Genomic DNA, 57,671 nt, shown 5'->3' on the forward strand with positions numbered 1-57,671 from the left:
ATGTGGTACAACAGTAACCGATTGCATTCCTACTTAGGGTATCAAAGCCCAAATGATTTTGAATTTAAAATTAATGAGTTAGAAAAAGTAGCTTAACTAGGGTGACTGAATTTAGTTGACCAGGTCACTCAGTCTTGTAATGAGTTCAGTTCGTCAGACCTTCCTAAAACCCACCCATTAAACCACTCCGAATTGAAAGGGATTGTTAAGAGTGTGGCTAATTTCACTTGGTTCAAATATAGCTCGTCAAATAACCGTGGTAGAGCTGGACTTTTTTTACTGCAAATTAAGATCGTAACTAAAAAACTTGCTCAACAGCAGGGGGCTAAGTTTACACACAAAGCACGTAGAACAAACACAGAGGAAAAAATTACTAGAGCAATAACGAAGATACAAAGTGAAGGGAAAAAGCCTTCACAGGTACTTATAGCCAACGAAATAGGAATGACTCGACAAGCTGTTGCTAAATATAAACATCTACTAGAAATATGTTAATTATGCTGCACATCAGGGTATTAGGAAATAAGATAGGGCATGATGTTACATATTAAAGTTATTATCTAATAACTACATATGAATTAGCTGTAAGTAGTGAAGCTACATATATGCTACATGTATTAATAATATTTAGTGTGTGTAGCAATTTGTATTTTATTTAAATTGTAAGTACTTAATATTTAAATAAATTAATTGGTCGGTATGGAGAGATTCGAACTCTCGACCCCTGCCACCCCATGACAGTGCGCTACCAAGCTGCGCTACATACCGACGTTGCAAGCAATAGTACGTATATTTTTTCAAAAATCAATAAGCTTTTGTTTGTTTGAACATTTATTAAACGTACTAAGTGAAATAAATCATTTTATGAAGATTTTTAGTTATTTATCCACTCACTGATCGATTTATACATCACATCTCGTAGTATAGGTTGTGCAGTTTTGTTAGGGTGTATGTTGTCGTTTTGCATCAAGCTTTTATCTGATGCGATATCAAGCACAAAAAACGGCATTAAATGGCTGTCGGTTTCATCAGCAATGGCGGAGAAACTGGCGGTAAATAATCCGGTATAACGTGGCCCATAGTTAGGCGGAATGTGTACTTCCATAATTGCTACTTTGGCATCAGCGTGTTTGCTCTTGCTCACTAAACTGGCTAGGTTTTTTTTTAGGCGTTTAATTGGAAAGCCACGCAGGCCGTCGTTACCACCAAGCTCTATAAGTACATGGCTCGGTTGAAATTCATTAAGTAGGGCGTCTAAACGACGCAATGCGCCACCGGTGGTTTCGCCACTGATACTGGCATTGATAAGTTGGATTGGCGCTTGCTCGTTGTCGTACTTATCTTGTAACAGTTTAACCCAGCCTTGCTCTTGTTTTAAGCCGTAGGCGGCGCTTAAACTATCACCTAAAATTAAAATTGTGTTGTCAGCTGCCGCACTAAGTGGTTTGATTACTAATAGTAAAACGAAAATAAAACGTAGGATTGAATACATCATATGTCAGCGCTATCTCAATTAAATATCATTCAGGTTAAAGGTCTTTCTAAAACGGTTAATACCCTTGAAGGGGATTTGCCCATCCTCAGCGACATCACCTTTAATGTCAAGTATGGGGATTCGGTGGCTGTAGTTGGTGCATCTGGTTCAGGTAAATCTACTTTACTAAGCTTACTGGCAGGGCTGGATCAATCAACCCATGGCTCAATCTATTTGGATGGTGAGCCACTGCATGAACTTGGTGAAGAAGCGCGAGCAGCACTTAGAGCTGCCAAAGTGGGTTTTGTATTTCAATCTTTTATGTTGGTGCAAAGTTTAACCGCACTTGAAAATGTGATGCTACCTGCCGAGCTTGCTGGTAAGTCTAACGCCAAACAGCAGGCACTTGAGTTACTTGAAAAGGTGGGGTTGAGCCATCGTGTTGCGCATTATCCGTCTCAGCTTTCTGGCGGTGAACAACAACGTGTTGCTATTGCTCGCGCATTTATTGGCACGCCTAAAATTTTATTTGCTGATGAACCATCCGCTAACCTTGATAGCAAAAATGGTAAATTAATTGAGTCACTGTTATTCGAGCTAAATCAGCTCCATGGCACGACGTTAGTGTTAGTGACGCATGACGAAGCACTAGCTGCGAAATGTCAGTACGTTTTGCAAATTGAAGCGGGGCAATTAGTTAAAAATACCAATGAGGCTGTGGCGAATGTGGGCTAAATTAGCACTAAGATTATTTAGCCGTGAGTTTCGCCGTGGTGAACTTACGGTGATCTGTGCGGCGATATCGCTTGCGGTATTAACGGTTTTAACGCTTTCAATGGTAACCGACAGAATAGGGCAAAGTATCGCACAAAAAAGCAGTGCCTTTATTGCTGCGGATCGCGTGCTGGCAAGTAATCACGAGTTACCTGATGAGTATTTAACTAAAGCGGGCGAATATAACTTACAAACGGCACAACTTACTTACTTTGATACTATGTTGTTTGCTAATGACGAAATGCAATTAAGCTCAGTTAAAGCGGTGTCAGAACAGTATCCACTCAAAGGTGAGCTGAAAGTTAAATCGAGTTTAACCGGTGAGGTTGAAGTAGCCAAACAGGGGCCAACGGTTGGTAATGTGTGGTTTAGTGAATCGGTATTTTACGCATTAAATGTAAAAGTGGGTGATACGGTTGAGCTAGGTGCTGCGCAATTTAATATTGAAAAAGTATTGGTGGAAGAGCCTGATGCGCCATTTAATATTTTTTCAAGTAGTCGTCGTGTGTTGTTAAATAACCAAGATGTAGAAAAAACTGAAGTGATCCAGCCGGGCAGCCGGGTTTTTTACCGCCAGTTGTATGCAGGTGATGAGAGTAACCTTACTGACTTTTATGCGTGGCTAAAACCACAAATGAAAGAAAATCAGCAATGGTATGGCGTAAAAGACCGACAATCGCCTATTGCTAATAGCTTAAACCGCGCTGAAAGCTTTTTATTATTAGCAGGCTTATTGGGGATTATTTTAGCCGCAGTGGCAATTGCAGTGTCTGCTAAACGCTATTGTGAACGCCAATATGATCCTGTTGCGATGATGAAAACCTTAGGCGGCAGCCGCGCAATGATCCGTAAAATCTATTTACTGCATTTATCACTGGTATGTGGTTTATCTGTGATCCTTGGCTTAGCGATTGGTTATGGCTTACAAGAAATTGCCACTAACTATTTAGAAAAATCAATGAATAACACTTTACCTGCGGCGGGTTTTAAACCTTGGTTTGTAGCAATTAGCACCGGTGTGATTTGTGCGGTTATGTTTTCAATCAAACCATTACTGGATTTATTTGATATTCCACCACTGAGAGTATTGCGCCGCAGCTTGGGTGATAAGCTATTGGTGAGTAAAGTGCATTTGGGCATGTCGGCTGTGACGGTATTTTTACTGATGTGGTTATTTAGTAATAATTTAAAAATCACTGCTATTTTATTTGTTTCAACCTTGGTTTTAATCGTCCTCTTATTTTTGCTATCACGGTTAATCTTCGGTGGTGGGCGTAAGCTAGGGCTGCGCCCAGGTAATAGTTGGTCGCTTGCGATTGCTTCTATTCAAAAACGGGCGAATGCCAATGCAGTGCAGTTGATCAGCTTTTCACTTGCTATAAAGCTGTTGTTATTTTTAGTGGTACTTAAAAACGATATGATCGCTGATTGGCAGTCGCAATTACCTAGTGATGCACCGAATGCCTTTTTGGTGAATATTACAGAAAGCGAGCTGCCTGATGTGAATGCATTTTTAGAACAAAAAAACATCCAAGTATCTGACTTCTACCCTACAGTTCGTGGTCGTGTCAACGCGGTTAACGGCGAGCTAGTTGCCCGTGATGTGTCATTACAAGATAACGAAAAGAAAGATGAAGAAGCTCGCGCAGGTATTGGCCGTGAGCTAAACCTTACATGGCTTGAGCAAGCGCCTGTGCAAAATGAGATCATAGATGGGCAGTGGTTTGGCGATAATGCGGCCGCTGAGGCGTCAGTTGAAGAGTCAATGCTCGAGCGTTTAGATGTAAAACTTGGTGATACATTGACTTTTTTAATTGGTGCGCAATCGTTTGATGCAAAAATTACCAGTGTCCGTAAAGTTAATTGGGCAACCTTAAAACCTAATTTCTTTATTATTTTAAGCCCTGATGTTTTAGCTGACTTTCCGGCGACCTATATTTCATCGGTACGTATAGAAGCCGATCAAAAACGTGACTTTAGCCAGTTATTACGCAGTTACCCAACCATCAATGCCATCGATGTTGAGAGCTTTGTAAAACAAATACGTTCTACTATTGCACAAGTGTCTTTAGCAATTGGATTTGTACTGGCCATTGTAGTGCTATGCGGTGGTTTAGTATTGGTTTCTCAAGTACAAGCAAGCTTGGGTGAGCGAATGCAAGAAATTGTGATACTGCGTACCTTAGGTGCAAAAGCGAGATTAATAAAAAACGCGACCTTGTACGAGTTTTTATTACTTGGTGGCGCAGCCGGTTTTGTCGCTGCGCTGGTCAGTGATGTTGCGTTATTAATAGTACAACGAGAGATGTTTGACTTAGCAGGTAAGCTGCACCCGCATATTTGGCTGATTGGGCCATTAGTGGGGGGTGTGTTTGTGGCATCACTTGGCTACTTTATGATAGCCAGAACCATGCGTAAAAATACCCAAGGGTTACTGCGCTCTTTAGCCTAAAAGGTTAGCGATTAAACAAGCCCGTTTTTACGGGCATTTTTTATGCCAATAATACACTGGTAATTTATACAGTGCTCTGGCATTATTAGCGTACTTAACTATTTACACTGATTGGGCAAGTATTGGCTATTATTTTAGGGATTGATCCTGGCTCACGATTAACCGGTTATGGGGTGATTGCCCATCAAGGTGCTAAATTTACTTATTTAGGCAGCGGTTGTATAAAACTGGCCGATCACGAGTTTCCTATTCGATTAAAAATGATTTATCAAGGGATCAGCCAACTGATTGAACAATTTTCCCCCGATCATTTTGCCATTGAAAAAGTGTTTATGGCGCACAATCCTGATTCAGCTCTTAAATTAGGCCAAGCCCGAGGGGCTGCAATTGTTGGTGCTGCGATGGCTGATGTTCAGGTGTTTGAATACTCGGCGCGGCAAATAAAACAAGCCGTCGTTGGCAACGGTGGTGCCGATAAATCGCAAGTGCAGCATATGGTTAAAAATATTTTAAAATTACCAGGCACACCGCAAGCGGACGCCGCTGATGCATTAGCCATTGCGATATGCCATGCGCATTCAGATCAAAATTTAATAAAACTAGCGGGCAGTGCCAGTAAAACCGTTAGAGGACGATTAAGGAAATAACATGATAGGTCGCTTAAATGGCATCTTAGTAGAAAAACAACCGCCAGAAATTTTGCTTGAAGTAAGTGGGGTTGGCTATGAAGTAAATATGCCAATGACCTGCTTTTATGATTTACCAAACATTGGCGAAAATGCCATTGTGTATACTCATTTTGTAGTAAGAGAAGACGCCCAGTTATTATTTGGCTTTAATAATAAAATAGAGCGAGCATTATTTAGAGAGCTATTAAAAGCCAATGGCGTTGGGCCAAAGCTCGGATTAGCAATACTTTCAGGGATGTCGGCTCAGCAATTTGTTAGCTGCGTCAATAATGAAGATGCCACCAGTTTAGTAAAGTTGCCGGGAGTCGGTAAAAAAACCGCAGAGCGGCTGGTACTTGAAATGAAAGATCGTTTAAAAGATTGGGGTAATGACTTATTCACGCCATTTAGTGATAATGCAGTTATAGAGCCTGCCTCTGATGCACTTATAGCTAATAATGCCGCAGATGATGCAATTTCTGCGCTAGTGTCGTTGGGTTATAAATTGGCGCAAGCACAAAAAACAGTAAAATCGGTAGCCAAGCCTGATATGTCTACAGAGGTTCTTATTAAAGAATCTCTAAAATCAATGTTGTGAGTAAACCATGATTGAAGCGGATCGTTTGATAGATGCGACTGAACAAAGTAATGAAGATGTAGTCGATCGCGCGATTAGACCAAAACTATTAGCCGATTATACCGGGCAGCCCCATGTTAAACAGCAAATGGAAATATTTATAGAAGCTGCACGGAGTCGGGGTGAAGCGCTGGATCATTTATTAATATTTGGTCCGCCGGGTTTGGGTAAAACCACACTAGCAAACATTGTTGCCAATGAGCTGAATGTCAGTATTAAAACAACCTCGGGTCCAGTGCTTGAAAAAGCCGGTGACTTAGCCGCACTACTTACCAACCTTGAAGAAGGCGATGTACTTTTTATTGATGAAATACATAGATTAAGCCCGCAAGTTGAAGAAATACTTTATCCGGCAATGGAAGATTATCAACTCGATTTAATGATTGGTGAAGGACCCGCTGCTCGTTCCATTAAGCTCGATTTACCTGCTTTTACTTTAGTCGGGGCAACCACTCGCGCAGGCTCGTTAACCTCACCGCTTAGAGACCGTTTTGGTATTGTGCAGCGTTTAGAGTTTTATTCAGTGGCAGATTTATCGACTATAGTGGGGCGCTCGGCTCATTATTTAAATTTACAAATGTGTGATGAAGGTGCCATTGAAATAGCAAAACGCTCTCGTGGTACACCACGTATTGCCAATCGTTTATTACGTCGGGTACGTGATTACACGCAAGTTAAATCAGACGGGACTGTAAATGCTGAAGTGGCAGAGCTGGCACTTAACATGATTGATGTAGATAAAAGCGGTTTTGATTATATGGATCGTAAATACTTGCTCGCCATCATAGAAAAGTTTATGGGTGGCCCTGTTGGTTTAGACAACTTAGCTGCCGCTATCGGTGAAGAAAAAGAAACTATTGAAGATGTGATCGAACCTTACCTCATCCAACAAGGATTTATCCAACGTACGCCAAGAGGGCGTATTGTGTCTGATAACGCCTATCATCACTTTGGCTTATTACCCAAACAAGAATAAAGTACATTTATTGTAGCTGTACGGTGCGTATGGCTGCTATTCAAGTGTGTATTTCGCTGTGTTTAAGTTAATAGTGTGATTAGCATATTATTCGAAGTTTAGATTATCTAGTTATTTGGGCTAATACAATTCACATGCTGTTAAGTTTGTAAACGATATTGTATGCGCCATAGCGAGGCCGTGCTGTGCGTGATTTTCAGGCAAAAAAAAGCCCGCATAAAATGCGGGCAAACAACAAGTTGAAGGAAGTAATCTAAGTAACACTGCTTAAATTCATCAAGTTTTATCATGAAAAACTTTAAGCATAGCAATATGAAAAATCAGAATCATATTGCAAAGAACTGGGCTGAATGAAGTATTCATTGCTGCGCTAGCTCGGTATAGGAGAATAATACGCAATAGTTAGTTTTTGTTCAAACTAGAAAAATTTAATTTTCAGATAAAAAAAACTAATAGCAATATTTTTATGAGTGCTTTATTTTTGTTCATAAAGTTCACGGTTATATATTAATCTATTGAAATTGTAATATTTTATTTGTTTGAGTGATTTTTTTATAGATTAGTTAAACTGTTGCAATGACTATGCTTATAATCAATTATGCCTGTTTATTCATTAAGAGTGAATAAACAGGGTGTTTTACACGATTTTTTGCTTATAAATAAGCATCAAACCATGTATTTAACTCGAGTGTAGCCTTAAATAGTTGTGTTGATATTGTCGAACATGGTAATAAGAATGGTGTCAGCCTGCTCTTTAACGTTTTTTGTTGCTAATTCACAGCAATAGCGTTGTCAGTACTGAGCTGAATAGATACACTAGGTGCAACTTTTGGCCATCTTTTCGGTCATATACCTAGCGTATAATGAAATGTTATTTATACAAGAAATCTTATTAGGAGTTTAATGTGGGTTCAGGGCTTAATTTTTTAGATTTAATTCTAGAAGCAAGTTTTCTTGTGCAATTAGTTATGCTGGCGTTAGTCGCTATGTCAGTGATGTCGTGGGCAATTATTTTTCAGCGTAAAAAAGCAATTTCAGATGCATTAGCCGATACTAAGCGATTTGAGCAAAAGTTTTGGTCAGGCATTGATTTAAGTAAACTCTACAATGAGATCTCATCGCGCAGCGGTAGCTCAACTGGCGTTGAAGCATTATTTATAGCAGGCTTTAAAGAGTTTGCTCGCCATAAGAAAAACTCTTTTCAAAGTGCTAGCATTGTAATGGAGGGGACACATCGTTCAATGCGAGTTGCGTTATCGCGTGAAATCGAAAAATTAGAATCAAGTTTATCGTTTTTAGCAACGGTAGGGTCTATCAGTCCTTACATTGGTTTGTTTGGTACTGTATGGGGTATTATGAATGCTTTTATCGCGTTAGGTGAAGTTAAGCAAGCAACTCTACAAATGGTTGCCCCAGGTATAGCCGAAGCTCTTATTGCAACTGCGATGGGTTTATTCGCTGCTATTCCAGCGGTTATTGCATACAACCGCTTTGCAAATAGAGTTGAAAAGCTAGAATCTAACTACATTAACTTTATGGAAGAGTTTGCAAATATTTTACATCGTCAAGCAGCTACCCAAATAGAGGCAAAAGCGAATGTATCAGCGTAAGAAGCGTCGTCCTGTTGCAGAGATAAACGTAGTTCCTTACATTGATGTAATGCTGGTGCTACTGATTATTTTTATGGCTACTGCGCCATTGATCACGCATGGTGTAAAAGTTGATTTGCCAAAAATGGAAGAGTCCGATTTAGTTGATACTAAAGATACGCCACCTATCATTGCTTCAATTGACGCACAAGGTAAGTACTTTGTCAGTATCGGTACTGATCCTGAAGAGCCGATGGAGGCATTAGATGTTGCTGCTGTTATCAAGCTGCAACTGATGAAAAACCCAGAAACCCCAGTGATGATCAAAGGTTCAGGTAAAGTATCGTACCAAGAAGTATTGTTACTGATGGACTTCTTGAGAAGTGCTGGTGTGCCTTCAGTTGGATTAATGACTGAGTCGTTTGAAGGGAAAAAAAATTAAGATGGGTGCTTCAGTATTAAAATCAGTGTTATTGCACCTCGCTATAATAGGTGTTTTAGTCGGAACAGCGAGTTTTCATACTTCACCGCCTACCGTAATGGAAGTCACCTTGAACAAGGCTATGCCTGAGGCTGAAAATGCTGTTTCAGCGGTGACTGTTGACCAAAAAATGGTTGAACAAAAAATTGCTGAGTTGAAGCGCAAAGAAGATGATAAAAAACGTGCTGAAGACAAGCGTATTCGTGATTTAGAGCGCCGAGCATCTGATGCACGTAAACAGCGTGAAGCTGAAGATCGTCGGATCAAAAAGCTAGAGCGAGAGCGTCGCGCGAAAGAGAAAGAAACTGCACAAGCTCAAGCTCAAGCTAAAAAAGCACGTGCAATTGAACAAAAAGAACGTGAAAAAGCACAGCAGGCTGAAAAGCAAAAAGAACAAGCTGAACTTGCTGCTAAAGCAGCGGCTGAAAAACGTAAAGCAGAAGAAGAGGCATTAAAGAAAGCTGAAGACGATCGCAAGCGTGAAGAGTTAGCCGCTAAAAAACGTGCAGAAGCTGCGGAAGAAGCGCGTCAAAAAGCATTACAAGAACAAATGTTGCAAGAGCAATTAGCCACAGAGCAAGCTGCACGTAATAAGATACGTCAGCAACAGGTCGGCACTGAGGTTGATAAATATAAAGCATTAATAATGGCGCGAATTCAGCAAAATTTATTAATTGATGAAAAAATGAAGAATCAACAATGCCGTGTGAATATTCGCTTAGGTTTTAATGGCTTAGTAACGCAAGTTAAATCTTTAGGCGGAGATAAGTTAGTATGTGAAGCGGCACTTAGAGCGGTTCGTATGGCTGATACGTTGCCGGTTTCTAAAGATAAAGATGTTTTTGAGCAATTAAAAAATATTAACTTAACAATTAAGCCACAATTTTAAAGGAATGGTATGTTCAACAAGTTGAAAACAGTTTGTTTAATTTTCGTTTTAGGCTTTGCCAGTGTTGCCCACGCGGCACTAGAAATAGTCATAACCGAAGGCATTGATGGTGCGCGACCCATTGCGATCGTGCCATTTAAATATAAAGGTGTGGGGCCAATCCCACAAAAGCTTAGCGATGTGATTGCTGCGGATTTAATGCGTAGTGGTAAATTCAAACCAATCGATGTTAATGCCATGCCCCAGTTACCCAGCAAAGATGCTGACGTAGATTACGCTGCATGGGTTAATAAAGGCGTTGAAGCTATTTTAGTTGGTGAGGTTGAACAGCAAACTGATGGCCGTTACTTAGTACGCTATGAGCTGGTTGATGTTATTCGCGGGCAAATCACTGGCGGTGAAACGCAAATGATGAGCAACGGTAAACTAATTAAAAACCAAGATCATATTCAAGAAGCACGTGAAAGTGTGATTAGTGATACCGGTTTTAGACGTTATGCACACCGCATCAGTGATGTTATTTATGAGAGACTCACCGGTGAGCGCGGCGCATTTTTAACTAAAATTGCTTATGTGATTGTACGAGATGATGAACCAAAACCTTACCAGTTAGTCGTGGCAGATTATGATGGTTTTAACGAGCAGGTTTTATTACGCTCGCAAGAGCCGCTAATGTCTCCGGCATGGTCATCAGATGGTACTAAGCTTGCTTATGTAACTTTTGAAAATCGTCAAAGCCAAATTTATATCCAAGATTTATACACTGGCAAGCGTGAACTCATAACAAGTCACCAAGGTATTAATGGCGCGCCACAATTTTCGCCAGACGGTAAAAAATTATTGTTAGTCTTGTCAAAAGATAGAAACGGTGCTACAGAAGTGTATATGCTAGACTTAGCAACACGTAAAGAAACCCGTTTGACTAACCACCGTAGTATAGATACTGAACCGTCTTGGCATCCGAATGGTCAAGATATCGTGTTTACCTCTGAAAGGGGTGGTAATGCTCAGATTTATAAGTTAAATTTAAAAACAGGTAGGTCACAACGGATGACCTTTGATGGTGATATGAACCTAGCTGGTTCGATTACCCCTGACGGCAAAGAATTAGTGATGGTCAACCGTACCAACGGGCAGTACCATCTTGCTAAGAAAGAGCTGGCTACAGGCGCATTTCAAGTTTTAACAAGAACGCGCCTGGATGAATCACCGAGCGTGGCACCAAATGGTTCGATGATCATCTATAGCACGCTACATAATAATAAGCAGGTACTAGCGCTAGTATCAATGGACGGTCGCTTTAAAGCACGGTTACCTGTGCTAAATGGACAAGTAAAGGCACCCGCGTGGTCGCCTTATTTACAGTGATTTTTGCTGGTTTACTCAATATAGGAATCTACTCAATGCAACTTAATAAAATACTTAAAGGCCTGCTAATTGCTGTGCCAGTTATGACACTAGCAGCTTGTAGCTCATCTTCGGATATCGATGAAGGTGCAGCAAATCAATCAAATCAAGCGACTGTTGAGCAAACAACAGATAATGATACCGTTGAAGTTGCTACATTAACACCAGAGCAGCAAGCACAAGAAGAGCTTCGTCAGAAGTATGACGAATTGCGTCAAGAGCAAGTTATATACTTTGGTTTTGATACTGCGACTATTCAAGGACAGTACGGCGAATTGCTTCGTGCACATGCTGAGTTTTTAGTTAAAAACCCATCAGTTAAAGTATTAATTGAAGGTCATGCCGATGAGCGTGGTACACCTGAGTATAATATTGCATTAGGTGAGCACCGTGGTCAAGCAGTTGAAAAATACCTACAAAGCTTAGGTGTTTCTGCAAGCCAAATGTCAGTAGTGAGCTATGGTGAAGAAAAGCCAATGGTTAAATCACGCACTGAATCTGCTTTCGCTAAAAACCGCCGTGCGGTACTAGTTTACTAAGATTAGAGACATTATGAAGCCGAAAATTATTTTGGCAGCCATGATATTGAGCGGGAGCACCCAAATTTGGGCTGCTCCCGCTCCTGTTTCAGAAGCTGCGAGTTCACAATCGAGTATAGAAAAACGCCTTGCTGCCCTTGAAAGTATGATGCAGTCGAGAAATTTATTACAAGTTGAGTTACAGCAACAGTTAAATAGACTGCAAGATGAAGTGAGCCAAGTTCGCGGGATCACTGAAGAACAAAGCTATAAGCTTGAAAAAGTACTACAACGTCAACGTGAGCTGTATCAAGAAATTGAAAATCGCGTAAGCCAAGCTTATTCGCAACCGAGTGCATCAAGTGCTGAACAGTATGCTGAGCCTGTTGCATCGCAAGCTATTAGTTCTGATCTGTCTGAGAATGAGGCATATGAGCGTGCAGTGGCATTAATCATGAAAGACAAGCGCTACGATCAGGCAATTCCAGAGTTTCAAACGTTTTTAACGACGTATCCAAATTCTGTTTATGCATCTAACGCTCATTATTGGTTAGGGCAATTATTGACAATTAAAAATGACCCAGTAAAAGCATCGGAACATTTCAAAGTGGTGGTAAATGAATTTCCAAATTCAAATAAGCGTCCAGATGCAATGTTAAAGCTTGGTACTTTATTACACGAGCAAGGTTTAGCTGAACAAGCGTCAAAAACCTTTAACGATTTACTTAATCAATACCCAAGTACAACTGCTGCAAAATTGGCCACTGATCGCCTTTCAAAAATGTAGAATCAGCTTGATTAGACTGCTTTTTGTCATAAGCGGTCTAAAATTGGTCAACTAGACATAAAAACTTAAAAAAAGAGACATTTTCTGTTGCACTCATTTTTTAAATAAGTATTATAAGCGCCCGCAGCAAGCGAATGGTTCAACCACTCAAATTGCGATAAAAAGAGCGGGTCATTAGCTCAGTTGGTAGAGCAGTGGACTTTTAATCCATTGGTCGATGGTTCAAGTCCATCATGACCCACCATTCTTTGTTCGTTGAATAGTAGAGTGGTTATAATCGGCGGATCTACGCAGCGTGCTTAGGCACATTAGAGCGGGTCATTAGCTCAGTTGGTAGAGCAGTGGACTTTTAATCCATTGGTCGATGGTTCAAGTCCATCATGACCCACCATTCTTTATTCGTTGAATAGTGAGTGGTTATAATCGGCGGATCTACGCAGCGTGCTTAGGCACATCAGAGCGGGTCATTAGCTCAGTTGGTAGAGCAGTGGACTTTTAATCCATTGGTCGATGGTTCAAGTCCATCATGACCCACCATTCTTTATTCGTTGAATAGCAGAGTGGTTATAATCGGCGGAACTACGCAACGTGCTTAGGCACATCAGAGCGGGTCATTAGCTCAGTTGGTAGAGCAGTGGACTTTTAATCCATTGGTCGATGGTTCAAGTCCATCATGACCCACCATTCTTTATTCGTAGAATAGTAGAGTGGCTACAATCGGCGGATCTACGCAGCGTGCTTAGGCACATCAGAGCGGGTCATTAGCTCAGTTGGTAGAGCAGTGGACTTTTAATCCATTGGTCGATGGTTCAAGTCCATCATGACCCACCATTCTGGTTATTCAATTTCAGTTTAGCTGACTATTAGTTACTAAATTCATATCGCTTACATCAAAAAACAAAAAATTACTAACGCAGTTAACGCTTTATTTAGCCTACTAGAATGGTTAAATATTTAAGTAGATTGGTATTTATGAGCACCACTGTTATTTAGTTTTATATTCTCGTATAATTCGCCCCATAAATGCACTGTAGATTAAGTGGTCGAGAAATGAGTTTAGCTCAAACTATTATGCCTGAAGGTTATATCTTTCCTCCAAAACCAGCTCCATTGAATAATGATGAGCAGGCGCAATACAAAGCACGTATCAAACAATTATTGATTGATAAAAATGCCGTATTGGTTGCCCATTATTATACTGATCCTGAAATTCAAGCGCTTGCTGAAGAAACCGGTGGCTGTGTGGCCGATTCATTAGAAATGGCTCGTTTTGGTGCCAAGCACGATGCTGACATGATTATCGTTGCGGGTGTTCGTTTTATGGGGGAGACAGCAAAAATTTTAACGCCAAATAAAACCGTCGTTATGCCAACGCTTGAAGCAACATGCTCGCTTGATATTGGTTGTCCAATTGATGAGTTCTCAGCATTTTGTGATCAGCACCCTGATCGTAAAGTGGTTGTATATGCAAATACTTCAACAGCCGTTAAAGCACGTGCTGATTGGATTGTTACTTCATCGTGTGCGCTTGAAATTGTTGAACACCTTGATGAAATGGGCGAAAAGATCATCTGGGGCCCTGATAAGCACCTTGGGGCTTACATTAAGAAGAACACTGGCGCTGATATGATCATGTGGGATGGCGCGTGTATTGTACATGATGAGTTTAAAACCAAAGCGCTAAAAGATATGAAAGCGCTGTATCCTGATGCAGGCGTATTGGTACACCCAGAGTCACCCGCTGAAATAGTTGCTTTAGCTGATGCCGTTGGCTCAACCAGTCAATTGATCAAAGCGGCGCAAACAATGGATAACCAAAAGTTTATAGTGGCCACTGATCGCGGTATTTTTTATAAAATGCAGCAGTTATGCCCTGATAAAGAATTTGTTGCCGCCCCAACGGCTGGTGAAGGCGCAACCTGTAAAAGTTGTGCACATTGCCCGTGGATGGCCATGAACGGCCTCAAAGCGATTGAGGAAGCGTTATTAGATGCAACAGGCAAAGAAGTGTTTGTAGATATGCAGCTACGTGAGGGCGCACTCAAGTCGCTTAATCGTATGCTCGACTTCTCAGCCTCACTGCAACGATAAACTCAGTTTTATAAAAAAGGCCGCTGATAGCACTATTAGCGGCCTTTTTTGTTTGTTTACTAGGCAGTTAACAGGCAAAAGGGAAAAACACCTTGCACCACAGGGCGCTATTTCATACTATTACGCCGCGTTACCAAATGGTAATGCTTGCGGTGACGTGTCCGAGTGGCTGAAGGAGCACGCCTGGAAAGTGTGTAAAGGGCAACCTTTCGAGAGTTCGAATCTCTCCGTCACCGCCATTATTCAATATCAGGACGTCTCATGACGTCCTTTTTTATGCCTGGTTTAAATATCTCCGCCAAAGCATCAATATAGTCCATTGAACTCAAACAAACCCTTGCTACGCATTATTGGTTAAATGCAATTACACATGATATAAAAATAGATTTAACACAGTAATATTCACATTGATTTACTACGTGAGTCGGTACGTTGGGTTAAAAGACATAAACCTTTCCATATTGATGCGTGGGTTGTGTTACCCGATCATCTTCATGCGGTGCTAACCTTACCCTAAGAGGATTTTGACTACTCTGGCCGATGGCGTGAAATAAAAAAGCGCTTTTCTAAAGGGTTACCTAAAAGAGAATACCTATCTGAGGCACGCATGAATAGAAATGAACGAGGCATATGGCAACGTCGCTTTTGGGAGCATACCATTCGTGATGAGCAAAATTATTGGCATCATGTAAATTATGTACACTTTAACCCTCTTAAACATAGCTTAGTAAAAAGAGTGAGTGATTGGCCTTATTCAAGTTTTCACAAAGCGGTTTCATCAGGTATTTATAGCCGCCATTGGTGTGGGGAATAATAAAATGTTGTTTTGTCTAAGTGCCTCAAACGCACTCAATAAATACCTCAAAGCTGATTTACCTCGCTTGCCACATAAGCCAGGAAAACAAGCTGGGGTAAATACCCTCATTAGCGATAGTAATTGTTTTAACTGGCAATTGCAGATAATTGATAACAGCTATAAATCTCGTGAAAAAACAATCATTGTTTGTGAGGCGAATAGCCGTTTTACGTTTTTTATACCGGTTAGTTTAAAGCTATCGCAAGAAGAGTTAACTCAGCGCTTGCAGTACGAATGGCAGTTAATGATGGCTGAAACGCTTGAGGTATATCGACTTATCCCTCGCAGCGATATCGCTACGCTGCTAAGTGACCTTTCACATATTGACTTTAGCCCACAATGGATTAAGAACACTGATTTAAGCATCAGCGGCCATATTAGTGATGCTGCACTTTGGGTTACTCAAACACTAAAAGAAGAGGGGTTATATGAGTTACCAAGAGCTCTCGCGATTGAATTAGCATTATATTTAAACACTCAGCCGAAACGTATAACGAATAAAACAACGCGCCGCAAAGAGAAGTTTATACCCATAGAGCATTTATTAGGTTATTGCCAATCGCTTATCACTGATCAACAACGTGCTGATGGCCCATCAAACGAAATAATTGATACCAGTAATATCATTAATTTTAGTGATTACCATAAAAAATAAAAACGGGTTAATTCTTTAAAGCTATTAATAAAAGGAACTTTATTTTGAAAGATTACCAACCATTTTCAGCTGAGATAAAGAGCGAAATTATAGACGAAATCAAAAATAATTTTGGTGATGTTTACTCAGATGAGTTGATCACTACCTTTATAAAAATAATGGAAGAGTCTACATTTGATAAACTTTTAGTGGGTAACAGGTACTTATACGTTTCAGCGGCTGTTTGCGCCGATTTAAGCGAGCAGCAACAAAACTTTGAATTTTATATGGTTAATTGTAAAAGCTAAGTCAAATTTTCATCAAAAAAATAGTCTATATACCTAAAGTTTCATGAATAGAGTTAGGAGTAATTATGTTATTCAAAATAATTTCAAAAGATAATAAGCAAGTGTTAGAAGCTGTGAACTCGCAAAGTATGGGGGAGCTTCAACTTGAGCAACTTATAATTGAAAATCAAAGAGATGAAAATAATAACATCACAACTCAATTACTGAATGAAGGTATTTTTGGGGAAGAACTTATTCTACTGAAAAACCAAGTCAAGGTTGCTAATGGTAAAAGGCTTGATGTTTTAGCACTTGATAAAAATGGGAATGGTGTTGTTATTGAGCTGAAAAAAGACCTTGTTTGTTTAGGGGTGGATACGCAAGCTCTGCAGTATTTGGCTGATATTTCAAGATTTCATGGTGATGATTTAATAAAAAACAAAAAATTAGTAAATAAGGGGTATGTAGAGGCTGTCGAGTCGTTTATAGATTCAGCCGAAATTGATAGAGCTAAAATTAACACCAAGAATCGTATCATTTTAATAGCCAATAAATTTGACCGAACACTATTTTCTATGGGTGAATGGCTATCAGATAAAGGTGTAGGGTTTAAATGTATACAATATAGTGTATCTAATCATGAAGACGGTACGCAGTATATAGACTTTTCGGTTGTATTTGATAGAAGCCCAGAATCAACATTTCCTTTAAGCTTTAGCGCTATGCAACGTGAGCCTAAGTATTTTTGGTATAATATTGGCACTACAGAGACCAAAAATTGGGCTTGCTTGAAAGAGAAGTCTATCATTTCCGCTGGTTTTGATGGCTCTGAACACGACAAAGGAGATAGGTTACTTAATAGCTTTATACCTGGGGATATATTAATAGCTTATGCTAATGGCTATGGTGCTATAGGTGTTGCAGAAATTAGTCAATTATCAGGGAGTGGTTATACTTTACTTTCTGAGTCGCAACCAAACGATCCCGTTTCACAATACCACTTACATCGCCTAAAAGTTAAATGGCTTTATACATCTGCGGATGACTTTAGTGGGGGGATTCCTCCAAGTGAAGTTAAATCACAGTTTGAAATACACCACCCTTATACCACTAGCTGTTCTATTTCGGCTCATAAAGCGAAGAGGTTGGTTAAAGGCCTAAAAGATCGTCTAAGTTGTTTTGATTAAGAATAATATTTGTCATTATACTGACTGATAAAGTATTTAGTTAACCTGAGTTTCGTTTAAGAAATTGAACTAAATGCCTGTTCCAAGCTCCGAACTTTCGACCACGAACGATTGGAAACACAAGGAACAGGCATGATTAAATTAGTTGAGTTGTTTTGTTATTTCGTTGATTTTTATAAGTATTTATACCTCAATGGGGAAAGCAATTACTCGAATATGTTATGCAAATACGTCAACGACCAGAAAGTAAGACAACCAGTAAAATTATGACTATTGTCATTCGTTTCCATATGTCGGCATTATCGTGTTTTAAAAAACATAGATAATGCCTATAAAACAACCTTACTCATCAATAAGCGGGTAATGCGCATCGCCCCAAAGCTCTTTGGGGTTATTCATCATAATATCGATAATAAATGGTACAAGTTGCGATAAAAATTGCACGGCGTCTTTTAGTTGTTCTCTATTTGCGCTGCTGTTCCATGTTGCGCCGCCATGCATAAGTTGGTTGCGCAGTGTGTATAAGCGTTGTAATACGATGGAGGTGAGTTTGGCTGTTTCGTTGTTAGCTAATGCAAAGTTTGCAAATTTTTTGGCTTCACTCAATTTGTGTTTAAATTCTTGTTCAGTGATGTTGCCATTTTGAAATTGCCAAAAAGGCTGGAAAACAAATTTATTGTTTAGTAACACGCGAATGCTGCTTGGAAATTCATTCCATAGCAAGTTATAGATACGCTTTAGCTGATCGAGTGAATTGAGCTTTTCTAAAAACTGGGTAAATGATTGTGTTTCATTCAGGTTCAAACATTCTGTGTCTTGAGCATAAGCCGCATTAAATGACACCCAGAGAAATATAAATTGCGAATCAAGATCATCACATTGCTCCGACTTATTTAACCAGCTTAACGCTCTGTGTACACGTAGTGTTAGCCCCTCAGGGAAGGTCTCCCGTAGTTCTCGTTGCTTATGTTTTAATTGCGTGTATTGCATAATATTTTAAATCCATTTATCTATTAATCTTAATAACATACTGATAAAACATTATAAAATCTACTTCTTTGTAGTTGCAAATATAATTGTGGTGCGGGTATGCTTTGATTTTAATAAGGTTAATAAAGGTGATCTTATGAGGAAAGCGGCTAAGTTAGCCGCTTTTATAGGTGTTAATAGCGCTTTTTAGGTGCTTTAAGTTGGCTATCAAATTCATCAGGAAATAAAATTGTGCCGTCGTCGTCTTCAGTGGGGAATACGGCAATAAGTAAGTCGTCTTGCTCAAGGCCTGGGGTCCAACGGCTTTGCCAGTCCTTTAATGGGATCGCTTTTGCTGTGCAGTTTTCCCACTCACCGGTAGCCCATGCCTCGGCATAAATACGTTCAGGCCATACCGGTACACAATCATCATCTTCGTTGGCGAGCATAACACAGCCATCGTCGTCATTTAATATCCACACTTGTTTGAACACTTGGACGCTCTCAAACATAAAAGCCAATCTTTTTTTGGCTCCTAAATTTAATATTGTCTCGAATTTTTCAGATGCGGTTGCGGTTGCATTACTCATTAATAGACTCTCTCTAGAATGGCTTAGGTATAGTATATTGACTAATATGACAAAATGTCGATTAGTTAAAAATTAATTGTACATTACGTGGTATAAAAAATCGTCGGCGAGGGTGTTTTCGTAGCCATTTGCGATTAGCATTGTTGCTTTTTAATTGTTACTGATACTGTGAAAATACTCTTTCGTCTTGACTTAACTCCTTTCTATTTCTTACAAATATTACCATAAGCGACTATTATTTAAATTATAATATCTTTATATGTTAATTGGTTGGGCTACATTGTTGCCATAAATAATCAATGTTTTTGTCACTGTTACGTCAATTTTTTCGAGCTTTTTTGTCATATATTCCCTCCATACTGTGCCCGAATACAAAACAATAATTGCAAATGGGACAATAATGCGTACTTTTACTAAAAAATCGACTTTAAGCTTAGCAATCGCTTTAGTGTTTTCAACTAATAGCTTTGCAAATAGTAACGAAATAGAAGAAGTCACAGTAGTGGCAAAACCAACGAGCTATGCAAATAGTGTGATTGAGCAATCAATGATTGAGCAGCAGAGTTCGGTTTCAAGTGTATTATCGGTGATGGATAATCTACCGGGAATTAGTATTAACCAAGGTGATGCATTTGGTGGTGATGATTGGTCTACCACTATTACCATGCGTGGTTTTAGTATCGATAGTAACCAGCAGCAGTTAGGTATGACGGTTGATGGTATTCCTAACGGCGGCTCTAATTATGGCGGTGGTGCAAAAGCGAACCGTTACCTAGACAGCGAAAACTTAGCCACTGTAGAGGTTGGTCAAGGGACTTCAGACATTGCTTCAGCATCACTTGAAGCGCTCGGCGGTACGTTTAATTTTGTTAGTAAAGATCCTAGTCTTGAGCGAGGAACTACATTTGCTTACACCAATGGTGACCACGATGCGACCCGTTATTATTTTAAGCATGAAACTGGCACTCTCTTTGATAACACGCAAGCTTATGTGAGCTATTCACAAACCAATACTAGCCGCTGGATAGGTAATGGCAGTAATGGCGGTAAAGATAATCAACATGCAGAGGCTAAATTTGTATCTAACTTTAATGCGCTGACTGTCACAGGGCGTTTATCGTATGATGATGTCAGTGAGACCAACTATAACAGTGTGAGCTTGCAGCAATTTGCGCAAACACCCGATTGGGAGCAACTAACTTGGAACTGGACCGGCGTGCCACACTTTGACCAAATGTTTGCAGAAGGTTGGGGTACATTGCGTGAAAATGCGTTAGGTTACGTAAAGTTTGAATACGCAATCTCACCGTCGTCATTATTAACAATCAGTCCTTATTACCATAAAAACTCAGGACGTGGTGATTGGATCCCACCTTATTTAACATCACCTGTCGATAAAGACGGTGTTCCAACAACTGAAGGCGGCACAAACGCTGGTTCATATGGTTTTGTAGATAGCCAAGGAAAGCCATTAACGCCTAATGCAGATTGTACAGATACACTTAGTTGGCCGTGGGATTCAGGCACTGGGTTGAATCCGGCGTGTTACCCTGATTCGGCAATACCAGTAATGTCATATCGCCATACACACTACGACAAAGAGCGTTTAGGTTTGACTGCCGATTATAAATTAACCTTAGGGATACACGATATTGAAGCGGGTATTTGGCTTGAGCAAACTGATCGCGACGAATCTCGTGATTGGCATAAAGTTATTGACGCTCGCGTATATCATCACTTTGATAGCACCCCATACTGGACGCAATATAAAAATACTTTTGAAACAGATACCTTTAAATGGTACGTACAAGATTCAATCAGCCTAGGCGATTTTACTGTTAATCTTGGTGCTAAACAGTATTTAGTTGAATTACAAAAATACGATCATTTTGCAGATCTACGCTCTGATAAAATAAACAGTGATTCAGATGTGTTATTTAGTGCAGGTGCTGTGTACCAGCTTACTAGTAACACAGAGTTATTTGCCAGTTTCAGTGAAAATTTCTCAGCAATTAAAGATGGTGTGCTGGAGCGTGATAGCTCTACACTCACAGAAATTGAACCAGAAACAGCTGAAAATATCGACTTTGGTGTACGTTATAAAGCAGACCGCTTGAGCCTAACGGCAACCGCTTACTCTATTGCCTTTGATAACCGCATCACTTTTATCGCACCTGGCAGTGATACCGGCGGGATTGATTACACGATTGGTACAAATGGCTCTTACATCAATGTAGGTGGTATTGACTCGCAAGGTATTGAACTATCAGCAAGTTATATGCTTACAAATGAATGGAATATTTATACCTCATATACTAATAACAGCTCTGAATACGCATCTGACGACCCAAGTTCATACGCTAATGGCGAACTGACTGCTGGTGCAGGTCCAAGCTTCAGAGCAGGCGATGATGTAATTGACTCCCCAAGTGACATGTTTGTGCTTTCAACGGATTATTACAGCGGAGGTTTCCGCTTTGGTATTTCAGCAAAATATACGGGTGAGCGTTTAGGTGCATTTTTAGATGAGCAAACCCGTACACGTAATAAAGTTGCTGGCTATACTGTGTTTGATATCAATGCTGGTTATACCGCAGACGTCAATGCCGGCCCATTTAAATCAATTGATATTGCTTTTGCGGTCACTAACGTAACAGATAAGCAGTATTTAGCGGGTGGGACAGGTAATGGCAGCACTTATTTTATTGGTGCACCACGCACTGCAGCACTGACATTTACTGCTAATTTTTAAGCCCTAATTATAAAAATAATAACCAAAACCCATCCTTGTTGATGGGTTTTTATTGATAGGAATACTATGAAAGCAATAGCTAAACTGGCCGTAATAGGCTGTACATTAATGGTAAGTCATAGTGTCAAAGCCAGTGATAATGTTGTGCTTGTGACGCTTGATGGTATGCGCTGGCAAGAGGTATTTAACGGCGCCGATCAAAAATTGTTAGCAAATCCCGGTTTTGTTAAACAGCCAGAGCAATTGAAACAACAGTTTTGGCGCGATGACAAACACGCCCGACAAGCTCAGTTAATGCCATTTATTAGCAATACGATTGGCCAACACGGTGTGTTAATTGGCGATAGAGAGAATGGTTCAACAATGTCGGTGAGTAACCTGTGGTATTTTTCATACCCAGGCTATAGTGAGATCTTAACTGGCAGTGTTGATGAGGCAATTAACAGCAATGATAAAACGCCAAATCCAAATAAAACTATTTTAGAGCGATTAGAGCAACGCGCTGACTATAAAAATAAAACCGCCTTATTTGGCAGTTGGGATGTATTTCCGTTTATTGTTAATACCAAACGCAGCGACGTATATGTAAATGCGGGTTTTATGCCAATTGAGGCTGACTTATTTGCCGATGCGCCACTATTAAATGCTTTACAACAGGAGATCCCAAGTCCTTGGCATAATGTGCGTTTAGACAGTTTTACATATCGTTTTGCCAAAGCTTATATGCTGGCAAAAAAGCCTAAGTTATTAGTGATCAGCTTAGGTGAAACCGATGATTTTGCCCATGAAGGTCATTACGATCACTATTTGCAGTCGGCTAAACAAAGTGACGCTTTTATCAAAGACTTATGGCAAACCATTCAGACTACACCTGGCTATAAAAATAACACAACGCTTATTATCACCACGGATCATGGCCGTGGCAGTAACGCTAATGATTGGCAGCATCATAGTTCAAAACAAGCAATGGCAAGATCGGAGCAAGGTCGTAACGCTTTTCCTGAGGGAATTATTGGCTCTGAGCATATTTGGTTAGCTGCAATTGGCCCAGATATTAAACCGCAAGGTTTATTAAAAACAACAACAGAGCTCAAACAAGCACAAGTGGCGGCAACGATTTTAACCGTACTTGGCGAAAATCCTAAGCAGCTTAATCCCGCTATGGCGGATGCAATTGATGAGATTTTAAAATGAAGCATTTAATTAAAGCGGCCGCATTGGTAAGCATTGTTGCGAGTTTTTCAGTATTAAGTACACCGCAAAAACTAACGCCGCAAAAAATACTATTTGGCTCATGTGGGCATCAAGTATGCAAAGCCAATTTAGCTTATCAAGTATTAGCCCATATAAATAATGACTCCCTCAGAAAATAAAACGCACAGTAGCTATACTGTACGTATAAAAAGTGAGTTAATTATTGTGCTAACTCGCTGATTTATTAATGTCAATTAGCGACAATGGCTACCCCTATAATTGAAAATATCTTACACTGTTTTTATCTCAAGCAAGAACAGTGTCGCAATGCTCAATATTATTCAATCTAACCGCATGGAAGCCCTGCAAGCGCAGTTTCATCAGCTTTTAAAAGTAAACCCATTAAGCAGCCCGTTTGATAAAGAAGTGGTGTTGGTGCAATCTCCGGGTATGTCGCAGTGGCTAAAAATTGGTTTAAGTGAAAGTTTGGGGGTGGCAGCACAGGTAGATTTTCCACTGCCGTCGAGTTTCATTTGGCAGTTATACCAGCAGCTATTGCCGAATGTACCCAAAGAGTCGGCGTTTAATAAAGCTAATCTTGCTTGGAAGTTGTTTGCTATTTTACCAAACTGCATTGATGAACCGTTATATTTACCCCTTAAAACCTACTTAGCAGGAGACACTGACGGTCAAAAAACCTTTGCTTTATGTGAAAAAATAGCCGATGTATATGACCAATATTTAATGTACCGTCCGCACTGGATAGCCACATGGGACAGCGGCACTGATAAATTAGATGATGTAGATATTAGTATCGCGCCGTGGCAGCCTGATCTGTGGCGAAAAATAGTAGCGCATAGTCAAGTGCTTGGGCAAAGTCAGTTTCATCGCGCCAATATGCAAGGGCAGTTATTAGCCGCGCTTGATAAAATGGACAGTAGCTTATTACCAAAGCGGATCAGTTTATTTGGTATTTCAGCCATTGCCAGTTCGCAACTTGATGTGTTTGATGCATTGAGTAAAAAAACCGAGGTTTTTTTATTCTTTTTTAATCCCAGCGAACATTATTGGGGGGATTTAATTGATGAAAAAACGGCAGCTAAAATAACCGCTAAATACGCCAAAATGCCATTGCTGGAAGCGCAGCAAAAAAAGCAAAGTGAGCCAGAGCAAGACTACTATTTTATTGGTAATCCGTTGTTATCATCGTGGGGTAAATTAGGCCGTGATTACTTTGAACAACTGGTACAGCGTGACGCAAGCTGGATTGATGGCTTTATTGATGTGTTTGACGACAGTTTACTTGGTCAAATTCAAAGTGAAATTTACCAGTTAGCGTTTAAAGGTGAATCCCTTACTGACAATAAAGAATGGTTTATAAACGATGAAGGTAAGCTTGCAATAAGCACTACCGATACCAGCATTGCCCTAAGTGATTGCCATACTCCACTTAGAGAAGTTGAGCGTTTGCACGATTACTTACTTAATTTATTTAATCAAAACCCCGCACTCACCCCAAAAGATATTATAGTAATGATGCCGGATGTTGGCACTTATAGCCCTTATATCGAAGCGGTATTTGGTGGTGCGCAGGGTAACCGTTTTATTCCCTATGCGTTAGCCGATCTAGCCATTGAACAAGAAAAACCGGTACTGAGCTCGTTTGCAAGTTTAGCGAACCTGCCGTTTTCGCGCTTTGGGGTGTCAGATATCCTTGATTTACTGCAAGTGACGCAAATAGCCGAAAAGTTTAGTGTTGAAGCGCACGAATATGAGCAAATTCAATATTGGCTTGAGCGTGTTGGCGTCAAGTGGGGAATAAACGCAGAGCATAAACACAGCTTTGATTTACCCGCGATAGCATTAAATACTTGGCAACATGGCTTAAACCGCTTATTGTTAGGTATTGCCCAACGTGATGAACAATGCCCGTTTAATGGCATATATAGCGCTGATGAAGTGGAAGGGATAGCACTTGATACACTCAATAAATTAGTGCATTTTATTGATGTATTGCAACACTTTAAACACAGGCTCACCCCAGACGACACGCTAATTAATAAAACCCTTATCCTGAGTGAACTATTAACGGCTATTTACGAGAGCGAAAGCGACGATAGCTGGGATTTACTGGTACTGCAAAAGATACTCGAAGAGCTGCAAAAGCACCATGATAATGGCGATTACACGCAAGTAGTGTCGCAGCGTATTGTGAGTTATTTAATTAAACAAGGCATTCAAGAAAAAGGCGTAGGGCAACGCTTTTTAGTTGGCCAAGTAAACTTTTGTACGCTAATGCCAATGCGTGCTGTGCCATTTAAAGTGGTGTGTATGTTAGGGCTTAACGATGCCGATTATCCACGCACTGTGCAGCCGATTGGTTTTGATTTAGTACCTTATTCGAAAAAGCAAAAAGGTGACCGATCGCGCAAATTAGATGACCGTTACTTATTTTTAGAAGCGCTGCTCAGCGCCCGTGATAACTTATACATGAGTTATATTGGCCGTTCATGTTTTGACAATCAACCGCGTATGCCATCAACCTTAGTGAGTGAATTACTCGAATACATTGGCCGCAGTTTCAAATTTGCTGAGCCAAGTGAGCAAACCTTGCCTGAGTGTTTGATCAATAAACAGCATTTACAGCCTTTTAATAGCTTAAATTATCAGGCAGATACCACTAACACGCTGCAATCCAATCACAGTTATAATCCAATTTGGTTACCCGCTCAGGCGATAATCCCAGAGCCACTGACGGCGCTTGAGGTCAGCGCACCTGAACATCTTGAGCTGGATATGTTTATCCGCAGCGTATGCAATGCACAAGAGAGTTTTTATCAGCAAAGTTTAGGGTTGCGTTTAGCACAATTTGACGATGTAGCTAAAGATGAAGAGCCATTTAGTTTAGACGCACTGCAGCGTTATTTTTATCTCGACGAAATACTCGAAGCGGCTATTTTTGAGCAGCCCCTTAGTCGTGAGCAAATACTGCAACGCGGCGAGTTACCGCAGGCGCATGTTGGAGATTTGATCTTTGAGAAAATGCAGCACCGGGTTGATGCACTGGCAGGGCAAGTTAAAGAACACATCAAGGGCGGCAAAAATGAACCGATTGAAGTTGCGCTAACACTTCACAGTGATAACAACAGTACTGAGCTTGAAGGCTGGTTAAATCATCTTTATCAGCACAAACAAGTGTTTTATCGCAGTGCCAGTATCAAGGCAAAAGATCTCATCAAGGGCTTTATATATCACCTTGTTGCGCAGTGCGTGGATCAACATGTAGAAACGGTATTTCTTGGGCTTGATAAACAAATCACTTTTGCAGCTTTGGATAAAGCAGATGCCCAAGCACTGTTGCAAGATTGGTTTACTTTATATAACGCGCTACTTAAAGAACCCGTGGCGTTTTTTCCTGTGAGTGGCTATGAGTACGTAAAAAGTGGTGGCGATATTGGCAAAGCAATGAGCAAATTTAGCCCACAATATATTGGCCGAGGCGAGGGCGAGAACCCCTATATTCGCTTAACAACGCAATCGTTGAATGAGTGCCAAGAGGAATTCATACGCTGGAGCGATATGCTACTTACGCCGTTATTTGCACATGCAAAGGAGAGTGACCATGCAAGCGCTTGATCCACTTACGATGCCGCTTATTGGGCAAAGTCTCATTGAAGCCAGTGCAGGCACCGGTAAAACGTATACTATCACAGGTTTATATTTACGTTATTTACTCGGCATGCAAATCGCACAGCAACACTCATCGCCCGTAAATACTCCGCTGAGTGTTGAACAAATATTGGTAGTTACGTTTACCGATGCCGCCACCCAAGAAATTAAAGACCGTGTGCGCACTCGCATTATAGCCGCACGTGATGCACTGCTTGGCCAAGCAACAGAGGATGAGCTGATCAATGCTGTGATCGCCACAATCGATGATAAACACCGTGCATTTGATTTACTCGATGCCGCCGCTAAATCGATGGATGAAGCTGCAATATTCACCATTCATGGTTTTTGCCAACGAATGTTAAAACAGCATGCGTTTGAGTCTGGTGTGGCGTTTAATTTGGAGTTTATTTTAGATCAACGGGAGATCTTGCTTGAAACCATTAAAGATTTTTGGCGAGTGTTTGTATATCCACTCAATAAAGAAAAAACCGATGCAATTTTAGAGGTATTTGCTGCCCCTGAAGCGTTATTTAGTAAAGTGGCGAACATACTTAATAAAGGCAATGCACTGGTTACTCCGCAAATAAAACTAGATGATGTGTGGCAAGCACGCGAACTATATCTTGGTAAAGTCGCGAGCTTTAAAAAAGCCTGCCTTGATAGCGAATTTATTGCAGCTGTAAAAAGCTCTGGATTAAGTGGTGCCAAAACACCTGCACGTAAAGGCAGCCTTACAGCGCTTGAGGCATTTTGTATAGGTGATGAGCTGTTTTTTGAATTTGGTACAAACAAATATTCGTATGAAGTATGGAGTACTGAAAACCTCAGTGACGAAGCTAATTATAAAAAAAATCAGCCTTTGTTTAGTCATGTAATGCTTAGCCAGTTTGATGAAATGGCTAAGCTTATGAACACCGTTAATCAAGGCTTAGCAATCGCTATTGTGCAACATGCGGCAAGTTGGGTTAAACAAGCTATTGTAAAACGCAAGCAAGAGCAAAGCGTTATAACTCCTGATGACTTATTAACTAATTTGCACAGTGCACTCAATACAGAGCAAGGTGTAGCACTGGCAGAAAAAATAGCGCAGTTGTTCCCAGTAGCGATGATTGATGAGTTTCAAGATACTGATCCCATTCAGTACGGTATTTTTAGTAAAATTTATAGCCAAGAAAACACCACGCTTGCCATGATAGGCGACCCTAAACAAGCTATTTACGGTTTTAGGGGCGCGGATATTTTTACGTACATTGGTGCTAAACACGAAGTGGCAAAGGAGCAGCAATTTACCCTTGGTACTAACTTTCGTTCCAGTAGTGATGTGGTTGCAAGCGTCAATGCACTGTTTAGTAAACACGATAACAGCTTTATTTATAACGATGCGATCCCGTTTAATCGTGTTGCGGCACAAGGTAAAAAAGCCGATAAATCGTTTTTAATTGATGGCCAACCTGCCACCGCCTTTGAGTTTTGTGTGTTTGCAGATAGCGCCGCAGATGAAAAAAATAAACCAACTAATAAAGGCATTGGCCAGCAACATTTAGCTAGCTATTTTGCCAATAAAATAGTGACCTTACTTGAGCAAGCACAGCAAGGGCGTGCGTGTATTGCGAATAAGCCAGTCACGGCGGCAGATATTTGTATTTTGGTGCGTGATCGGGTTGAAGCGCAAATTATGAAAAAAGCCCTCAGTGATGCCAAAATTGCGAGCGTGTACTTATCCCGTGAGAGTGTATTTAGCCAAGAGCTGAGCCATCATTTACTTAATTTTTTATCGGCTTTACATGGCCAATACAACGAATCACTGTTGCGCGGCGTGCTAGCTGGGCCATTATTTTGCTTAACTTATAATGACATTTATGCCTTGGCTGATAATGAAGCACAGTGGCAAGAGCATCTTAACTTTTTTGCTTACTTGAGCTCTATTTGGTACAAGCAAGGTGCTATGGCAATGCTTGAGCACTTACTCAGTCACAATCAATTAAGCGCGAAATGGCAAGGGTTGGGTTACAACATTGAGCGTTGGCTGACCGATTTTCGTCATTTAGGCGAGATCCTACAGCAAAAACAAATCGAGCTAGAGGGTACTTTACGGTTATTACGTTGGTTTGCGCAGCAAGTAAGTCAACAAGATGGCGAAACCGTGCAAGTACGCCTTGAGAGTGATGCCAATTTGGTAAAAATAGTCACTATGCATGCTTCCAAAGGGCTTGAATACCCGCTGGTATTTATGCCATTTGCCAGCGGGTATCGTGAAACGAATGATGCGTTGTATCATCAAGATGGCCAGCTGATTTACGATCTCGGTAAAAACGATGATGCGTTACAAAAAGCGGAGCAAGAACGCCTAGCTGAAGATTTACGGTTATTGTATGTTGCACTCACTCGCGCCGTTCATTACTGCGCAATTGGTATGTATAACCTAGGCCAAGGGCAAAGTAGTCGGTTGGCAATTCAAAGTAGTTCCTTAGGGCATGTATTATTTGCAGGACTTGATATCACCAGTAGTTTAGTGTGGCGCACGCATTTACAAGAGTTTTGTGCAGACAAACCAGCCATGGGCTATCACCAGTTTACTAGCGAAGAGTTATTTCAGCAGGGTACATTAACACTGCAATCAAGCCAAACACACAGCCACAGTGTGAGTGTTAATAAGGTTAAAGTTAAAATTGAACGTGATTGGCGCACCACCAGTTTTAGTGCGCTGAGTTTTAAAAGTCATAGCGAGCATTTAGAACCTGGGCGCAGCGACGAAGATCATCAAAAAGATGAGTTTGCCATACAACAAGACGATATTCGCTCACCTTATAGTTTTCCCAAGGGGGCAAAACCGGGTAGTTGTTTACACGAGATTTTTGAGCAACTGGATTTCACCAGCCCAGAGCAGCACCCCACAAGCCATGAGCAAAACCTAAGCGTGGTAGTTGAACGCAGCTTGAACAAATACCATATTAGTGAACAATGGCAAGAGACAACTGAGCAATGGGTGCTTGCCGCGTTAAACTGCCCATTGAATGAAAACGGTTTAAGTTTAAGTAAATTAACGCCACGGGATTGTTTGGTCGAAATGGAGTTTAATTTACCAATTACCAGCTTAACGGCAAAAGGTTTGAATGAAACATTGATCAAGCACTTTGGTTTTAATCAAAGTAGGCTCGATTTTTATGATGTAAAAGGCTTATTAAAAGGGTTTGTCGATTTAATATTTTGTCATAACCAGCAGTATTTTATTTTGGATTATAAGTCTAACTTTTTAGGCAACCAGCCAACTGATTATGAGCAAGAGCATCTAGAGCAAGCTATGAGCAGCCACCAGTACCATTTACAGTATCTAATTTACACCGTGGCTTTGCATCGGTTATTAAAACAACGGATCAACAATTACCGCATTGAGCAGCATTTAGGTGGCGTATATTACACCTTTTTACGTGGTATGGCAGATGGAAAAGGTGTGTACTTTAAAAAGTTGACCGCAGAGCAAGTTATTATTTTAGATGGGCTTTTTAGTCAAGGTGGGGTTGCTCAAAGCATAGATAAGGCAACTGAAAACAGCCAAGGGGCAATGCTATGAGCGTGTTAGATACCAATACAGCCATTGCAACAGCAGCGACGAACGACGTACAAATAGTGCCACTATTTGATTACCTACTTAGCGAAAACCGGCTACGAATGGTTGATATAAAACTGGCCGAATTACTGTGTAGCAGTGAGCAAACTCAACAACCAAACGACGTTTATTCACTGCTTTTATTACTCTGTTTATCGCAGCAAAGTCAGCACAGCTGTTTAGATTTAGCGCAGGTAGATTGGCGTAATCCGTTTAATTTACGCCAAAGTGATTTTACCAAACTAGCGGGTATCATTCCTGACACACTCAGCCCGTTTAGCGACACATTTACCACCGCAGAGGCAATTAATTGCTTGCAAAACCATCCTAGTGTCGGGGAGGCTAAACCGTTACAGTTACTTGAACAACGGCTTTATTTTGCACGTCTAAGCGGTTATGAGCAAACACTGGCATCACGCTTGTTGTTAATGAGTGAGCGTAAGCTCGATATTGATAGCGATAAGTTAACTCAGTTACTTTGTGACTATTTCCCCGAACAAGATGCACCAGAGCAAGGGCTCGATTGGCAAAAGGTCGCCTGTGCGATGGCCGCAACCAAAGGCTTTAGCGTTATTACCGGTGGCCCAGGAACAGGTAAAACCACGACCGTGACTAAGCTACTGGCAATTTTACAATCGCTTTATCAAAATGCCCCGCTGAGTATTAAGTTGGTGGCACCGACAGGCAAAGCCGCTGCGCGATTAAGTGAATCAATCCTTGGGGCAAAACAACAGTTAAAAGATAAAATAAGCGCTGCTATTACGCCGCTGATCCCACAAGACGCGCAAACAATTCACCGGTTACTGGGGGTAAAACCGTTTACTAATAAGTTTAGGCATAATCGCAGTAATCCATTGCATTTAGATGTATTGATCATTGATGAAGCGTCGATGGTTGATTTATCGCTGATGGCTAAACTAATTGAGGCCTTACCAGAGCATGCGCGACTTATATTACTCGGTGACAAAGACCAACTTGCCTCGGTTGATACCGGCAGTGTAATGAGCGATTTATGTCAAGGTTTAGTACTTGGCCAAACACCAAGTTATTCAGAGTCGCGCTGTGCAGAGCTAAACAACTTGTGCTTTAATAACCAGCGCAAATTAGTCGCCGGTAATAGTCAATTCAAACTGGCCGACTGTATTGCGTTTTTACAGCACAGCTACCGTTTCACAGCCGACAGCGGCATAGGGCAATTAGCATTAGCGGTTAATACCAATAACAGCGGCAAGCTCAATTATGTAGAGCAAGAGCTGAGCAGCGGCCAATTTAAAGACGTTATTTTAGACTATGACATTGTAAGTAAACCGATTGATAAACTAGTACAAAGCGCTGCTAGTAAATACACTCAGTACCTTAATTTAATTAAACAACACGCGAGCGTACAAGCCATACATAAAGCTTTTGCCAGCTACCAGTTGTTAGCCGCAGTACGCGAAGGTGATTACGGCGTTCATAGTTTAAATAAACGCATTGAAACGCAATTAAGCCAGCAAGGATTGATTAATGTAAACCCAAATCAGCGGCATTATTTGGGCATGCCGATTATGATTGCGCAAAACGATTATCAGCTAAAACTATTTAATGGAGATATTGGTATTTTAATGCTTGATGAAAACGGTCAATTAAAAGCGGTATTTATAGATGAGCAGGGCAATCAACGGGCATTTTCACCAGCCAGACTACCAGCCCATGACAAAGTGTATGTAATGACTATTCATAAATCACAAGGCTCCGAGTTTGCCTATACGGCTATGGTACTGCCACCACAAAACCAAGCAACTGCCGGCATCAACCGCCAGTTAGTCTACACTGGCATTACCCGCGCTAAAAACACCTTCGAGCTGGTGGCTGATAAAAAAGTGTTGTTAATGGCAATGAATAAATCAGTCAGCAGGGCGTCTGGGTTGTATGGCAGGTTGTTGGCGCAGCTTTGAAAGGCAAAGCTTTAAGCGGTAAGTTGTAAGTTTAAGTTCGGCGTTAAATTCCGACCTACAGATATTGAATAAGTTGTTAGCTTTCTTTGTTGTCACAGATGCTTTGATAAAAATGCAACTCCATTTTAAAGTTTATATATCGCAGTCTCGTTGATAAAGCTAATGTTAAGGTCTTTCATAGATAAAGAGTAACTCTTAGTACTCGTTATAAAGGGAGTAGGAAGCTGGTGGATATTAAGGTTGTTTTGGTCAGCGCGTTTACAGTAAATGGCACAGGTGGCAATCCTGCTGGCGTTGTTTTTAATGCTGACAGGCTCACAGATGCTCAAAAATTAAAAATTGCTCAAGTTGTCGGGTATTCAGAAACGGCTTTTGTTGCTAGTGATGATGAAGCTGATTTTGAGGTGTCTTTTTTTACTACAACAGCAGAAGTTGATTTTTGTGGCCATGCTACGTTAGCTACTTTTTCTACGATGTTCCAAGAAGGCATGCTTACTGCGGGAACGTATGTTCAGCGCACCAAAGCTGGCATGTTATCAGTGAGTATTGAACCAAATGGTAAGGTGATTATGGAGCAACAATTACCTGAAAAAATAGCTAGTTTTTCATCTCAAGAAATTGCCCATGTGATAGGTATTGAAAATAATATACTTGAAAGCACACACTTACCGATTGAAGCTATTTCCACAGCACTGGCCGATGTCATTGTTGCTGTTCCTCATGGCTATTTAGATGCAATAGAGCCAAACGATGAACGTATCGCTGATTTTTGTAAAAAGCACAACCTTGTTGGCTTTCATGTTTTTGAGCTTTGTGAAGTGCCAAGTAAACATACAGCCAGCTGCCGAAATTTTGCTCCCTTGTTTGGTATTCCTGAAGAGTCAGCAACAGGGAGCTCTTGTGGTGCTTTAGCATGTTACCTTACCGAGCATCTTGCTGAGTTAGGTAGTGAATATGTTTTTGAACAAGGTCGGGCTATGAATTGCCATTCAATAATCACAGCATCTGTTGAGTCTAACAATTCAATAATAAGCAGAGTAAAGGTGGGTGGTTTCGCAAATAGTATTGGTTCAGTGTTAATTACCTTATAATAGATACTACTTAATGAATTAGACTCTACGATAAACGAACTCATCGCCCTCGTTTCGAGTTTGAGCAACGAGCAATTGTATGAAACAACGTGGTATGAAAAATGGACACAGGGACGTATGATCCAGTTCAATACATCTTCACCAATGATATTTAACAAGTGAAAATAGTCTGCGGTCACGTTGGTAGTCATTCCATTAAAAAACAATTGTTAATTAGGGTAACTGGTTTGAGTTTATTGCGCTTGAATATAATGATTGTGATTAAATGTTATGGTGATTTTTTAACGCGTTTAATGGTCATTAGTCCATAAGTTATTGCTATTAATCTTACTTGGCGTTATAAAACTATGGTTATTTCAGAATTGTCTGAAACAAAAGGATGTTGATGTGTGTAATGTGCTCAATAAACAGGACGATACTAATCTAAAACGCATTTTTGCGCCTGAGTAATTGGAGAAGCCATTGAAAAACTATGTTATCGCTGTTGCCCTCAGTTCTTTTATGGGCCTTGCACTTCCAGCTTTGGCTGGCGTTCAAAATCCGGTTGATAAAGCATTTCCCGGTACAATTAAAATCAACGTTGATGCTACAGATCTTGCTCATCGTATTTTTCAAATAAACGAAACGATACCAGTTAACGCGGGTGAGATGACTTTACTTTATCCGCAGTGGATACCTGGACATCACTCACCAGTTGGACCAATAAGTCAGTTGGCTGGATTGAAAATTTCAGCAAAAGGTAAAGTGATTGAATGGCAACGAGATGCTGCTAACGTATATGCATTTAACCTAAAGGTTCCTAAAGGTGTGCGTGAGCTGCATGTTGAATATCAATTCTTGTCACCACAAAGCTCAGAGCAAGGGCGCGTTATGATGACGCCAGAAATGCTCAATTTACAATGGGACACAGTAGCGCTCTATCCTGCAGGACACTATAGTCGTAAAATTAAATTTCAACCGAGTGTAACGTTACCGAAAGGGTGGCAGTTTGCTACTGCACTTGAAAAGATTTCGCAAAAAGGCAACACAGTTACCTTTGAGGGAATTGATTTTGAAAACCTTGTAGACTCGCCAATGTTTGCAGGTAGCCACTATAAGCGTATTGATTTAAACCCAAATGCAGATACTCCGGTGTTCTTAAATGTCTTTGCGGATAAAGAAAAAGATCTTGCGATCAGTGAAGAAGGTTTAACAGCACACCGCGAACTTATTCAACAAATGTATGCGCTTTATGGGGCACATCACTTTGATCATTATGACTTTTTACTTGCTCTGACAGATAAGTTAGGCGGTATCGGTATGGAGCATCAACGCTCAAGTGAAAATAGCGCGAAAGAAAATTATTTTACTGACTGGGATAAGTCATGGATCGGTCGCGATTTATTAGCACACGAATTTAATCATTCATGGAATGGTAAATATCGTCGCCCTGAAGCATTATGGACACCGACCTATAATCAGGTGAAAGAAGCTAGTGGCTTATGGGTATATGAAGGACAAACACAGTTTTGGGGCCAAGTTATTGCAGCTCGTTCAGGACTTTGGAGCCAAGAAAATGCGATGGATATGCTAGCCCGTTTAGGTGCAACCTATGATCAGGGGCGCCCTGGCATGACATGGCGTAATATTTTAGATACCACCAACGATCCAACCATTGCTCAGCGTTCATCTTTGCCTTATCGCAGTTATCAAATGAGCGAAGACTATTACTCTGGAGGAGAGTTAATTTGGTTTGCAGTTGATGCAAAATTACGTGAGTTGAGTAACAACCGTCATTCATTAGATGATTTTGCCCATAACTTTTTTGGCATAAATCCGGGTGATTGGAATGTATTGACCTATAAATTTGATGATGTGATAAACACGCTTAATGGTATTGAACAGTATCAATGGGATGACTTTATTAATTCGCGTTTAAAAGGCCATGTTAACTTATCTAAATCGTTGGAAGACCAAGGTTGGAAGTTGATTTATAACGATAAAGCCTCTGATGGTATTAAAGCAATTGAAAGCCGCTATAAATCAACTGATTTACTTTATTCTCTTGGCTTTTCAGTAAATAAAGATGGCAAAATGCGTGATGTATTATGGGATAGCCCTGCATTTAATGCGGGTCTTGCGCCAAGTATGCAAATTGTTGCCGTTAATAATACCCAGTTTAGTGCTGAAGTACTCAAAGATGCAGTAACGGATGCTAAAGGCTCAACAGCGCCAATCAAGCTACTGGTGAAAAACTTTGATCAGTACAGTGAAATCCAGATTGATTATCATGATGGCCTTAAATATCCTCATCTTGAGCGTATTGAAGGAAAGCCTGATTATTTATCGCAGTTACTAACCGCACGATAAAATAAATTCGCTTAGTTTTATCAATACTTTTAAATATACCCACCGATTGTGGGTATATTTACTTCATGCCAACCGATTATGATTTTGCATTTACGTTGCTATGCTGGTTATTTTTTCATTGCAAAGTAATCCACAACTAATTGAGCCATAGCATTAACGCCTAATTGCAGTACTTGCTGATCTCGCTGGAATTAGTCTTTTATACTTGCACCGATCATTATATGCCCTTAAAGTAGCTAAAATGATGTAAACGAGAGATCAATACTGTGGAACAAAAACAACTTAAAGAATTAACACCAGAAGAACAAGAACAAGCAAAGCAGCAAAGTATTGCCTGGCAACGTGAATGTTTTCAAAATGCACAAAAACATTTAGCAGAAAAGGGCGTCATGCCAAAAACTTTACTAGAAAAAGAAAGCCGTTTTATCGCTCCATTATGTGCCCTATGGAAGTTTAAAGCTCAGGATGGTAAAAGTTATTGGGTGATCACCGGTCGCTTACCAACTGATCATGCGTTAGCATCGGTTGCGGAAAATGCCCGTGATGCACTGCGATATTTTTCTTTGCAATGGCAATTAAAAGCAGATCAAATTATGCAAAGCGGTGGAAATGACAAAACTCACGTTGATTTTGCAAACCTACTAATTAATCGTGCGCATGGTATTTATGAAATGTATGAAAAAGAAGAGCTTTGGGTAAACGATCTTAATTAATCCGATCGCATCTTTATCAATGCATCAACGTAAATGGTTTTGTGTTGAATTTATTAATGGGGCATTGCATACGAAGCCGTGGAATACCAGCTTCCATAAACACCTGGCCTTGTTGTTCGAAGCCATTGCGTTTAAATCGCTCTACCTCATTTAAAATACAATTAATGCTGACACAATCACAACCTTGTTGCTGTGCAAGCTCAACAATATATGTAAGGAGAGAGCGATAAACAGACCGATTACGATGCTCTGGCAACACTGCAATGCGCCCAATTAGGCCGTCGCTACATAGCCTGCCAGTGGCAATAGCCACTTGGCTATCGTCAGTTACGAGAATATGATGAGCATACCGATCAAGATTATCAAACTCGATATGTTTGGGAATATGTAGCTCACAAACAAATACCCGCTCTCTGATCTGTTGTAGTAACTCCTTACCTATATCCCACTCTACCTTGTTGATATGATAGCCCATACAAACACACTCCTAACAAAACCAAATACCCTCATTAATTAGTGTAGTAAAGGTTTGTATAAAAACTAAACTATTCTTTGAACTATTTAGTTGCTCTGCTGTCACCATCGTGTGATCAGTGAGTAATTTAACCGCCGTTAAGTCACTAATAGGGAGTGGGTAGTTTTCACCATTTACGCTGAGAAGTATTTCATTTTCAAAAACTTGATACAATGCACGGGTGCCACCGAGGCGCTCAAAAATCACCTCATTATCATTCAATAGCCCAGCTATTTGCTCACTATCAAATAAATCTTCTGGTGGCATTAAATCCATTTCATGCTTAGGTTGACTCAGTGTATTACCTAACCATGATTTAAATAATGCGTCGTCATTTAGGGCTGCTTGCATCAATAGTTTAATGTTTTCGACTTCACAAGCTTGGATCTCTCCTATAGAATCGCGCAGTGTTATTGCAGGATCTTGATAACGGCTATTTCCCGCTTCTTTATCAATAATGTGATCAGCAAAGTTTGATAATAGATCGCGTTGATTTGGTGCACGAAATCCGATCGAGTAGTTTAATGCGTTTTCTACAGCATAACCTTCATGTGGGCAGCCCGGTGGGATATATAAAATATCGCCAGGTTCAAGGATGCAGTCAATCATGGCAGGAAATTGCTCAACTTGTAATAAACTTTTATTTTGTGCAAATTGTTTTAGTTTATTATCTGGCATACCGACACGCCAATGACGCTTGCCTTCACCTTGAATAATAAATACATCGTATTGATCTAAATGCGGACCGACTCCACCCTCAGGCGTTGAAAAGCTGATCATTAGATCATCAATACGCCAATTAGGAATAAACCGAAATGGTTCTAGCAGCTGAGCTGCATTAGGATGCCAATGATCGACTGCTTGCACGAGTAGGGTCGAATGTTGCTCGGTTAGTAATTCAAAATCTTCAAATGGGCCATGATGCGCCTGCCAGTCATTATTATGATTAGTGATAATACGCGATTCAATGCTCTCTTCCATGGCAAGACCTGCAAGCTCATTAGCATCAAGTGGGTCTACAAAGTCTGTAAAACCTTGTTTGATCAAGAGCGGTTTTTTTTGCCAATACAGGGTTAGAAAATCTTGCTCGGATAAGTCGTTAATCGTTAATTGATACATACTGCGTCCATTAAAATGAAAAAAGCGAAAGGCAAGAGCATTTCGCTTTATAGTCTATACCCAAGCCCCTCAAGATGCGAATTCTGCATCTTGAGGGGCTTGGGTATATTTAAAATAAGCTGTCGCAGAAAGCTTAAACTAGGTTGTCGATAAACTCGACAGCACGACCAATATAGTTAGCCGGTGTTAGTTTTTTCATTTCTACTTTTGCTTCTTCCGGTAAATCTAAACCATCAATGAAGTCAGCCATGATCTCTTGATTTACACGTTTACCACGGGTTAAATCTTTTAGCTTTTCGTATGGTTTTTCGATGCCATATTTACGCATTACCGTTTGAATTGGCTCTGCTAGCAGTTCCCAGTTTTGATCTAGTTCGTCAAGTAAACGTTGCTCGTTTACTTCTAACTTGCTGACACCTTTAAGCGTTGATTGGTATGCAATTAACGCATAGCCCATACCCACACCTAAGTTACGCAGTACAGTTGAGTCTGTCAGGTCACGTTGCCAGCGAGATACAGGTAGTTTTTGTGCTAGGTGGCTAAAGATGGCATTTGCTAGGCCTAAGTTACCTTCTGAGTTTTCAAAATCAATCGGGTTAACTTTATGTGGCATAGTTGATGAACCAATTTCACCTGCAATGGTTTTTTGTTTAAAGTGGTTTAGCGCTATATAGCCCCATGCATCACGGTCAAAATCTAATAAGATAGTGTTAAAGCGAGCAATCGCATCAAATAACTCGGCAATGTAGTCATGCGGTTCAATTTGCGTTGTAAATGGGTTGAATGTTAACCCTAGGCTCGTTACAAATTGCTCAGCATGATTGTGCCAATCGTAATCAGGGTAAGCGCTTAGGTGAGCGTTGTAGTTACCAACGGCACCATTGATTTTACCCAGCATTTCAACGTGTGCAATTTGGTCACGTTGACGCTTTAAACGCATATATACGTTGGCAAATTCTTTGCCCATAGTTGAAGGTGTTGCAGGTTGACCGTGTGTACGTGTCATCATGGGTACTGCTTTGTACTCAATGGCTTTTTCTTTAATTGCATTAAGTAGTTGATCACAGTAAGGAAGTAATACGTCATTACGTGCTTCTGTAAGCATTAAACCATGTGACAGGTTATTGATGTCTTCTGATGTACATGCAAAGTGAATAAATTCATTGATCGCATGTAGCTCGGCGTTGTCTGCTACTTTTTCTTTTAGTAAGTATTCAACCGCTTTTACATCGTGGTTTGTAGTACGTTCGATATCTTTTACACGTTGCGCATCGGCTTCGCTGAAGTTATCAACAATCGCGTTAAGTAAAGCATTGGCTTCATCGCTAAATGCCGGTACTTCTTGGATCGCATCAGCTGATGCAAGGGCTTGTAACCAACGAACTTCGACTGTTACACGGTATTTGATCAAGCCAAATTCGCTAAAAATACTGCGTAGTTCAGTGGTTTTGCTGCCGTAGCGACCATCCACCGGAGAGATAGCTGTTAACGCTGAAAGCTCCATAATAACTCCTAAATTTTAGTTTTGAACGATAATTAAATATGGTTTTTAGCAATGGCAATGATTTTTCTTTTTGCAAAGAAAAAATGACGGCGTTTACCGCCCATTTGTCGCCATAATACTGCACTGCGAATACCTGCTAATAATAATGCACGTATTTTGTGTTGTACTAATTGCTGTTTTAATAAATCAGGTTTGCCATAAACCTGAATTCGGTGCCCAAGGGGGCTAAGCACCTTTGAGTAAATATCGGCAAGTGCCGTAATAACAGTATCATCAGTAATGGCAAAGTGATCAAGACGTCGCTTGATATCATCAATGCTTTTACCAAGCTCTGCTAAGCTACTTGCTTTTGCGCTCAGTGCACGCTCAAGTTGCATTAAACCGCCAACGTATTTGACGATTTCAACATCTTTCTTTTCACCTGCACTGAGTTGATTTAGTAAGATTTTATAGCCACCTTTTAGATTCTCAGTGCCTTGATATACATCACTGGGTGAATCAGGGGAGGTTTGTACAATACTGGCTAATAGTTTTTCTAATTCATAATCGTTGCTACTGCCGTACTGCGCTATTTTTTGAACTTGTTTAGCAACTTGGCACATGGCTGCTAATGCCATAACTTGGTGTTCATTCATTATTTGATCACCGAATCAATAATACCACCACCTAAACAAATTTCGTTGGCATAAAATACCGCAGATTGTCCTGGGGTCACTGCTTTTTGTGGTTCATCAAATAATACTCGGGCAAAACCGTCATCGCCAACGAGCAACGTACAGTTTAGGTCTTCTTGACGATAGCGAGTTTTTACCGTGCAGCGGGTGGTGCCTTTTGGCCCAACACGATCAACCCAGTGTAATTGATTGGCATTTAAACCATTGCTGTAAAGACGCGGATGGTCTTTACCTTGACCAACAATCAATACGTTGCGTTCTAGGTTTTTATCTACCACATACCATGGTTCGCCAGAGCCTTCTTTCATGCCGCCAATTAACAAACCTTTACGTTGACCAAGAGTGTGATACATCAAGCCTTCGTGCTCACCAACGTTGTTACCGTCTGTGTCTTCAATAACCCCCGGTTGTGCCGGTAAGAATTTTTGTAGGAAGTCTTTAAATTTTCGCTCACCGATAAAGCAAATACCGGTACTGTCTTTTTTATCGTGGGTAATTAAGTCTTGTTCTTCAGCAATGCGGCGCACTTCAGGTTTGGCAATATCACCCACAGGGAATAACGTTTGTGCAATATGGTCATGACTTAATGTGTATAAGAAGTAGCTTTGATCTTTGTTGTCATCAAGACCACGACACATAACGTATTTATCATCGCGTAATTCACGGCGTACATAATGGCCAGTGGCAATAAAGTCAGCGCCAAGCGCGGTTGTTGCAAATTCTAAAAAAGCTTTGAATTTGATTTCTTTATTACACATGATGTCAGGGTTGGGTGTACGACCTGCTTTGTACTCTGCAAGGAAATACTCAAATACGTTATCCCAATATTCAGCAGCAAAATTAACGGTATGAAGCTCAATATCTAGCTTATCACACACGGCTTGTGCGTCTTTTAAATCGTCAGCAGCTGCGCAATATTCATCATTATCGTCTTCTTCCCAGTTCTTCATAAACAGGCCTTCAACTTGATAGCCTTGTTGTTTTAATAGATAAGCTGATACAGAAGAATCAACACCGCCGGACATGCCAACGATGACTTTAATGTGACTATTTTCGCTCATGGATAATTTCGCTTATACAGGTTGCTGTCATTTAAACTACTAGCATTTACACGTATTACAGGGTTAAAGAAAAGACACTCTGACAAAGTACGCAGGCTATGAAAGGCCGCGATTATAGCATGTAAATATGCGCCCAAGCCACCGAAAATATGACTTTTGTAATGAACAACGAGATTGCTAAATTACACAATAAAGGGGCTATTTAATTAAAAACAGGGTCATTTTAGTGGAGTTAAATAAGAGGTCGCTAAATGATAGAGGTATAAGCTTCAGACACCAAAACTGTGTCTTGAAGCTTAAATATATAGTTGGCTGCAATTAATCGCTACTCTACACCAATAAACCCACCGGTTTGGTGTGACCACAACGCGGCATAAATCCCATTTTTTGCCAACAGCTCTTCATGGCTACCTTGCTCTACAATACCGCCGTCATCGAGCACGATGAGCCGGTCCATTTGTGCAATAGTGGATAGTCGATGAGCAATTGCGATCACAGTTTTACCTGTCATTAAATCATCAAGACTCGCTTGAATAGCCGCTTCAACTTCAGAGTCGAGTGCACTGGTAGCTTCATCTAAAATTAATATCGGGGCGTTTTTCAGCAGCACCCGAGCAATGGCGATACGTTGGCGTTGACCTCCAGAGAGTTTTACGCCGCGCTCACCCACTTGGGCTGCAAAACCTTTGTTGCCTTTACTATCTTCAAGATCATCAATAAATTCAAGTGCTTTGGCTTGTTTAGCTGCTTTCATCATTTCTTCATCGCTGGCATCTGGGCGACCATAAAGGATATTTTCTTTGACTGTCCGATGCAGTAAAGAGGTATCTTGGGTAACCATCGCAATGTATTTACGCAGGCTTTCTTGGCTCACTGTTGAGATATCTTGGCCGTCGATATTGATACCGCCGCTATCCACATCATAAAAACGTAGCAACAAATTAACGAGTGTTGACTTACCGGCACCAGAGCGACCAACAAGACCTATTTTCTCTCCGGCTTTGATGTTGAGATTTAAGCCATTGATAACAGCGCCGCGATGCGTTTCGTTTGCGGCTTTACCGTAGTTAAAATGCACATTATTAAAGTCAATTGCACCTGTGGTTACACTTAATGTGCTGGCATCAGGCAGATCATCGACTTCAATTGGGTTTGATAAGGTTTTCATACCATCAGCGACAGTGCCGATGTTTTCAAACAAGCCACTAATTTCCCACATGATCCACTGTGCCATGCCATTTAAACGCAGTGCTAAGCTTACCGCAATTGCAATTGCGCCGGCACTAATGGCACTCAGCGTCCATAAATACAAAGATAATGCCGCAACACTGAATACTAAGAAGTAGTTAAGCGTTTGAATGGCAAAGTTCAAACTGGTAACTAAGCGCATTTGTTTATACACAGGTTGTAAAAATACATCCATACTGTCTTTTGCGTACTGCTCTTCACGTTGGGTGTATGAAAACAATTTAATAGTCGAAATATTAGTGTAACTGTCAACTATTCGGCCAGTCATTTCAGAGCGTGCGTCTGCTTGTGAGCTAGCCACTTTTTTGAGCTTAGGTACATAGTACATTTGGATCAAAATATACAGAGCTAACCATATAAGTAAAGGAAGCATTAAGCGCCAATCGGCTTCGGCTACTAAAAACACCATAGCACCAAAATACACCACAATATACATAAGTACATCGAGTAGTTTCATCACGGTTTCACGCACCGCGAGGGATGTTTGCATTACTTTGGTGGCGATGCGCCCTGCAAATTCGTTTTGGTAAAAGCTGACACTTTGACGTAGCAAATAACGATGGGCTAACCAGCGAATTGACATCGGGTAATTACCTAACAAGGCTTGATGCAATATCGCAGAATGAAAGAACACCACGATAGGTAGGACAATAAGTAGCACTACCGCCATTTTTATGAGCTCAGATTTTTGCTCAACAAATAATGTTTCAGGGGTGTAGATACTTAGCCAATCAACAAGCTGACCCATATAGCTAAACAGTGATACTTCTAAAATCGCGAGCAATGCCGCGCTTAGCGACATAAAAAATAACGAGACTTCCATACCTTTGGTGTAGTGACGACAAAATGCAAATAGCGTCGCCGGAGGCTGGGTTGGCTTTTGTTCGGGAAACGGTTTGATCATCCGCTCAAATAATCGATACATTTTAATATCTTGAATAGCAAAAATGGCGTTAACTATATCACTGAAAAGCGACAAAAACAGGTTTGCATAATGATCTTTTGCTTGTTGGTCGGTTATTACTAAATAATAGTGACTCCCATTTTATTTTGCCAATCAGCATATCTTTAAACATCACCCACGCAAAAGCATAACCAATAAAGGATAGCAACCACAACAGTACATGCAAAACGATTATAAGCACCAATTGACTACCAAAAAATGTAACCGCCTACAGCTGATATTTTTATGCTATTGACAGGTTTTAAATATTTAGTTTTACATTTCTTTACAGATATTAGGCGCTTTGCTCTCATACTAGTGGACATACTTACGGCAAATTTATACCGTAATGAGTCTAACTAATAACTAAAAGACCATAATCATGTTAAAAAAAACGATTACTTGCGCGGTGTTAGTTGCGCTTTGGGGATGTTCTGAATCGACATCAATATCAACAACCAATCCAAATAATGCAGCAGCCCCAATGACTGCTAGCCAATCTATCACTTACCCGGAAACAAAAAAAGGGACTGTGGTTGATCAGTACTTTGACGAGAAAGTGGCGGATCCATACCGTTGGTTAGAAGATGATATGAGCAGTGATACTGCTAAGTGGGTTAAAACACAAAATGAACTGACTTTTTCATACCTTGAAAACATTCCTTATCGCGACAAATTAAAAGCCAGCCTTGAAAAGCTAATGAATTACGAAAAAGTAACGGCTCCATTTACTGAGGGTGAATACACCTACTTTTATAAAAATGATGGCCTACAGAACCAATATGTACTTTATCGTAGTAAAGGCGAGGGCGAAGCAGAGGTTTTCCTCGATCCCAATAAGTTTAGCGAAGATGGTACAACTTCAATGTCTGGGCTTACATTTTCTGAAGATGGTTCACTAGCAGCTTATCAGATCTCAGAAGGTGGCAGTGATTGGCGTAAAGTCATTATTATTGATACGCAAAGTAAAGACCAAATTGAAAGTGCATTAATCGATATAAAGTTCAGTGGTATTGCTTGGGTTGGCAACGATGGTTTTTATTACTCAAGCTACGACAAACCTAAAGGCAGTGAACTCTCGGCAAAAACTGATCAACACAAAGTGTATTACCATAAATTAGGCACTGCACAAACAACCGATGAACTTATTTATGGTGGCACAGAGGAACAAAAACATCGCTATATTGGTGCATCAGTAACGCGTGATAATCGCTACTTATTGATTTATGCTAGTGTTTCAACATCTGGTAATAAACTGTTTATTAAAGATTTAACTAAGCCAGATAGCAAACTTGTTACAGTGCTTGATAATACAGACTCAGACACTTACGTTTTAGATAACGACGCCAGCAAACTATTTTTAGTAACAAACTTAAATGCGCCGAATAAGAAAGTAGTGACGGTAGACGCCGCAAACCCAACTGTTGAACATTGGCAAGACTTGATCCCAGAAACAGATAATGTATTGAGTATGTCTAAAGGGGGGGATTTCTTTTTTGCAAAATACATGGTTGATGCCATTTCTAACGTGCAACAATATGACAAAGCTGGCAAGTTAGTTCGTGAAATTAGCCTACCAGGAGTGGGCACTGCGCGTGGCTTCAGTGGTAAAAAAGAAAGCACCACACTGTATTATTCATTTGCCAATTACACCACACCGGGTAACACCTATTCGTTTGATGTAAATACTGGTAAATCAGACGTTTACCGTAAATCTGGGGCGCAGTTTGATTCTGCAGAATATACTTCCGAACAAGTATTTTATAGCTCAAAAGATGGCACTAAAGTACCGATGATCGTCTCGTATAGAAAAGATTTAAAGCGTGATGGTACTAACCCAACTATTTTATATGGTTATGGCGGTTTTAATGCCAGTATGACGCCAAGCTTTAGTTCAACTATTGCAGCGTGGCTTGAGCAAGGCGGGGTCTATGCGGTGGCTAATATTCGTGGTGGCGGTGAATATGGTAAACAGTGGCACGATGCGGGCACACAACTTAAAAAGCAAAATGTATTTGATGACTTTATAGCTGCCGCTGAGTATTTAAACGCTGAGAAATACACATCAAGTGATTACCTAGCCGTTCGTGGGGGGTCAAACGGCGGTTTATTAGTTGGCGCGGTCATGACTCAGCGCCCTGAGTTATTTAAAGTCGCACTACCTGCAGTAGGCGTACTTGATATGTTACGTTATCACACCTTTACCGCCGGAGCTGGCTGGGCATATGACTATGGTACGAGTGAGCAAAGTAAAGAAATGTTTGATTACTTAAAAGGCTACTCGCCAGTTCATAATGTAAAAGCTGGAGTTAAATACCCAGCAACCTTGATCACTACGGGCGATCATGATGACCGTGTGGTGCCAGCTCACTCTTATAAGTTTGCAGCGGAGCTACAAACCAAAGGTGCAGGGAACAACCCATACCTTATCCGTATTGAAACTAATGCGGGTCATGGTGCAGGTACACCAACCAGTAAAATTATTGATCAATATGCAGATATTTACGGTTTCACCCTTTATAACATGGGTATCAAGTCACTGTAATTGTATAATATAAATAAAACACCGAAGCGATTGTTTCGGTGTTTTTAACGTTGCACAGTGGGACTTTGCAACGCAAGAGTAATATTAGCTATTACTTGAAAAAAGGCGTTGGTGTGTTTTAAACGCATACTCGTCAGTCATCCCACTTAAATAATCACAAATTACTCTGTGTGTATTACCATTTCGTTGTTGTGCTTGGCGAAACACATTTGCTGTGGTTTCAGGTAAAAGTCGTAATGGTTCACAGGCAAACGCTTCAAATAATTCAATAATTAACTTTTGTCCTTTAAACTCAATTTGCTGCATATGTGAAGCACGAATGAGTCGTTGATAAATAAATGACTTTAAAGTCTCAAGTAAATGCTGATAACTGTGCGGTAGTTCAACGGTATAATTTAAAATTGGATTTTCAAACTCAAGTTCTGTGTGTGCAATGGATGATTGAGTAATAAATAAGTTTACTAATTCACCAATGACATCTTTCCGTTGTGCTTCGCTACCTAAAAATAGCCGCTCGGTTAAGTTACTGTCGTCAAGCCACTCACATTGCACAAATTCAAGTGCGGGTAAAGCATGATTTTGCCACTCTTTTAGGGTGATTTGCTCTGTTGCAATTGCGTCTTCAAGGTCATGTACGGCATAAGCGATATCATCGGCAAGTTCCATAATGGCCGCGTCAAGGGACTTAAAACGGGTTTTAGATCTAAACTCATCGACGGCCTTAAAATCGCCTAAACGCTGTTTGTCAGCGTCAGATAAAGGCGCTAAAATCCAGTCAAAGGTTGCTTTATCATCCTTGTATAAGCCTTTTGCTGGGCGCCAGTCGTCAGCTTTTATAAATGCACGTTGTGGATCATGACGTGGGATGGTGTGCCATAAGTCATTAATAAAGGCCGGGTATTTTATAAAACCAAGCAAAGTACGGCGCGTTAAATTCATACCATGACCATCACTGTATGGTTCGAGTCTTGAAACAATGCGCAGTGTTTGTGCATTGCCTTCAAAACCACCATGCTCACGCATCATGTAGTTAAGCGCGATTTCACCGCCATGCCCATAAGGCGGGTGGCCTATATCATGGGCCAAACAAAGCGTCTCAAGTAGACTTGGATCAGGAAAGTGTGTGAAGTCTGGGTGTTGTTTCTCTAAATGGCGAAGTAAACCACTGCCAATTTGCGATACCTCTAAAGAATGCGTTAATCGTGTACGATGAAAATCATTTAGGCCAATTCCCATTATCTGAGTTTTAGCTTGCAAACGTCTAAATGCTGCTGCATGGATTATCCGGGAGCGGTCTACTTGCCACGCTGAGCGATTGTCATTAGGGCGAAACTTGTTTTGATTTATTATGCGGCTTTGCCAGTCTAATTCCATTAATGAGTATCCGGTAACTTTCTTAGCGTTTCTATGCGCTTAATTGTAGCTGATTTTTTAAGATTATAAATCCTTCAAATGGGTATATTCGCCTTTATTGAAGGGCTTAGGTATAATGAATGGTCAGATGCGTGTGGATATACCATGCATAAATGTTAGTTTCTTTGAGAGAATACATGCTTAAGTATCTTTTTCGTTTAATTGTTAGCCTATTTTTTATTTGGGCATTGAGTTACCCATTTATAGAACAGCCGGATCCAACTATTGAGGACGAAACAACCTCAATCAAGTCACCAGTCAAAAAGAAAGAAAAGCCTTTACATAATATTCAACTTCCTGATTTTGATGGTTTTAGTGATGTAAAAGAAAAAAAACATGCGTTTTTCAGCTTTATCCGCCCACATGTTGAGGCTGAAAATAAAAAAATTCTGCAGCAGCGGGCAACGCTGGAGATTGCATTGATGATGGTGCAATACGATGAGCCATTAAGTCGCACGCAAACCAAGCAAGTTAAAACGATTTTAAATAGCTATAAATTACCAGCAACGATAGATAGTTTGTCTTTGCGTCAGGCATTACGCCGAGTTGATATTATCCCAAAAGAATTAGCGCTGATGCAAGCGGCCAACGAATCAGCATGGGGGACGTCTCGGTTTGCTCGAATAGGCTTAAACTTTTTTGGTCAGTGGTGTTATAGCAAAGGCTGCGGTATGGTGCCTAATCGTCGTAATAGCGGTGCAGATCATGAGGTAGCGGCATTTAAATCTGTGCGCGCAGCCGTGACTTCTTATTTTAAAAATATTAACACTCACGCTGCCTATAAACACTTACGTAGTATCCGCGCCGATTTACGTTTACAAGAAAAGCCAATTTCAGCGACTAAACTAAGCTATGGATTAACCTCATATTCTGAACGTGGCGAAGCGTATATCGAAGAATTAAACCAAATGATCAACCAAAATAGAGCTTACTTTGATGAATAACCCAAGATTTCGTTTCAGTTATATTATGGCCGCTGCCGTTGCACTAATAGCAACGTTTACTGTGCAAGCAAAAGAGTTTGTTGTCTCCTATGATGGCTTTTATGACCGTTTAAAAGTCGTCAATAAAGGTGATTTTCAATTTGCTCAGGTTAATTTTTACATCACTGACATTGCTAGTAATGATGAATGTTTAATTAAAACTGGGCGCATTATTACTGAGCGAGAGGAGTTTCCACTTAATTATACTGAGTATGCTCAGCTTTTACTTCCTTTTGATAAACAACTTGATACAAATAAAGCTGTGGTGGTTATCGAGCCTCAAAACGAAAACCATGATTGCCAGTTAAAACTGCAAATTGAAGCGCGTGAGTTTAATAATAGTAATTTGAATAAACACCAGTTGTATCAGCTTAATAATGAGTTTGATGAATTATTATCGGATCTGTCGGGATTTTTTGTTAGCAAATTGATGAGCTTTTTATTGCCTGAACAACAAGGTGTAGTGCTGACTTTTGCAGAGCCAGTCACTATTGCCGATCCTGCTTTTGACTGCCAAGAATTGGTTTGTCATGTAACTATTAATGAGCAATGGCAAGATGATAAAACCGCATTTGCAATCGCTACGCCATTGGTAAAAGTCACGCCTTGGATTGCAAAATAATCACGATGTGATGAATAACGACTAATAGCGCCATTTATGGCGCTATTTATGGCGCTATTTATGGCGCTATTTTAAAAGGGAATACCTAAAAACAGATAAAAACTTTCATCTCCAGTGGTTGATTGACCATACGCCAAATAAGCAGGCCCCACTGGGCTATCCCAGCCTAAAAATACACTACTGCTGTAAATCAAATCAGAATAATCAATATCACTTTTAGTTTGCCAAGCATTACCTGCTTCAAGCGATGTTCCTAAATAAAGGGGCAGGTTAATAGCGCCAAAATTATTCGACACTAATTCATAGGTATAAATAACACTCATAAAGCGTACATGTTGCCCTGAAATTGTATCTAAAGGATTACCTGATAAGTTTAAAAAGCCGCCCAAAGAGGATAAACCAATCAACGCAGTTGGGTCGGTATCTAAAATACTTTGATACCGAAAAAGACCTCTGAGACTATGGTAACCTATTGAATAAACGGTATTGTATTCTATGCCTAAATTGGTGCTAAAGTTTGATTTATCAAGAATATCGAAATTTAAATATTCTATTTTCGCATCCAGTCTATTGCCTGAACGTGGGAAGCTGGCATGATCAAAACTATCGTAGTTAAGTTCAAAAACTGCACCATATTGACGGTAATCCAACCTATTTTTATCTGTTTGGTTATCAAAAACGCCAGGTAGTTTGAGAGTGCCTTCAGAATACATAGGTCCAAACAAAATATTCAGTTTGTCGTACTTGTCCCAGCCAATACCTGCACTAAAATCTGTATGGCTATCAGTAAGCTCACCTAAGATAATGTTGTTTATATAGTACGAAAAAATTTCTCTTTGAAAGCTACCGCCAACCTGCCAATAAAAACCACTGGTGTTGATTGGCCAATATAGCTCTGTGCTCAGCTCTTTTTCAGTGCCGATTATTGCCTTGGTGTACCACTGGGCACCGTAAGGCGATAAATTAGTATAGCGATAAGCAGCGCCGATTTGATATTCGCTGAAGGTTTCAAAGGTATCTTCAAACGATAATTTAAAATCTAAGTAACCTGGGCCCCATTCTTTTTCTTCAACTTCAAGGTCTATATCAAGTTTGTCTTCTTGCTGTTCTATAACGGTATTTACTCGGACTAATGTCCCTTGCCCATATAGGCGATCAATACCTTGTTGAATAGCGTTAAGATTGGTTTTTTTACCGGGCTTAACACCAAAACGATCAGCAATATAGTCATCATTTAAGCGACTATTATTGGTGATTTTAATACTGTTAACTGGTTGTTGAAATAAGGTAACACTTTTGCGCTTAACAGGCTCTGCGGTATTAGCCAGCTGTTTACTAACAGTGCTGTCAGTAAGTGCCGTAACGGCAGATTGGTAGCCTTGTGAAATGGTTGAGGTTACTTTTTCAAAATCGAGTATTTCAACATCATTGAGTGTAGGCTTGATATAAATATCATTACTGGTCAGTAGTTTTTTTTGTTGATTTACATTTTTAGTGACCAAAAAGCCAGTCAACTGCATGATAATGCTTAAACTTGAATTGAGCTCATCTTTATTCAAAGTCGCAGAGCCAATATCTACAGCAATAACAATATCGGCGCCTAATTCTTTTGCCACACTGATAGGCAGGTTGTTAGCAATTCCGCCATCTACCAAGAGTTGGTTGTTAAGCTCAATAGGGCGCAATAGCCCTGGAATAGACATTGAACTTTGAATTGCTTTGCTTAAATCCCCTTGGCTCAGTATTACTTGTTCACCACTTTGTGCGTCTGCAGCAATGGCGCGAAAGGGAATTGTTAAATCATCAAATGAACCAAAAATAGGGTAAATACCGAGCATTTCATCAAGCAGCTTTTTCATCCCTTGGCCTTGGATAATACCGCGAGGTAATTTTAATTGTTTGCCATCAAAACCTAAATCAAGCTGGATAGGAAAGTTATCAATATGTTGTTTACGCCGATTGGGTAGCTCACTGCGGTTGAGATCGTCTTTGTAACCTGTGTTCCAATCTGCTTGAGAGAACAGTTGTTCAATTTCCGTCGCAGATAATCCACTGGCGTAGAGGCCTCCAACAAACGAGCCTATACTGGTTCCAACAATGACATCTATTTTTATGCCCTGTTGTTCAATTGCTTTTAATACACCAATATGCGCGCCACCACGGGCACCGCCACCGCCAAGTACTAAGGCAACACATGGACGCTCGCTAACATGGCTACAAGGGAACTGCTGCGTTTGTTCATTAGCTTCTAAATTAAAACAGGCAGCCAATAACAACAAGCATGTAAGACGCAATTTCACCAGTAAAAAGCCCATTCATTAAAAGTCAGTTTGAGTATAAATCCCCAGCGTGTTATGTCAATTAAGCTATTGATATTCAAACTTAGATTAAGGCAAATGGGTTACATAAATCGAAAAGCAAGGTAAAATCACCTTATCTCTGATGACGAATAGAGAACATGATCAATAAAACCCACTTTATAGAGCATTAGCAATTTCATGTTCAAGTGTTAACGCCACATGCGCCATTGGGTATACCAACAAAAAAGCTTTCTTAGCTGATCTTTAGGGGTTAAATTTAGCATCACGTCATTGATTAAATTTACTTATCTTAACGCTAAAAATTACTCGTTGGTAAGACGAATAAAAACCCTTTATAAATCACCTGTAGATTAAGCAGTAGCTGAATCTAAAGCACCCATCCTGTTAAGTACACCAGTTGCACAACAATGACTTAGCAGTATGGGTGTTTCTATTTACATTCACTCTTATATTTGTATTTTGACTTATTTTACCCAGCGCCTATTTTATTTGTTGATGAAGCTGGACTGTTACAGCAAGGTTCATTGGCGTCGCTTAATGCTCAGCAGCATCATGACTTTGTGCATGATGCGTTTAATTATCAAAAAGTACCGAGCTTAAAAACCGTAGTGGTAGCCGATCAAAGTGATGAAACCATCACCCAGCTTGAAGAGTACGTATCGCTTTGATGGTAAAAAGTCACCGCATTGGGTGTGTGTAACGCATTTAGATGAGCATTGTCTATATGTCCATGACCCTTTTTGTGAAAGCGATAAACAGCTGGCGATTGATTGTCAACATGTCCCCATCGCTAAGAGTGACTTTTTAAAAATGGCCAGTTTCGGTAGTTCTCGTTTGAGTACGGCACTGGCTATACACATGCAGTAATTTTAGGATCTTGAGTGACTTTTTTTGAATTAGTAGATATCGCCCCCTATTCGTGGTCGGCAATAGGCAGTGCTGCATTTTGTGGCGCTTTGATTGGTATGGAACGCCAGTTACGGGGCAAACCAGTAGGAATAAGAACCTCAGTACTGATTATATTAGGTACTTATTTGTTTTTAGCTACGGCGTTTATGCTCCATGGTGATGTGATTGACCACTCGCGCGTGGTTGGTCAAATTATTACTGGCATCGGTTTTTTAGGTGCTGGAGTGATGCTCGCTAAAGATGGTGCTGTGGTTGGAGTAACATCGGCGGCAACTATCTGGGTTTTGGCATCTATTGGTGTAGTGATTGCAACCGATAATTTATTAGCAGCTATTAAACTATCTATTTTAGTGGTGGGTATTTTATATGGTGTAGATGTCCTTGAAGCTAAGTTTAAAAGCCTAGGGCGCGGTGTTCATGCTCAGGTTAAACGCTATTCTAAATTGTACTACAAAAAGCGTTAATCTACGCTGCAAATCCTGCGCAGATACAAAGTAGAGAACACATGACTTGTATCTGCGCAAACAGTTATTGAATAAAATGATGACCAAGCTCATTCGTGAGCTATTCGCGTCGATTAACTCCCAAATAACTTTCTTCTAACCACTTTTCGATACTCACTAGGGGTTTGCGAGAGCACTTTTTTAAACACGCGGGTTAAATGGCCTTGATCATTGTAACCTACCTCTAAAGCAACCTCCTGAATTGATAAGTTAGATGATGCAAGTAGCTCCTTGGCTGTTTGTACGCGCAATTGCTGCCAATATTCAATGGGGCTTTGGTTGGTCGCAATGCGAAAGCGGCGGGTAAAAGAGCGGTAACTCAAACTAAATAGTTGCGCGACCTCTGTTAAACTTTGCTCTGTGGTTAAGTTGTTTTTTAACCAGAATTGAATTTGCGCAATTAGTTCGTCTGGATGCCGATCAACGGCGCCTTCAAGGTAGCGCTGATCTTCGTAAGGTTTACGAATTTCGTGAGAAAAGTTGCGCTCAACATGTTGAGCGGCGGCCTGTCCGTAGTATTGGCTAATAATATGCACGATCACATCTGCTAACGCATTTAGACTTGCCACACTGTATAAACGCTCAGATTGAGTGATAAAAAAATCAGGCTTGAGCAGTACTTGTGGGTAGTCGCGTTTAAATTGCTCTGCATAATGCCAATGGGTGGTAGCGGGGTGACCATTCAGTAACTTAGCTTCAGCGATTAAGCAGTTGCCAGTACCCACGCCAATGATGGAGCTACCCGTTTGCCAGCTACTGGCAAGCCACTGAACTAACCCTGAGTTTGCTCTGACAACAGGGCGAGGGTTGCGCCAAATACCAGGAACGATGATCAAATCACTATTTGGAGCGTTGTCATAGCTGTACTCGGGTAAAATTGCTAAACCGTTGCGGTTTTGAATGGGCTTTTTATCTTTTGCAATCAAATTTATTAGTAATGGTCGAAATTGTGTCGTTTTTGCATGACCCTGTGCATAGGCTTCACCGGCTCTGAGCATTTCGATGGGCAGCGTTAAACTAGTGATCAGTAAATGCTGGTAGACCAAAATACTGATCTGTAACGGGCTATCTTTGAGATTGTTGTCCATTTAATTGCTCCGACCAGTTACGATTGGCCTATTAGTCTTGTTATTTGGCTATTTAAGCACAATGTTGGTGATTAAATCCATCTAAACTGCAAGTATCTCCTATAACACGTTTTCTCAAGGTAAATTATGACAGCATTACCCGTTATTATCGGCATGGGTGGAATTAACGCCGCAGGCCGTACTTCTTTTCATCAAGGTTATCGTCGTATCGTGTTAAACAGCTTAGATACTCAAGCTCGCCAAGAAACATTTTTAGGCCTCGCCACGTTAATGAACTTAGTGAGTCTTGTGAATGGGCAATTGCAAGATTTACAAGGCAATACTGTTGAGCAAAGCGACATAGAAGCACGCTTTGGTGAGCAAATTATTGCTGGTACGTTAATTCGTAAAATTGAACAAGAGCATTTTGATGTCGATGCAACACCGTGGCAGCAAAAAATGACATTAACCGCGTCAGATGACAGCGCCATTGTGTTTGAGACACGTCGTCGAGATTTACCCTCGCCGATCCCTGCAAGTTGGCACGTAGAAGAGCTTGAAAATAAAAAAGTAAAAGTAACCATTGCGGCTCAGTTTGATATTAAACATGATTCTACTCGCGATAATCCGATTAAATCGGCTGGGCAACTACCAACAGGGTTTGATCCATCAATTATGTACAACAGCCGCTACCAGCCACGCGGTTTACAAGCCACTATTTTTGCTGCGACTGACGCGATTAAATCAACCGGACTTGATTGGCAACACATTATGAATAGTGTTGAGCCTGATAAAATTGGCACTTATTCAGCGTCGGTTATTGGTCAAATGGATGATAAGGGCTTAGGTGGTTTAGTAAAAGCCCGCCAGCAAGGTGATCGCGTCAGCACTAAGCAGTTAGCGCTTGGCTTAAATACAATGTCGACCGATTTTATTAATGCCTATGTGACGGGCAATGTAGGCACTACCTTTTCAACTTCAGGCGCGTGTGCAACATTCTTATATAACTTACGCGCTGCAGTAAATGACATACAAGCAGGGCGTACTCGTGTTGCTATTGTGGCAAGTGTTGAATGCGCAATAACTCCTGAAGTTGTTGAAGGCTTTGGTAATATGAGTGCGCTGGCGAATATTGAAGGTTTACGCCGCTTGGATAACTTAAACAATAATGACGAGCCTGATTATCGTAAAAGTAGCCGTCCATTTGGTGAAAATTGTGGCTTTACAATAGGTGAAGGTGCACAAGTGGCTATTTTAATGGATGATGCGTTAGCACTGGAGTTGGGCGCAGACATTCTAGGCTGCGTGCCTGATGTATTTGTAAATGCTGATGGTGTTAAAAAATCAATTACATCACCGGGACCGGGTAATTATATAACCATGGCGAAGTCGGCGGCATTAGCCACGAGCTTATTAGGTAAAGAAGCATTACAACAACGTAGCTTTATTTTAGCGCATGGTTCAAGCACACCACAAAACCGCGTAACAGAGTCATTAATTTATCATAAGGTGGCACACACATTTGCTATTGATAGTTGGAAAGTAGCAGCACCGAAAGCGTATGTAGGGCATACTATTGCGCCTGCTAGTGGCGATCAATTAGCGATGGCGCTGGGTGTATTTGCACATAATATTATGCCGGGTATTACCACCATAGATAAAGTGGCTGACGATGTGCATAACCAATATTTAGACATTCGTACTGAGCATTATCAGTGTGAAGACATGGATATTGCCTTTATTAATTCAAAAGGCTTTGGCGGTAATAATGCCACCGCCACTGTTTTATCACCGATGGTGACCATGAAAATGTTAGCAAAACGCCATGGTAGTGCGGTGATGGATGCATATACATTGAGCAATCAAACCGTTACAGCCGCTCAGGCTAATTATCAGCAACAAGCTGATTTAGGACAATATGAGCTAATTTATCGCTTTGGTGATGGTATGATTGATGAAGATGAAATCGTCATTTCTGATACCGACATGCATATTCCCGGATTTGATAAAGCCATTGCATTGAGTAAAACGAATCCTTATCAAGATATGTTTTAAGCACATTATTCTTGAGTGGCAAGGCGCTTTTATAGCGCCTTTTTTAATGCGTGAATATTAGCCCTATAAAGTTTTCAAATTGTCATTGGCTGCATTTTTTTGTTGAATCACCGCAGTTTACGCGATCTGTCATTTATCCTTGTTATAATTTCAAGTTATTAAAGAGGCCAACGTTTGAGAGTCCTATGATCGCCAGTTTATTATTGTTAAGTGCCAGTGTTACATTAAATAGCCATTTACCGCCTTTGTTGCCATGGCAAGGTCAAAGTTTGGCACTGATACAACAAAAAGGCCCATTAACCACTGATTTCGAACTAAGCAAAGGGCTAAAATCACCAAATTATCAGCAAACTATGGCCTTTGTTGATCGTCTTGTTGCAGCAAACCCAACCCAATTTCAAGTGCAAACGATTGCACATAGTGCCAGTGGCCGTGCGATCAATATGATGGTAGCCAGTGAAGACGGTGCATTTACGCCTTCGCAGTTAATGCAAAACGCTAAGCCAACCATTTTTATTCAAGCGGGAATTCATGCCGGCGAAATTGACGGTAAAGATGCGATGTTTATGTTGCTACGCGATATTGCAACCGGTAAACGTCGCGATATTTTAAGCCAAGTGAACATCTTATTTATTCCTATTTTAAATGTTGATGGTCATGAGCGTAGTAGCCAGTTTAATCGCATAAACCAGCGTGGCCCAGTTGAAATGGGTTTTAGAACCAATGCTAATAATTTAAATTTAAATCGTGATTTCACCAAACTAGATACGCCGGAAGTGCGAGGTGTATTAAAGGTGATCAAGCAGTTTAACCCCGATTTATATATCGATGTACACGTGACTGACGGCGCAGATTATCAATACGATGTAACTTACGGGTATAACCCCGTATTTGCCAGTGAATCGCCAAGTGTGTCAGATGCGCTCAATAATTATTTTAAACCTATCATCGACACAAAATTACAAGCGCAAGGCCATATACCTGGGTCGCTGGTATTTGTAATGGATAAGCGCGAGTTTAAAAAAGGCTTAGCGGGCTGGGTTGCCACGCCTCGTTATTCGAATGGTTGGGGGGATTTAAGATCGTTACCCACAATTCTTGTCGAAAATCATTCATTAAAACCGTATAAACAACGTGTACTTGGCACCTATGTATTTTTAGATGGGGCTATTTCAGCATTGGCGCAACATCATCAACAATTAACTGAAGCGGTTGAAAAAGAACATGCTTTTGTGCCAAGCCAGCTTATTGTTGAACGCGGTTATACAAAACAGCCAAACACTATCGCATTTGCAGGGATCAAATATTCGCGCAGTAAAAGCGCCTTGAGTGGCCAGATGGAAGTAAAGTATTTAGGTGAAAAACAGCACTATGATGCGTTGCCCATTTACTGGCAGAAGGACGCAAAAACCGTGATCACCGTACCAAGTACATTTTATATTCCACCTGCGTATCCACACATTGTCGAAAAACTCAAATTACATGGTATTACAGTAGAAAGCGTGAGCAGTGATGAGCTGGTAACTAATTTAAAAGTCGCGGTAGTAACAAAGCATGAATTTGATAAAGCGCCGTTTGAAGGACGCTTTCGAGTAAACGCAGATTTTGA

At 40.5% G+C, this 57,671-nt stretch carries 44 protein-coding genes, 7 tRNA genes and 4 pseudogenes (1 of these 55 running past the window's edge); 41 read left to right on the forward strand and 14 right to left on the reverse strand.

All coding sequences use genetic code 11. The features are described 5' to 3' along the window. Positions 1-213: 213 nt before the first annotated feature. Positions 214-495 (forward strand): hypothetical protein, encoded by a 282-nt coding sequence (locus tag HHO47_RS11655; RefSeq protein WP_248290995.1) that lies wholly within the window; start codon positions 214-216, stop codon positions 493-495. Between the two features lie 196 nt (positions 496-691). Here the strand turns inward: HHO47_RS11655 and HHO47_RS11660 are convergent. Together HHO47_RS11660 and HHO47_RS11665 are read right to left on the reverse strand one after the other, a co-directional pair. After that, positions 692-768: transfer RNA gene (locus HHO47_RS11660), tRNA-Pro, on the reverse strand. Between the two features lie 106 nt (positions 769-874). After that, positions 875-1,495, reverse strand: coding sequence for an arylesterase (locus HHO47_RS11665; RefSeq protein ID WP_169020447.1), 621 nt, complete (start codon positions 1,493-1,495; stop codon positions 875-877). On the opposite strand from HHO47_RS11665, the gene HHO47_RS11670 reads away from it, so the two are divergent. The 22 genes and pseudogenes from HHO47_RS11670 (at position 1,496) to HHO47_RS11775 (ending at position 17,707) form a co-directional block, all read left to right on the forward strand. Then, on the forward strand, positions 1,496-2,209 hold the full coding sequence (locus HHO47_RS11670; protein WP_169020448.1) for an ABC transporter ATP-binding protein: 714 nt from the start codon (positions 1,496-1,498) through the stop codon (positions 2,207-2,209). It abuts the gene before it with no gap. Next, a complete protein-coding gene (locus HHO47_RS11675) occupies positions 2,199-4,700 on the forward strand; it encodes an ABC transporter permease (RefSeq protein ID WP_169020449.1) in 2,502 nt (833 codons plus the stop codon). The genes HHO47_RS11670 and HHO47_RS11675 overlap by 11 nt, the downstream gene beginning before the upstream one ends. A 122-nt stretch (positions 4,701-4,822) precedes the next feature. After that, positions 4,823-5,347, forward strand: a complete 525-nt coding sequence (gene ruvC / locus HHO47_RS11680; protein ID WP_169020450.1) for a crossover junction endodeoxyribonuclease RuvC — start codon at positions 4,823-4,825, stop codon at positions 5,345-5,347. A gap of 1 nt (position 5,348) precedes the next feature. Continuing rightward, a complete protein-coding gene (gene ruvA / locus HHO47_RS11685; RefSeq protein WP_169020451.1) occupies positions 5,349-5,966 on the forward strand; it encodes a Holliday junction branch migration protein RuvA in 618 nt (205 codons plus the stop codon). Positions 5,967-5,973: 7 nt separating this feature from the next. Further along, complete coding sequence (gene ruvB, locus HHO47_RS11690; protein ID WP_169020452.1) at positions 5,974-6,981, forward strand: Holliday junction branch migration DNA helicase RuvB; 1,008 nt, start codon at positions 5,974-5,976, stop codon at positions 6,979-6,981. Between the two features lie 905 nt (positions 6,982-7,886). Next, positions 7,887-8,591 carry a protein TolQ gene (gene tolQ, locus HHO47_RS11695; RefSeq protein WP_169020453.1) on the forward strand — a complete coding sequence of 235 codons (705 nt, stop codon included), beginning with the start codon at positions 7,887-7,889 and terminating at the stop codon, positions 8,589-8,591. Further along, on the forward strand, positions 8,578-9,012 hold the full coding sequence (tolR, locus tag HHO47_RS11700) for a protein TolR (protein WP_169020454.1): 435 nt from the start codon (positions 8,578-8,580) through the stop codon (positions 9,010-9,012). Before tolQ ends, tolR begins: the two co-directional genes overlap by 14 nt. Position 9,013: 1 nt before the next feature. Further along, complete coding sequence (tolA, locus tag HHO47_RS11705) at positions 9,014-9,940, forward strand: cell envelope integrity protein TolA (RefSeq protein ID WP_169020455.1); 927 nt, start codon at positions 9,014-9,016, stop codon at positions 9,938-9,940. A 9-nt stretch (positions 9,941-9,949) separates the two neighbouring features. After that, positions 9,950-11,308 (forward strand): Tol-Pal system beta propeller repeat protein TolB, encoded by a 1,359-nt coding sequence (gene tolB / locus HHO47_RS11710; RefSeq protein WP_169020456.1) that lies wholly within the window; start codon positions 9,950-9,952, stop codon positions 11,306-11,308. 35 nt (positions 11,309-11,343) lie between these two features. Further along, positions 11,344-11,886, forward strand: coding sequence for a peptidoglycan-associated lipoprotein Pal (gene pal / locus HHO47_RS11715; RefSeq protein ID WP_149982324.1), 543 nt, complete (start codon positions 11,344-11,346; stop codon positions 11,884-11,886). 13 nt (positions 11,887-11,899) lie between these two features. Next, positions 11,900-12,652, forward strand: coding sequence for a tol-pal system protein YbgF (gene ybgF / locus HHO47_RS11720; protein ID WP_169020457.1), 753 nt, complete (start codon positions 11,900-11,902; stop codon positions 12,650-12,652). Between the two features lie 168 nt (positions 12,653-12,820). Continuing rightward, a tRNA-Lys gene (locus tag HHO47_RS11725) sits at positions 12,821-12,896 on the forward strand. Positions 12,897-12,967: 71 nt separating this feature from the next. Further along, a tRNA-Lys gene (locus HHO47_RS11730) sits at positions 12,968-13,043 on the forward strand. 70 nt (positions 13,044-13,113) lie between these two features. Then, positions 13,114-13,189 (forward strand) — tRNA-Lys (locus HHO47_RS11735). 71 nt (positions 13,190-13,260) lie between these two features. Further along, a tRNA-Lys gene (locus tag HHO47_RS11740) sits at positions 13,261-13,336 on the forward strand. Between the two features lie 71 nt (positions 13,337-13,407). Continuing rightward, a tRNA-Lys gene (locus tag HHO47_RS11745) sits at positions 13,408-13,483 on the forward strand. Positions 13,484-13,702: 219 nt separating this feature from the next. Continuing rightward, positions 13,703-14,743, forward strand: coding sequence for a quinolinate synthase NadA (gene nadA, locus HHO47_RS11750; protein WP_169020458.1), 1,041 nt, complete (start codon positions 13,703-13,705; stop codon positions 14,741-14,743). Between the two features lie 151 nt (positions 14,744-14,894). Beyond that, positions 14,895-14,982 (forward strand) — tRNA-Ser (locus HHO47_RS11755). Between the two features lie 293 nt (positions 14,983-15,275). Continuing rightward, positions 15,276-15,557: pseudogene (locus tag HHO47_RS19385) on the forward strand (REP-associated tyrosine transposase); the annotation flags it as partial. 4 nt (positions 15,558-15,561) lie between these two features. Further along, positions 15,562-16,254, forward strand: a complete 693-nt coding sequence (locus tag HHO47_RS11765; RefSeq protein ID WP_169020459.1) for an amino acid adenylation — start codon at positions 15,562-15,564, stop codon at positions 16,252-16,254. 44 nt (positions 16,255-16,298) lie between these two features. Beyond that, positions 16,299-16,541 carry a hypothetical protein gene (locus tag HHO47_RS11770; RefSeq protein WP_169020460.1) on the forward strand — a complete coding sequence of 81 codons (243 nt, stop codon included), beginning with the start codon at positions 16,299-16,301 and terminating at the stop codon, positions 16,539-16,541. 65 nt (positions 16,542-16,606) lie between these two features. Further along, positions 16,607-17,707 (forward strand): hypothetical protein, encoded by a 1,101-nt coding sequence (locus HHO47_RS11775; RefSeq protein WP_169020461.1) that lies wholly within the window; start codon positions 16,607-16,609, stop codon positions 17,705-17,707. 342 nt (positions 17,708-18,049) lie between these two features. On the opposite strand, the gene HHO47_RS11780 is transcribed toward HHO47_RS11775, so the two are convergent. After that, on the reverse strand, positions 18,050-18,697 hold the full coding sequence (locus HHO47_RS11780; RefSeq protein WP_169020462.1) for a HEPN domain-containing protein: 648 nt from the start codon (positions 18,695-18,697) through the stop codon (positions 18,050-18,052). Positions 18,698-18,870: 173 nt separating this feature from the next. After that, a complete protein-coding gene (locus HHO47_RS11785) occupies positions 18,871-19,266 on the reverse strand; it encodes a DUF2750 domain-containing protein (protein ID WP_169020463.1) in 396 nt (131 codons plus the stop codon). A 400-nt stretch (positions 19,267-19,666) separates the two neighbouring features. Here HHO47_RS11785 and HHO47_RS11790 point away from each other — a divergent pair, with 400 nt between their 5' ends. The 10 genes and pseudogenes from HHO47_RS11790 to HHO47_RS11835 all read left to right on the forward strand — a co-directional run bounded on the left by HHO47_RS11790 (position 19,667) and on the right by HHO47_RS11835 (position 36,581). After that, entirely contained in the window at positions 19,667-22,018 is a 2,352-nt protein-coding gene (locus HHO47_RS11790; RefSeq protein WP_169020464.1) for a TonB-dependent receptor domain-containing protein, read from the forward strand. Between the two features lie 66 nt (positions 22,019-22,084). Then, positions 22,085-23,212: an alkaline phosphatase family protein gene (locus tag HHO47_RS11795; protein WP_169020465.1), complete on the forward strand. Its 1,128-nt coding sequence runs from the start codon at positions 22,085-22,087 to the stop codon at positions 23,210-23,212. Next, entirely contained in the window at positions 23,209-23,391 is a 183-nt protein-coding gene (locus HHO47_RS11800) for a hypothetical protein (protein ID WP_169020466.1), read from the forward strand. The genes HHO47_RS11795 and HHO47_RS11800 overlap by 4 nt, the downstream gene beginning before the upstream one ends. A gap of 148 nt (positions 23,392-23,539) precedes the next feature. After that, a complete protein-coding gene (recC, locus tag HHO47_RS11805) occupies positions 23,540-26,848 on the forward strand; it encodes an exodeoxyribonuclease V subunit gamma (protein ID WP_169020467.1) in 3,309 nt (1,102 codons plus the stop codon). After that, positions 26,835-30,455 carry an exodeoxyribonuclease V subunit beta gene (gene recB / locus HHO47_RS11810; protein ID WP_169020468.1) on the forward strand — a complete coding sequence of 1,207 codons (3,621 nt, stop codon included), beginning with the start codon at positions 26,835-26,837 and terminating at the stop codon, positions 30,453-30,455. Before recC ends, recB begins: the two co-directional genes overlap by 14 nt. Further along, positions 30,452-32,428 carry an exodeoxyribonuclease V subunit alpha gene (gene recD, locus HHO47_RS11815; protein WP_169020469.1) on the forward strand — a complete coding sequence of 659 codons (1,977 nt, stop codon included), beginning with the start codon at positions 30,452-30,454 and terminating at the stop codon, positions 32,426-32,428. Before recB ends, recD begins: the two co-directional genes overlap by 4 nt. 227 nt (positions 32,429-32,655) lie before the next feature. Continuing rightward, a complete protein-coding gene (locus tag HHO47_RS11820) occupies positions 32,656-33,519 on the forward strand; it encodes a PhzF family phenazine biosynthesis isomerase (RefSeq protein WP_169020470.1) in 864 nt (287 codons plus the stop codon). A 6-nt stretch (positions 33,520-33,525) separates the two neighbouring features. Further along, positions 33,526-33,681: pseudogene (locus HHO47_RS11825) on the forward strand (ClbS/DfsB family four-helix bundle protein); the annotation flags it as partial. Between the two features lie 300 nt (positions 33,682-33,981). After that, positions 33,982-35,868, forward strand: a complete 1,887-nt coding sequence (locus HHO47_RS11830) for a M61 family metallopeptidase (RefSeq protein ID WP_211183702.1) — start codon at positions 33,982-33,984, stop codon at positions 35,866-35,868. Between the two features lie 266 nt (positions 35,869-36,134). Beyond that, the gene (locus HHO47_RS11835; protein WP_169020471.1) at positions 36,135-36,581 is read left to right on the forward strand and encodes a DUF4826 family protein; all 447 of its coding nucleotides are present in this window, start codon (positions 36,135-36,137) and stop codon (positions 36,579-36,581) included. Positions 36,582-36,597: 16 nt separating this feature from the next. On the opposite strand, the gene HHO47_RS11840 is transcribed toward HHO47_RS11835, so the two are convergent. The 7 genes and pseudogenes from HHO47_RS11840 to HHO47_RS19390 all read right to left on the reverse strand — a co-directional run. Further along, positions 36,598-37,056, reverse strand: a complete 459-nt coding sequence (locus tag HHO47_RS11840; protein ID WP_169020472.1) for a GNAT family N-acetyltransferase — start codon at positions 37,054-37,056, stop codon at positions 36,598-36,600. Between the two features lie 12 nt (positions 37,057-37,068). Continuing rightward, the gene (locus HHO47_RS11845; RefSeq protein ID WP_169020473.1) at positions 37,069-38,214 is read right to left on the reverse strand and encodes a cupin domain-containing protein; all 1,146 of its coding nucleotides are present in this window, start codon (positions 38,212-38,214) and stop codon (positions 37,069-37,071) included. Between the two features lie 133 nt (positions 38,215-38,347). Further along, a complete protein-coding gene (gene purB, locus HHO47_RS11850) occupies positions 38,348-39,718 on the reverse strand; it encodes an adenylosuccinate lyase (protein ID WP_169020474.1) in 1,371 nt (456 codons plus the stop codon). Between the two features lie 32 nt (positions 39,719-39,750). Then, positions 39,751-40,353 (reverse strand): high frequency lysogenization protein HflD, encoded by a 603-nt coding sequence (gene hflD, locus HHO47_RS11855; protein WP_169020475.1) that lies wholly within the window; start codon positions 40,351-40,353, stop codon positions 39,751-39,753. Next, positions 40,353-41,453: a tRNA 2-thiouridine(34) synthase MnmA gene (gene mnmA, locus HHO47_RS11860; RefSeq protein WP_169020476.1), complete on the reverse strand. Its 1,101-nt coding sequence runs from the start codon at positions 41,451-41,453 to the stop codon at positions 40,353-40,355. The genes hflD and mnmA overlap by 1 nt, the downstream gene beginning before the upstream one ends. Positions 41,454-41,778: 325 nt before the next feature. Continuing rightward, positions 41,779-43,626: an ABC transporter ATP-binding protein gene (locus HHO47_RS11865; protein ID WP_169020477.1), complete on the reverse strand. Its 1,848-nt coding sequence runs from the start codon at positions 43,624-43,626 to the stop codon at positions 41,779-41,781. 115 nt (positions 43,627-43,741) lie between these two features. Further along, positions 43,742-43,893 (reverse strand): annotated as a pseudogene (locus HHO47_RS19390) (DUF962 domain-containing protein); the annotation flags it as partial. A gap of 133 nt (positions 43,894-44,026) precedes the next feature. Here HHO47_RS19390 and HHO47_RS11875 point away from each other — a divergent pair. Continuing rightward, entirely contained in the window at positions 44,027-46,189 is a 2,163-nt protein-coding gene (locus HHO47_RS11875) for a prolyl oligopeptidase family serine peptidase (RefSeq protein ID WP_169020478.1), read from the forward strand. Between the two features lie 84 nt (positions 46,190-46,273). On the opposite strand, the gene HHO47_RS11880 is transcribed toward HHO47_RS11875, so the two are convergent. Next, a complete protein-coding gene (locus HHO47_RS11880; RefSeq protein WP_169020479.1) occupies positions 46,274-47,563 on the reverse strand; it encodes an anti-phage deoxyguanosine triphosphatase in 1,290 nt (429 codons plus the stop codon). A gap of 176 nt (positions 47,564-47,739) precedes the next feature. Between HHO47_RS11880 and HHO47_RS11885 the strand changes: the two genes are divergently transcribed. Then, positions 47,740-48,546 carry a glucosaminidase domain-containing protein gene (locus HHO47_RS11885; RefSeq protein ID WP_169020480.1) on the forward strand — a complete coding sequence of 269 codons (807 nt, stop codon included), beginning with the start codon at positions 47,740-47,742 and terminating at the stop codon, positions 48,544-48,546. Further along, positions 48,539-49,207, forward strand: coding sequence for a DUF2987 domain-containing protein (locus HHO47_RS11890; protein WP_169020481.1), 669 nt, complete (start codon positions 48,539-48,541; stop codon positions 49,205-49,207). Before HHO47_RS11885 ends, HHO47_RS11890 begins: the two co-directional genes overlap by 8 nt. Positions 49,208-49,278: 71 nt before the next feature. On the opposite strand, the gene HHO47_RS11895 is transcribed toward HHO47_RS11890, so the two are convergent. Beyond that, on the reverse strand, positions 49,279-51,507 hold the full coding sequence (locus HHO47_RS11895; RefSeq protein ID WP_169020482.1) for a patatin-like phospholipase family protein: 2,229 nt from the start codon (positions 51,505-51,507) through the stop codon (positions 49,279-49,281). Between the two features lie 473 nt (positions 51,508-51,980). On the opposite strand from HHO47_RS11895, the gene HHO47_RS11900 reads away from it, so the two are divergent. The 3 genes and pseudogenes from HHO47_RS11900 to HHO47_RS11910 all read left to right on the forward strand — a co-directional run bounded on the left by HHO47_RS11900 (position 51,981) and on the right by HHO47_RS11910 (position 52,901). Continuing rightward, entirely contained in the window at positions 51,981-52,196 is a 216-nt protein-coding gene (locus tag HHO47_RS11900; RefSeq protein WP_169020446.1) for a hypothetical protein, read from the forward strand. Further along, a pseudogene (locus HHO47_RS11905) lies at positions 52,174-52,395 on the forward strand (peptidase C39 family protein); the annotation flags it as partial. The gene HHO47_RS11900 and the pseudogene HHO47_RS11905, both read left to right, overlap by 23 nt. Positions 52,396-52,409: 14 nt before the next feature. Then, on the forward strand, positions 52,410-52,901 hold the full coding sequence (locus HHO47_RS11910) for an MgtC/SapB family protein (RefSeq protein ID WP_169020483.1): 492 nt from the start codon (positions 52,410-52,412) through the stop codon (positions 52,899-52,901). A 113-nt stretch (positions 52,902-53,014) separates the two neighbouring features. On the opposite strand, the gene HHO47_RS11915 is transcribed toward HHO47_RS11910, so the two are convergent. After that, on the reverse strand, positions 53,015-54,028 hold the full coding sequence (locus HHO47_RS11915) for a GlxA family transcriptional regulator (protein ID WP_169020484.1): 1,014 nt from the start codon (positions 54,026-54,028) through the stop codon (positions 53,015-53,017). A 126-nt stretch (positions 54,029-54,154) separates the two neighbouring features. On the opposite strand from HHO47_RS11915, the gene HHO47_RS11920 reads away from it, so the two are divergent. Then, positions 54,155-56,062, forward strand: a complete 1,908-nt coding sequence (locus HHO47_RS11920) for a beta-ketoacyl synthase (RefSeq protein ID WP_169020485.1) — start codon at positions 54,155-54,157, stop codon at positions 56,060-56,062. 185 nt (positions 56,063-56,247) lie between these two features. Beyond that, a protein-coding gene (locus HHO47_RS11925; protein WP_169020486.1) for a M14 family metallopeptidase crosses the window boundary here: on the forward strand, positions 56,248-57,671 show its 5' portion. Its footprint extends 379 nt past the window's final position; the window shows 1,424 of its 1,803 coding nt (coding positions 1-1,424); the start codon lies at positions 56,248-56,250; its stop codon lies beyond the right edge, outside the window.

The organism is Pseudoalteromonas arctica (assembly GCF_012927645.1).
Classification (GTDB): Bacteria; Pseudomonadota; Gammaproteobacteria; order Enterobacterales; family Alteromonadaceae; genus Pseudoalteromonas; species Pseudoalteromonas arctica_A.

Excerpts from the sequence above, each read along its gene's own strand:
- HHO47_RS11795 (WP_169020465.1), top strand. The coding sequence starts at position 22,085 with ATGAAAGCAATAGCTAAACTGGCCGTAATAGGCTGTACATTAATGGTA.
- HHO47_RS11785 (WP_169020463.1), bottom strand. The coding sequence starts at position 19,266 with ATGAGTAATGCAACCGCAACCGCATCTGAAAAATTCGAGACAATATTA.
- HHO47_RS11670 (WP_169020448.1), top strand. The coding sequence starts at position 1,496 with ATGTCAGCGCTATCTCAATTAAATATCATTCAGGTTAAAGGTCTTTCT.
- HHO47_RS11875 (WP_169020478.1), top strand. The coding sequence starts at position 44,027 with ATGTTAAAAAAAACGATTACTTGCGCGGTGTTAGTTGCGCTTTGGGGA.
- hflD (WP_169020475.1), bottom strand. The coding sequence starts at position 40,353 with ATGAATGAACACCAAGTTATGGCATTAGCAGCCATGTGCCAAGTTGCT.
- recD (WP_169020469.1), top strand. The coding sequence starts at position 30,452 with ATGAGCGTGTTAGATACCAATACAGCCATTGCAACAGCAGCGACGAAC.
- HHO47_RS11780 (WP_169020462.1), bottom strand. The coding sequence starts at position 18,697 with ATGCAATACACGCAATTAAAACATAAGCAACGAGAACTACGGGAGACC.
- HHO47_RS11665 (WP_169020447.1), bottom strand. The coding sequence starts at position 1,495 with ATGATGTATTCAATCCTACGTTTTATTTTCGTTTTACTATTAGTAATC.
- HHO47_RS11915 (WP_169020484.1), bottom strand. The coding sequence starts at position 54,028 with ATGGACAACAATCTCAAAGATAGCCCGTTACAGATCAGTATTTTGGTC.
- HHO47_RS11885 (WP_169020480.1), top strand. The coding sequence starts at position 47,740 with ATGCTTAAGTATCTTTTTCGTTTAATTGTTAGCCTATTTTTTATTTGG.
- ybgF (WP_169020457.1), top strand. The coding sequence starts at position 11,900 with ATGAAGCCGAAAATTATTTTGGCAGCCATGATATTGAGCGGGAGCACC.
- HHO47_RS11775 (WP_169020461.1), top strand. The coding sequence starts at position 16,607 with ATGTTATTCAAAATAATTTCAAAAGATAATAAGCAAGTGTTAGAAGCT.
- HHO47_RS11845 (WP_169020473.1), bottom strand. The coding sequence starts at position 38,214 with ATGTATCAATTAACGATTAACGACTTATCCGAGCAAGATTTTCTAACC.
- HHO47_RS11890 (WP_169020481.1), top strand. The coding sequence starts at position 48,539 with ATGAATAACCCAAGATTTCGTTTCAGTTATATTATGGCCGCTGCCGTT.
- HHO47_RS11765 (WP_169020459.1), top strand. The coding sequence starts at position 15,562 with ATGTTGTTTTGTCTAAGTGCCTCAAACGCACTCAATAAATACCTCAAA.
- HHO47_RS11800 (WP_169020466.1), top strand. The coding sequence starts at position 23,209 with ATGAAGCATTTAATTAAAGCGGCCGCATTGGTAAGCATTGTTGCGAGT.
- recC (WP_169020467.1), top strand. The coding sequence starts at position 23,540 with ATGCTCAATATTATTCAATCTAACCGCATGGAAGCCCTGCAAGCGCAG.
- tolA (WP_169020455.1), top strand. The coding sequence starts at position 9,014 with ATGGGTGCTTCAGTATTAAAATCAGTGTTATTGCACCTCGCTATAATA.
- HHO47_RS11790 (WP_169020464.1), top strand. The coding sequence starts at position 19,667 with ATGCGTACTTTTACTAAAAAATCGACTTTAAGCTTAGCAATCGCTTTA.
- HHO47_RS11840 (WP_169020472.1), bottom strand. The coding sequence starts at position 37,056 with ATGGGCTATCATATCAACAAGGTAGAGTGGGATATAGGTAAGGAGTTA.
- mnmA (WP_169020476.1), bottom strand. The coding sequence starts at position 41,453 with ATGAGCGAAAATAGTCACATTAAAGTCATCGTTGGCATGTCCGGCGGT.
- HHO47_RS11865 (WP_169020477.1), bottom strand. The coding sequence starts at position 43,626 with ATGTATCGATTATTTGAGCGGATGATCAAACCGTTTCCCGAACAAAAG.
- HHO47_RS11675 (WP_169020449.1), top strand. The coding sequence starts at position 2,199 with ATGTGGGCTAAATTAGCACTAAGATTATTTAGCCGTGAGTTTCGCCGT.
- pal (WP_149982324.1), top strand. The coding sequence starts at position 11,344 with ATGCAACTTAATAAAATACTTAAAGGCCTGCTAATTGCTGTGCCAGTT.
- recB (WP_169020468.1), top strand. The coding sequence starts at position 26,835 with ATGCAAGCGCTTGATCCACTTACGATGCCGCTTATTGGGCAAAGTCTC.
- HHO47_RS11920 (WP_169020485.1), top strand. The coding sequence starts at position 54,155 with ATGACAGCATTACCCGTTATTATCGGCATGGGTGGAATTAACGCCGCA.
- tolB (WP_169020456.1), top strand. The coding sequence starts at position 9,950 with ATGTTCAACAAGTTGAAAACAGTTTGTTTAATTTTCGTTTTAGGCTTT.
- ruvB (WP_169020452.1), top strand. The coding sequence starts at position 5,974 with ATGATTGAAGCGGATCGTTTGATAGATGCGACTGAACAAAGTAATGAA.
- purB (WP_169020474.1), bottom strand. The coding sequence starts at position 39,718 with ATGGAGCTTTCAGCGTTAACAGCTATCTCTCCGGTGGATGGTCGCTAC.
- tolR (WP_169020454.1), top strand. The coding sequence starts at position 8,578 with ATGTATCAGCGTAAGAAGCGTCGTCCTGTTGCAGAGATAAACGTAGTT.
- nadA (WP_169020458.1), top strand. The coding sequence starts at position 13,703 with ATGAGTTTAGCTCAAACTATTATGCCTGAAGGTTATATCTTTCCTCCA.
- HHO47_RS11880 (WP_169020479.1), bottom strand. The coding sequence starts at position 47,563 with ATGGAATTAGACTGGCAAAGCCGCATAATAAATCAAAACAAGTTTCGC.
- ruvA (WP_169020451.1), top strand. The coding sequence starts at position 5,349 with ATGATAGGTCGCTTAAATGGCATCTTAGTAGAAAAACAACCGCCAGAA.